Genomic DNA, 47,154 nt, shown 5'->3' with positions numbered 1-47,154 from the left:
CGGACATCCGTCGTAGCCATAATTTAACAAAAAAGCAGAGCTCTATTTAAGTCATCCACCTATGCCCATATAAATACAATAATTCAATATATAACAAGAAAGTTTCTTTTTAAAATGATGAGATTTTAAGAATGAGTGAGATATCAAGAGTAATTTATAATAAAGAGAGGAAGGGTTAACACCTTCTTTTTTTTATGCAATGAATTTTGACCGTTATGATACATTCAATGTTATAAGTCAACACGTTATAGTACATTAAAAATGAATTTTTCAAGGAATAGGCAATAGACTCAAAGTGAAAGTAACTCAAGTACCATTGTGTTACTTTCACTTTGGGACTTTTTTAATATTACAATTTAAAATAAAAATTACTTAATGTGCTTTTTATGTCACGAACTAGATGTTTTATGCTTTTGGGGTTACATTATAAACTTTAACGTAATATCATGTTAATTAAGGTAATGCAAAATATACCCCTTAGCGTTAACGTGGTAAATTTACACTTGGCGTTCACTATCCCAGAATGTAATAAATCACTTATGAGAGGAGCTTGTTAATATTTATCTTATTCACACTACTCAGATCCGTAATTAAAAACAAAATAGTTATTATAATATTTTATAGAAAAGAGGAATTATAATGAATATCAAAAATAAAAAATCATTAAAAAAAATATCAACATTATTAATATTTACTTTAGTTTTATTAAACATGCCATTTAAAGCATTCGCTATGGGTACTACTAGTTTAAATAATCAAAAAAAAATACTTATATCGCAAACAGATAATAATACCGACACAACAATTAAAAAACCTATTGTAACACAAAATTTAGCAGGTGTTGAGTTGTTAACACCTATATTTTTTGTTCCTGGTATAGGAGAAGTTGCGATGGCAACTGCAGGTGTTTTTATTGTAGGTGGAGTAACTATTGCTGCTGGCTCATGGATATATAATACAATAACTAATTATCTTAACAAACCAATATCAATGGCCTCTATGAATAAAACCGCGGTGGATAAATTAGGCATAAATGCCCAAAATCATATCATGTCAAAAGGAGGAAAAGATCCAGGTAAACATAATTGGAATAAAATGACTAAAGCTCTTTTTATTTAATTTATAATAATGCTAAACAAATAATGTTAAAGTGTAACATAAATATAAAGGAGGCAATATTCTTGAATAATACTGACTGTAGCGAAATTGATGGTTATGAAAAGGCAGATAAATTTGTTGAAGCTAAAAATAGTCTTATGAAGAAATGGTATGAAAATCCTTATGATTTAAAAATTTTAATAAGAGCTAGTTTTATAAACTGGTATCTTCTTGTTGAATGGGAAAGAACTAAACATCTTAATATTGATTGTGATGAACTTGCAGATAGAATCAACGAAATTTATGACTTTGGAATTAAAAATTTCAGTGAAAATGAAGAATTTCTATTGGCATTTGGATATATGATATCTGTTTCTCCAGAAAATTTTGCTTCTTGCGATTACACGAGTTCATACAACAATGGAATGCTAATGTTAAAAAAAGCATTTAAAATAAATCCTAACAATGATCTTATTAAATTAATTTATACTAGGTCAATAAATAAAGAAATTTTAACTAAACCTATGTGTGAAAACATTGTAAAGTATATTGATGAAAAATTTGTTGTAGACTCCGTTATCTCAGACTATGTAAAATCTGTAATACTACAGATAGAATAAATTTTAAATCATTCCATATAATAAGTTTGCAACAACAAATGCGGTGAAATTTTATTATTTAATCTGTCTACCTTATGGGGAGCATATCAGTATTGTGTTACATTCGGAATATTAATAATCTAAATAAAGTACCCCCATATCATTAATATAGGGGTTACTTGTTATGACATATAAGGAGAATATGAACTCTGATGTACTTATTTTATATATCTATATACTCATTCTGATTGTTCCAAGCTTCATTTTGTTTTTATTAACAATATAAAAAAGTAATATAATACTAAATTTGTTTGTGATTTTATAAAAATGCATCCGTTTATAACACAAAATGTACCTTTCATGTATTGTGCATGGTTTAACGTTAAAAACCTAGTACAATGTAAATTGTAAGATTCTTATAATAAGTGATCGCTTATTGAAATACAAGAAATAATAATATTATAAACAAGGGGAGTGGATTATTAATATGCATAAGAATATAATTGCATTATGTTTAGTTTGTAGCGTCGTATTGGGGAGTGGTACTACCACTTTTGCAAGTACCAATACTAATTCTACATTAGATAATAATACTTCGATTACTACTGGAACTAAAGCGGTAACAACTGAATTTACAAAAGATGACCTTGCAAAGATACAAGGATGTATATCAAGACAATCTGATGGAACATTAAAACTTGATATGAACGCTGCACTAAAATTAGGTTATAAATCATCTGATTTAACTCAATTAGAAACATATTTTTCATTTTTAAATAAAAATATTTTATCTGGGGAATTAAAAACAGATAAAAATCTTAATATTACTAATACGAAAAGTGTACAAGCAAATGGTATACAAGCTATGGCAGCAAGTGATGGAGCTGATTACTCACAAGTATATTGGTGGGGTCTTGAAAGATTTGCCAATAATCAGAATTCAAAAGACTTAGCAAATAAATTTACTAGTTATTCTTGGGGGTCGGCTGGAATTGACGGTGCTTCTAAATTTCTTATTAATGTATTTAAGGTAAGCTCAAAATTCCTTGCGCCAGTTGGTGTTGCAGTGGCTGCTATAGGCGTTCCTTATTTTGGTTACATGGGTCACCGTATAAGCACGATGTATAAAGGCCATGGTGTTGTGGTAGATTTAACTTGGGTTGGTGTATTTTCGGTAAAAACACAATGGTAAATCATTTAAATATTTAAGAGCATTATAAATTTGATTTGTTTTTTTGAAAGTAGAATGGCAATTTAAGACCACTTACCATTTTTAACATGAATGACTAGTGTGGTAGAGAATGTCAATAAAAATGATATTTGCTACACTGTTTAACAAACAGTGTACCATGAATTTAAAATACATAATGTATTTGCATACGTTCCCACTTGACACTAATGATTTGGGTATTTATGAGAGTACATGTATTAGTTGAAGTTATAACACTTTGTTTATGCTACAATGATAAGAGAATAAGGTTGTGTTTTTTGATAAAGGAGAATGTTTATGAATTTAAATAATGAAAACTCTTTGTTTTATAAAATTTCAAAGGTAATATTTTCAGGAGCACTAATTATATTGGTATGTATTCATATATTTAATTACTACAATGGTCAGGAAGATAAATTTCTATTTTCATTAATGTTGGTGTGTGCTGGTATCTACACCTTACTTAATAGTTTATTACAACTTAAATGCAAACAAAATATACTTGGTTTTGTATTATTTTTGTTATGTGGAGTTTTTAGTATAATATTAGGGGTTTCTTTCATGTGTAAATAATTATTTTTTTAATTTTAGCATTTGTTTATTGATTTGATTTTATCCATAAAAAGTAATAGATGATTAAAACTGTATTGTATGCTTGAATTTTTTAAAATAGCTAATAGCCTCAAATCTGAAAGTAACTCAATTACTATTGTGTTACTTTCACAATATCAATATACACTTAATCAAGTAACCCCATATCTATGATATGGGGTTACTTGTGTCGATTGTAAAGCAAGTTTAGTATAATATCATATTCTTAGTAATTACCGTTTATCTATATTAGAATTATTTATTTATTTATAACAATCTTCATATTGTCTTTTAAGTTAGTTTTATCAACTTCCATTAACATAACCCATTTCCATGTACCATTGAATCCACCTACACCATGTACTTGTGTAACTGATGGTTTGTTTAAGTTTACTGTTAAAGTATTATTGCTCACATTTATACTTTTAACACTATAAGTATTTACCGAGGAAGTTGGAGAAGGTATTTGTACGTATAAAACTGCCTTTTCTTTATCTGGTGATTTCATAGGAATTTTTTTTGGAGTAAAATGTTCATCCTCAAACTTCTGAAATTCCTCATTACTAAGCATGAGAACTGTATCCTGATGAATAGTTTTAACAAATCTTTCATCATTTTCACTAAAACCGATTACCTGAGAATAGAATCCTTTAAATCAAACATCTTTACTCGCTGAACATCCAATCAAAAACTGAGACATAATAACAACAGTACAAATTAATATTAACCATCTTTTCATATCAATTCCCCTACTAATTTCACGTTAGTGTAAAATTTTTTATGTATAATAAAATACATCTCATTATACCATAATTACCATAAATTAATTATATTTACAATTTTCTTTAAATGAGCAGTAGCAACAAAGTGAAAGTAACTCAATTGGTATTGAGTTACTTTCACTTTTGAGCTATTTGTTATTATTTAACTACCGTTTATGTTAATACTATATTGTATTTTAACTAAAATATTTATAGAAAATTTATATGTTGTTTAAGCATAACAATTTTAGGCAAAGTGTTATACTACCATTTAATTTATAGGTATTATGGTATAGTTAGGTTAAATTTACAATTAGTTATTAGGTGAGGGGGGATTCTAATGGATAAATCTGCATTGGTAGCTATCATTCTTGTAGCAGTAATAGCAGCATGGACAGTGGGCAAGACTTGGGGTAATAAAAGAAAATAAGTAAATTTTTCAATTACATAAGTTTTATATTTAATAAATTTAGTAAGTATTTATCTTGAATTACGAAACATATTCAAGATAAATAAGACAGTATAATGAACCAAAAGGAAAAAGCCGCCTTTACTACAGAGGACGTTGACCTTTGTTAAAAATGTTTTTTGTATTATGATAGATATTTATTTAGAATGTACGCCTTAAAACTAAAGTATATTTACAATACTTTTGGGGTCTTATTTTTAAAATTAAACATGTAGTGAAAATTAATGCTGAAAATAAATATTTTATTTATGGAAGACAAATTAATTTTCAAATAAAGCGAGGGGTGCTAAATGTATTTACAGACAATAGTAATAATAATTTCGATAGCAAAAATATTGGAAGGTATAAATTTAATAAGTAACACAAGTAAAACATTAGTTGAATTTTCAATAAAAACGACACTTAATAATGAAAACATAAGAGAAGCCTTATCTAGAAATTTTTCTAGAACAACTAAATTACTTGGAATAACTAATATAATTCTTGCAATAATTGCTGCAATACTTGTAATTAATGCTAATGGAATTGCACAAGGTAATAGCACTATAATAATATTATTGTGCCTATTAGGAGTAGTTGCAGCAATACGATTCATAGTTATTACTATATCAAAACATATAAAAGAATAAAATATCAATATGCCTTTCCTTTTCATGGGATTTAATCTAATTATGTTACTAAAGTTATGAAAGGACTTGAAAATATGGTAAATTAAGAATGGTTATAGAAAATATACTTTAGTATTAAAAGTAGTTAGGTGGAAAAAATGATAAAAATATTTTTAAAATTAGCCGTTCAATTATGGATTTTAATATGTATTTATATGACTATGTTTACTCCAATTATTACAAACTAATATTTACAAGGGGGCTAAATCAATGAAAATCTTAAAAAATATTATCAAAGAATGTTTATTACCAATACTTGTAGCAATAATTTTGGCGATGTTAATAAAAGAATTTCTATTTTTCCAAGTTAAAGTTCCATCGGGATCAATGTATCCCACAATAAAGGTAGGAGATAGAATTCTTGTTACAAAGGTTTATAATAAAAAGAATTTAAAAACTGGAGATATAATAGTTTTTAAATCTGATGAACTAAAAGAGGTAATGATAAAGAGACTAATAGGACTTCCGGGGGACGAAGTTGTTGTAAAAGATAAAGGGCGTGTATTTATAAATGGAAGTGAAATCGCTCAACCGTATGTAGTAAATAAGGAAGATTTAGATATAAAATTCAAAGTTCCAGAGAATAAATATTTGTTTTTAGGTGATAATAGGGCCAGTTCATTGGATGCTAGGAAATGGGAAAATCCATATATAGATGGTAAGGACATAAAAGGGAAAGCGCAGTTTATTACATATCCATTTAAGAGATTTGGGAAATTTGTAATAGGCAGTGATGCTATTAATCATTAGAACTGCTGCAATATTTTTGTTATAGCATACTATTAGAAACTTTTCAGTTCACAACAATAGCTCCTTTAGAATAAGATAATTTAATAATTCAGTTTTATTATATAGGAGACAAGCTGTGGGAAAAAACATATTTTCCTGACAGGGGCATATCGTGCAAGAGTTCGTACGTTAAATATAGATGTGATATATATTAAGAACTTTCTCCGGAAATGATTCAAAACAAGAAGTGCAAAAACATTTAAATCACATTTAGTAATTCTTCTTTTGACAATATAAAATTCTCGTGAGCCTGACTGGAGGGAAGGCTAGCGAACCGGCGTAAGCCGAATGTGAGTGATAGATAAATTTATATTGGAAAAAGATTAGAATTATTTAATGGAATTTCACGTTTTAAGCTCTTATTTGGAGCAATGCAGGAGAAAGTTCTTACGGATGCGCTTTTATTTTTTATTAGATTCTAAAAATGCTACCGCGATCAACGAGTTTGCCATTTCTTAAAAACACAGGTTCTACCTTATGCTTATTTAAAAAAGCCAATACTTCTTTTCCATACAAATAATGATCTAGGTGACCATAAAAAGCTAAAACGTTCTCTTCAATAAGACCTGTTGCGCCGCCGATAAAACCGTAATTAAGCCCTGGAAGAAGAATATCGCCAGGAGGAATTAATAATACATCTATTTTTTCAAGACTTAGAGCTTTAGCAATAGTTATATCACTAGTTATTATTGCATGATCATTTACAATGCAAGTTGAACATTTTGTATAACCCTGTTTCACATTTATTAACTTTTTATCTTTTGCGATCAATAAAAGATTTTCATCAGTAAAATTAATGTAGTGAACAAAAAGATTGCGTATGCTTAATGAATTTAGACATATATTATAAGGGTATTTCATTTCTAAAGATGATTTTGATTTATAAACTTTATAATTTTGTAAAACTAAACTTTTTATAAAGTCACTATTCATATCTTTATGCACCACAATATTATTATCGAAAATGTGTAAAAGCATATCAGGATGACCACATACGGCATCATATAAAAGATTACTTGGAGGGCAAATAAAAAGGTTATACCCTTTAGAAATCAAATATTTTTTTTCATCTTTATGAATTCTAAAATCTACAATAACGTTTTTCATTTTGATCTCCTATTTAATATATATTTTCTTATATTTATTTTATAACACAAAGTTATTAGCAATTGCAATATGTCGATAATTGTTTAATTTATTTTGCATATACATTAATATTACACACATACTACCATAATAAGAAGGGAGTGTGCGAAATGCTTTTATTAACTGTTGTATATAATAGGAGTATGGAATACATTATTGATGAGATAAATGAGATAAAAAAATATTTTGAATATAAAAAAACAATCTTAGGTGTATCTGAAAGCATAGTGGGAGACATGCACTTTATTAAGTTCTTTTGCAGAGATGACAATATAAGTGAGAACAGTATCAAAACATTTAATTTGAATATTGCAAATATGTTATATAAAATAGTAACAATCGAGTTTTGTAAAAAAGGAATAAATGATTTTTTGACTGAAACATATTTCTTTCTTCAATATGATGAAATAAAACAAGTTAAACCTAGGATACAAAAAGCATTACTAAACGAGGGGCAAATATCTGGTCCCAATATGGTATATTGTATAAATAGAAAAAACACTATAATTGATAAAATAACTAAATGCATAGAAGAAAATAATGAAATCAATATAAGTGGTTTTTTGACATTCAGGGCAAAAGAGCTAAATGAGGACCTAGAGAGTATAGTTGATAAAGTTGTAGAAGAGTATATGGTGGAAAAAGAATATAATGAGTTTATAAAACTTCTTAAATACTTTGTTGATATTCAGGAGAGTAAGGTAGAGGAGGTCAATATTCTAATTGAAAAAGATGGGAATTACTATTTAAGAGATGAAGAAGGTAATAATTTAGTAGAAAGTATGATGGTTGAGTTGCCGGATGTTAAATTTGATTCAATAGAAAACCAAGAAGAACTTATAATTAGCACCATGATATCTAGTGCTCCTAAAAAAGTGATTATACACTGTGTCCAGCATTGTAAAAATAAAGAGTTAATTGAAACGATAAGTAAGGTTTTTACAGACAAAGTTCAGTATTGTGATGCATGCAGCGAATGCCGGAAGATAAAAAATGGAGTGTTAGTATGATGTAATTATAAGAGGATAAGAATTTATAAGTTAAATCATCTCCTGTGGAGCTGAAATATTAACAACTTTGGAAGCAGACTTAGACTGCCACCAAAGCAATTTTACTAGGTTAGACAACTACCACTTATAGAAGGTGACAGACTTGAAGCTTCCAAAATGTTGTTAAATAAATAGACATTAATAAAAAAAATAATTGACAAGTAAAGAATAATATAATATAATATAAATTGTTGTGAACGAAACATAAATAAATATTTTGAAATAATATTTTATATAATAGAATTATATTTAACAAGAAGAAACAGCCGTTTCTCACCTTACAGCACAGCTAGTTAGGTTAATTAGTAATTTAAATTGTTACTATTAAGGACGGCATTTATGCCGTCCTTTTTATTATTGAATAATATAAAAAATTTAAGCAAGTACACCTAGGAGGTGAAAATTATTAGTAAAAACAAAAATTTTATAATGAATGAAGAAATAAGAGATAAAGAAATAAGAGTTATTGGAGCTGATGGTTCAGCACTTGGCATTTTAGACACCAAAGATGCCATAAAGCTTGCAGATGAGAGTGATTTAGATTTAGTTATGATGTCACCAACTGCAAAACCACCAGTATGTAGAATAATGGATATTGGTAAGTTTGAATACGAAAAACAAAAGAAAGAAAAAGAAGCTAAAAAGAAACAAAAGGTTGTAACTCTTAAAGAAATACGATTGAGTGCAACAATACAAGACCATGATATTTCTATTAAGGCTAGCAATGCTAAAAAGTTCTTATTAGAAGAAGACAAAGTAAAGATAACTGTAAGATTTAGAGGAAGAGAAATTGAAAATTCAAAAGTGGGACATAAGATATTAAGATCTTTTGTAGAAAAAATCGGTGATGTTTATATTGTTGAAAAACCAGCGAGACAAGAGGGAAGAAATATGATAATGATTTTAGCTCCCAAAAAAGCATAACCGAGAGGAGGAATTTTACATGCCTAAAATGAAAACACATAGAGGCGCAGCAAAAAGATTTAAGAAGACAGGTTCAGGAAAACTAAAAAGAGCAAAGGCTTTCACAAGCCATATACTAACAAAAAAGAGCCCTAAAAGAAAAAGAAATCTTAGAAAAACAGCATATTGTTCAACAACTCAAATAAAAAACATGAAGAAATTGTTACCATACTTATAATTGAATGGTGATTAGGAGGTATATTAAATGGCAAGAATTAAACGAGCAGTTAACTCTCGTAAAAACCATAAGAAAGTATTAAAACTTGCAAAAGGCTACTACGGTGGAAGAAGTAAGTTATTTAAAACAGCTAATGAAGCAGTAATGAGAGGTTTAAGAAACGGGTATATAGGTAGAAAGAGAAAGAAAAGAGATTTTAGAACACTTTGGATAGCTAGAATCAATGCTGCTACAAGACTTAGTGATCTTTCATATTCAAGATTTATGAATGGCATGAAGCTTGCAGGCATAGATATTAACAGAAAGATGCTTTCTGAAATTGCTATAAATGATCCAAAAGCTTTTGCTGAATTAGTAGAAGTTGCAAAAAAACAATTAAAAGCTTAAAATAATTTATCTGAAAATGTAGCCTTATGGCTGCATTTTTTATTATATTTTGAAAAAAATATGTTAAGTGATATAATTAGTGAAATGTTATAATAGAAAATACTTTTATAGAAGATACTATTGTAAAAGATGTTGTTTTAAAAGATATTATCAAAAGATAATAAAAAGTGTAGAGGTGAATAATTTGGAATTAGATTTAAAAAAACTAAAAAATAAAAAAAAATATACTCCAGTTCAGGTACTTGCATTAGGTTTTGCTTTAGTAATACTTGCAGGTGCAATACTACTCAGTTTACCTATATCGTCTCAAAGTGGTAGAATTACACCATTTATAGATTGCATATTCACCTCTACATCTGCTGTGTGTGTCACGGGTCTTGTAACACTAGATACGGGAACGTATTGGACTTATTTTGGAAAAACTGTAATAATGCTCTTAATAGAAACAGGTGGACTTGGATTTATGTCTGTTGCAACTTTAATTTTTTTCTTTTTTGGAAGAAGGATTACATTAAAGGAAAGACTAGTAATGCAAGAAGCTATGAATGTAAACTCATTGCAAGGGTTAGTAAAAATGATCAAATATGTATTAATATTTACATTCTCTGTTGAAGGAGTAGGAGCAGTTTTATTTGCAACACAGTTTATTCCTCAATTTGGAATTGCCAAAGGAATTTATTATAGTGTATTTCATGCAGTTTCTGCTTTTTGTAATGCTGGATTTGATTTGATGGGAAATTTTAAAAGTGTTACTGCATATGCCAATAATTCTGTAGTAATTCTTACAATTTCAGCACTAATTGCAATAGGAGGATTAGGATTTTATGTTTGGGTGGAAATTTATAATTCCAAGGGAACTAAAAGATTATCACTCCATTCTAGAGTAGTTATCTATTCGACAATAGTATTAATTGTGGGTGGGGCAATTCTTATGTTCATTTTTGAAATGAATAATCCTGGCACTATGAAAGGTATGTCTGTGAAGGGTAAAATTTTATCTTCGATATTTGCATCAGTATCACCTAGAACAGCTGGGTTTAATTCTATTCCATTAGACAAAATGACTAGTGCAGGAAATTTGCTTACGATAATTCTAATGTTTATTGGCGGGTCTCCTGGTTCAACGGCTGGAGGAATAAAAACTACTACTGCAATTATTCTTTTTATGACTGTAGTGTCTGTAGTTCGTGGTCGTGAAGATACTGAAATATTTAAAAAAAGAATAAATAAAGAAGTTGTTTACAAATCCTTAGTAATAACTGTTCTTGGACTAGGCATTGTTATAGTAGTTACAATGCTATTATCAATTGTGGAGCCACCCAATATTCCTTTTGAATATTTTTTATATGAGGCGACTTCAGCATTTGCTACAGTTGGTTTAACACTTGGATTAACTACAAAACTAACAATAGTTGGAAAGATAATAATATCACTTACTATGTATGCTGGAAGAGTAGGACCGCTTACTATAATACTGGCATTAGCTAAAAGAAAAAGTTGTAAATCTGGAACTATAAAATATCCGGAAGATAAAATTTTAATTGGATAGGGGTGGAAGTAATGCATAAAAAACAGTTTGTTGTTATAGGACTTGGAAGATTTGGAACATCAGTTGCTGAAACGTTATATGCTTTGGGAAATGATGTTTTAGCGGTTGATTATGATGAGGAAGTAGTTCAAAATATTTCAGATTCGGTTACTCATTCAGTTCAAGTTGATGCAAATGATGAAAATAGTTTGAGAGCTCTTGGCATTCGTAATTTTGATTGTGCAGTTATAGGTATAGGTGATAATATTCAATCTAGTATTTTGGCAACAGTATTAGTTAAGGAATTGGGAGTAAAATATGTAATTACAAAAGCGACAAATGCATTACATGCTAAAGTATTATATAAAATAGGTGCAGACAGAGTTGTTTTTCCAGAAAGAGATATGGGTGAACGTGTCGCTCATAATTTAGTTTCGTCCAACATATTAGATTATATAGAATTATCTCCTGATTATAGTATAGCTGAAGTTGTTAGTCCGGTAGAATGGAATGGGAAGACACTTAGAGAATTAAACATAAGAGCTAAATATGGAATAAGTGTAATGGCTATAAAAAGAAACAATGACATTGATATTTCTCCATCAGCTGATAATATTATTGAACCGGGTGATATTATTGTTGCGATAGGTAGCATTCAAGAGTTAAATACGTTAGAAAATTTAGTTAAATAAGGGGTACTTCGTTTGGAATATATTCAGAGTAAGGATAATTTATTGATTAAAGATATTAAAAAATTAAAGGAAAAAAGATATAGAGTAAGTAGCAACATGTTTTTAGTTGAAGGTTTTAGATTTGTAGAAGAAGCTTTGGACTCAGGGTTTGAAGTGGTTCATATATTTATAAGTTCTAGAGGAGAAGCTAAATTTGAAAACTCTAGCATGAAAAATAAGCTACAGGTAAATACTAAAGTTTATGGTGTCAGTGATAGTTTGTTTAAAAATATATGTGATACAGATAATCCTCAAGGTATTATTGCAGCAGTTAGAAATAAACCTGTAGAAATCAAATATGATAATGGATTTTATATGTTAGCAGATAGGATTCAAGATCCGGGTAATATGGGAACTATAATTAGAACAGCTCATGCAGCAGGGGCCCTGGGAGTTATACTTACAAAGGGAACTGTAGATATTTATAATGAGAAAACGTTAAGAGCAACAATGGGTTCCATTTTTAAAATACCTATTATTTATGATAATGATTTATCACTCGTTAAAAAACTTAAAAGAAGCGAATTTAAATTAGTAACTAGTTCCCTGGATACTGATAAAAATTTTTATGATGTAGACCTAAAAGAAAAGATAATTATAGCAGTTGGAAATGAAGGTAATGGAATTAGCGATGAAGTTTATGAAATATGTGATGTGAAAATTAAGATTCCTATGCCTGGTGGTGCAGAGTCACTTAATGCTGCAGTAGCGGCATCAATTATGATGTATGAGGTTGTAAGACAAAAAAATATTATATAGATTACAATTCATAGTTGAAATTTCATGCAGTTATGGTTATAATGTTTTGTATACTTTCATAAATTAATCAATAATAATAAACTGTGATAGAGACAGTAAATATAAAAATAATTAAAGGGATAAGAAGCCTTAGATTGAGAGCTTCTAAATAAATTTTTATATTGAAGTTCACTCTGGAGTTCTAACAGTGAAATAAAGTAACTGCTAGCGGGTAGAACCGATAAATTTATCTAAGAGGACTATTTATTAGTCAATTAGGGTGGTAACGCGGATATTCCGTCCCTTTATTGGGGATGGTTTTTTTTGTTTTATAAAAAATATAAAATACATATATTACATAAATATGAAGGGAGTTTTCATTATGAAAGAAAAGTTAAAAATGATAAAAGCTGCAGTTTTAGAAGAATTAAAAGGAGCAGATATTAAAACGGAATTAGAAAATGTTAGAGTTAAGTATTTAGGGAAAAAAGGTGAACTTACGCAAATATTAAGGGGTATGGGTCAGCTGTCTAATGAGGAAAGACCAGTCATTGGAAAACTTGCAAATCAAGTACGCGAGGACATTGAAACACTTATAACAAAAGCATCAGATAAGCTAAAAAGAAACGAGAATGAATTAAAGCTAAAGAGTGAAGTTATAGATATATCTATGCCAGGGAAAAAACAAACAATAGGTAAAAGACATCCACTTGAGTTAACTCTTGAAAAAATTAATGATATATTTCTATCTATGGGATTTGTAATAGAAGAGGGACCTGAGGTAGAAACAGATTATTATAATTTTGAGGCATTAAATATACCTAAAAACCATCCTGCAAGAGGAGAACAAGATACTTTTTACATAAATGATAGTGTGGTCTTAAGAACTCAAACATCACCAGTACAAATAAGAACTATGGAACTGCAGAAGCCACCTATAAAAATGATTTCACCAGGTAAAGTTTATAGGTCAGATGCAGCAGATGCTACTCATTCACCAATTTTTTACCAAATCGAAGGATTAGTAGTAGATAAGGGAATTACATTTGCTGATTTAAAGGGAACGCTTGAATTATTTACACAAAAGATGTTTGGAGATAAGATGAAAACAAAGTTTAGACCACATCACTTTCCATTTACAGAGCCTTCAGCTGAGATGGATGCTACTTGTTTTGTGTGCAAGGGTAAAGGATGCAAGGTTTGTAGTGGCAGCGGTTGGATAGAGCTTTTAGGTTGCGGAATGGTTCATCCAGATGTTTTAAGAAATTGTGGAATTGACCCAGAAGTCTATAGCGGGTTTGCTTTCGGATTTGGCCTTGATAGAATTACAATGCTTAACTACGGAATAGATGATATTCGCGCACTATATGAAAGTGATATGAAGTTTCTAAAACAATTCTAAATAAATAATTCTAAAATATAAATTGATAATTATTTAGTACGCATATAGATGCAAGAGGCAAAATGATTAATACTTGTTTTGTACTAACACAGATGCTAGGAGGATATATTATGAAAGTTCCAGTTAAATGGCTTAAAGATTACGTCGACATAAATATTTCACCACAGGAACTCGGTGACAAATTAACTTTGTCTGGTTCAAAAGTTGAAGAAGTTATTATATCAGGTGCTGAAATTCAAAATGTTGTTACAGGAAAAATAATAGAAATTGTGAGGCATCCAGATGCTGATAAATTAGTTGTGTGTCAGGTTGATATAGGACTTAGCGCACCAACACAAATTGTTACAGCAGCTACTAATATGAAAGAAAATGATATAGTACCAGTGGCACTTCATCAATCAACGCTACATGGAGGACTTAAAATAAAGAAAGGCAAACTTCGTGGTATATTATCCAACGGTATGTTCTGCTCTGAGGAAGAACTGGGAATAGCTGTGGATGAACCAGTTGAGGGGCTAATGATACTAGCAAAGGACACACCACTTGGTAAAGATATAAAAGAAGTATTAAATCTTCAAAGCGTCCTAATAGATTTTGAGATAACTTCTAATAGAGCAGATTGTCTTAGTATTTTAGGGATAGCTAGAGAGACGGCTGCAACTTTAGGCACAGAATATAGAAAACCAGCTCTTGACTACAAAGCAACTGCCGAGGAGAATGTAGAGGGTATCTACAAGGTAGATATTAAGGATGAACTATGCAAAAGGTACATGTTAAAAGGTATAAATAATGTAAAAATTGAGCCATCACCACAGTGGATGCAAGAAAGACTTATAGAGGCTGAAATTAGACCTATTAATAATATAGTAGATATTACAAATTTTGTTATGGTTGAGCTTGGTCAGCCGATGCATGCATTTGATGCTAGGCAAATTACTACGAATAACATAGTTATTGAAAGAGCTAAAGAGGGAGAAAAATTTACTACACTAGATGAAGTAGAAAGAGATTTAGACGATAGTATATTAAGTATAAAAGATGGAGATAGAACTATAGGACTTGCTGGTATAATGGGAGGTCTTAATTCGGAAATTAAAGAAGACACCACAAGTGTAATATTTGAGGGTGCAAACTTTGATGGGGTTAATATAAGACTTGCATCTAAAAAATTATCTTTAAGAACTGATGCATCTTCAAAGTTTGAAAAAGATTTGGATCCTAATATGGCTGAAATGGCAATTAATAGAGCTTGTCATTTAGTAGAGGAATTAGGTGCAGGTGAAATAATGCAGGGATGCGTAGATGTATATCCCAAAATAGTTAAATCTCATACTTTAGAAGTAGATATAAATTGGATTAACACTTTCCTCGGAACAAATATATCTAAGTATGATATGAAATCATATCTAGATAGATTAGAACTTACTACTGAAATAATAGGTAATTTTTTAATTATACAGTCGCCAACACATAGGTCTGATATTAACATCAGAGAAGACATTGCAGAAGAAATAGCTAGGATGTATGGTTACGATAATATACCATCTACTTTGCCTAATTGTGAAACTTCAAGAAGTGGGAAGAGCGAAAAGCAAAAGTTAGAAGATAGAGTAGTTCTTTCTTTAACTGCAAGTTCACTTAATCAATCAATAAGTTATTCTTTCGTAAGTCCTAAAATATTTAATAAACTTTTAGCTCCAGTCGATAGTGAATTAAGAAAGGCAGTTACTATAAAAAATCCACTAGGTGAAGATTATAGTATAATGAGAACTACAACTATAGCATCTATGATGGATTGCTTATCAAGAAATTATTCAAGAAATAATGAAGAAGTAAGATTATTTGAAATAGGTAAGGTTTATATACCCAGCGACGATTTAGAAAAGCTTCCTGAGGAAAGAAACATATTAACGATAGGGATGTATGGAAATGTTGATTATTTGGATTTGAAAGGTAACGTTGAAAATGTATTGGATAATTTAGGAATAAAAAATGCAGCGTTTAAAAGAGAAAGTGAAAATCCAACTTATCACCCAGGAAAAACATCAAATTTATATGTGAAGAGAGAATTTGTAGGCGTAGTTGGAGAAATTCATCCCAGTGTTTCAGAGAACTATGATGTGTTACCAAGATGTTACATCGCAGAATTAAACTTGGATATATTATACAAACATACAGATTTAAACAATAAGTATAAATCACTTCCAAAATTTCCAGCTGTTACAAGAGATATTGCTCTTTTAGTTGACGATGAAGTTTTAGTTCAAGATATTGAGGATGTAATTGTAAAGCAAGGTGGCAATATTTTAGAAAGTGTTAAATTATTTGATGTATATAAAGGTAAGCAAATAGCAGATGGTAAGAAAAGTATAGCCTATGCTATAGTTTACAGAAGGCCAGATAAGACATTAACTGATGATGAAGTAAACAAAGTACATGAGAAAATACTAAGATCTTTAGAAAATAAAGTCGGTGCAGAGCTTAGATAATAGTAACAAATTAGAACTCCCTTAAAGTAAGGGAGTTCTAATTATGTAATGTATTTTTCTGATTAAGCATACCAAGTTATTAATTGTTTGATTTGTATAAATTATATGATTAATTTCAAGAAATTGGTTTTATTAAAAGTTATATTGTGTTACAATAAGATTAACTAATCTGTCTAAGAGGGTGTTTTAGATGAACGTTGTAACAATAAAAATAAATGGCATTGAATATAATTTAAAAGGTGACGAAAGAGAAGAATATTTGCATATGGTAGCTAGTTATTGTGACAAAAAAATAAAGAATATAATGGATAATAATGAGAAACTTAGTACATCTTCTGCGGCAATTTTAACAGCTTTAAATTTAGGTGATGATATGTTTAAAAGTAAATTACTTTGCAAAGAACTTTCAGCTAAAGGTGAAGCATTAAATAAGCATGATGAGGAATTGACAGGTCAGTTAGAAGATTTAAAAAAACAGTTAAGCCATATGGAAGATTATAATCAAGAGTTGCTTAATAAATGTAAAAATATAGAGAAAACGGAATATGTAAAAACCTTAGAGCAGGAAAATATAGATATGCAACAGCAATTGGAAGTTATGAAAGAGACTAATAAAACTTCTAGTGAAGAAAACAAAGATATTAAAACAGAAAATAAAGCAATGAAATTTAAGCTTCAATCTTATAAGTATAAAATAATTGATTCTCAAAACAAGATGATAGAATATCAGATTAGTTTGGCAAAACAAAAGAAAATAAACAATCCTCTTTTAACTACACGTAAAAAATAAATTTTATTTAAGATTATGTTTAATGTGTCGCCGAAAGGCGATTTTTTTATTGATAAAGGAATTAAAATACATAAATAATATATATCTTTGGATAGAGGGATACTTTTTTAAAAAATTTCCACTATACCTTAGCTATTTATTTGGTTATAATTAAAGCATGGTGTTATGCCATGAAAAGGATGGTACATATATGAATTTGTTAACAATAGAAGAAGTGAGTAAAAGTTATAGTGAGAGAATACTCATCGATAAAGTGTCGCTAGGTATAAGTGATGGAGATAAAATTGGTTTAATAGGTGTTAATGGTACTGGAAAATCAACTTTTTTAAAAATAATAGCTGGTTTTGAAGTTCCTGACGAGGGTAGAATTATAAAGGGGAACAAAGTAAACATAGAGTACTTATCTCAAAATCCTGAGTTTGACTCAGAAGCTACAGTACTTGAGCAGATATTTAAGAGTGATACTGACGTTATGAAAGTTATAAGAGAATATGAGGTTGTTTTAGAGAAATTACAAGAAAATCCAGAAAGTGAATCTACTTTAAATGCCTTAATGAGGCTAAATGATAAAATGGATGCATGTAATGGGTGGCAAGTACAAGATGATGCTAAAATCATATTAACAAAGCTTGGAATAACTGATTTTAAGCAGCGTATAGGTGAACTTTCAGGTGGACAAAGAAAGCGAGTGGCACTATGTAGTGCACTAATTACTCCATCAGATCTTTTAATATTGGATGAGCCTACAAACCATATGGACAATAAAATAATTGATTGGTTAGAGAAGTTTTTAAACAAAAGAAAAGGCGCTCTACTTATGATTACCCATGATAGATATTTTTTAGATAGAATAACAAATAAAATTATTGAACTGGACAAGGGTAATTTATATAGTTACGATGGTAATTATTCTGTATATTTGGAAAAGAAAGTTGAGAGAATGGCTTTAGTAGATACACTAGAAAGAAAAAGAGAGAGCTTATTTAAAAAGGAACTAGCGTGGATAAGACGTGGAGCAAAAGCTAGAAGCACAAAGCAGAAGGCTAGAATTGATCGTTTTGATGAACTTAAGGCTGGAAAAGTAGATACTTCAAGTGATAACTTAGAATTATCCTCGGCATCTACAAGACTTGGTAAAAAGATCTTGAATGTAGAACATATATATAAAGCATTTGATGATAAAAAATTAATTGAAGATTTTAGTCATACATTTACAAGACGTGATAAAGTAGGTATTATAGGTCCTAATGGAATGGGAAAATCGACTCTAATGAATATCTTAAGCGGAGTATTAAAGCAAGATGCAGGAGAAATTGAATGGGGCGAAACAGTGAAAATTGGCTTTTTTCATCAAGAAAATGGTGAGATGAATGAAAATCTTCGTGCAATTGAATACATAAGAGAGGGTGCAGAATATATATCCACAGGTAGTGGAGAAAAGATTACAGCATCACAAATGCTTGAAAGATTTTTATTTGATAAAAATACGAAACATTCTTTTATCTCTAGTTTATCTGGTGGAGAAAAACGAAGATTGTATTTATTAAGAATACTTATGGAAGCTCCAAATGTATTATTTTTAGACGAGCCAACTAATGACTTTGATATTCAGACACTAGCGGTACTCGAAGATTATTTAGATGGATTTAATGGTGTTGTTATAACTGTATCACATGATAGATACTTTTTAGATAGGGTATCTGACAAAATATTCAGTTTTGAGGGCAATGGAAAAATAGTACAATTTGTTGGAAATTATACCGATTATCAAGAATACATAGAAAAAAATCCACAAGTAATTGAAGATAATAATGAAGTCAATAAAGAAGAAAAAAAAGAGCTTGATAATAAAGAAGTTGCAATGGATGAGGCGCAAGACATTAAAAGTGATAAAGTTTTGAAGTTCACATTTAAGGAAAAAAAAGAATTTGATGAAATAGATGGTGCAATCGAGCAGAAGGAAAAAGAACTTGTAGATGTTAATAAAAAAATTAATGATGGTAGTAGTGACTTTGAATATTTAGAGAAACTAGTCCAGCTACAAAAAACTATTAAAGTAGAGACTGAATATTTAATGAAGCGTTGGACATATTTAAATGAGTTAGTAGAAAAAATAGAAGCACAGAAAAACAGTTAAAATAATAAAGAAGGTATAACCTGTGGATAAAAGTAGAGATATAAAAATATCTGTGCGTAACTCAGTAGAGTTTGTACTAAGAGCTGGAGATTTGGATATGAGGTTTATGGGAAGTAGCAGGGCTGTAGAGGGTACAAAAGCACATCAAAAGATTCAAAATGAAAATAGTGAAAAGTATTCTATCTTGCTTAACGAAGAGTATTTATCGGAGGTAAGTTTAAAACATACAACAATACACAATGATATTACTATTGTAATTGATGGACGAGCCGATGGTATTTTAATAAAAGATGGAAAAGTCACCATAGATGAAATTAAAACAGTTACTAAGGATATAGAATTTATAAAAGAAGACTATAATAGCCTTCATTGGGCTCAAGCTAAGTGTTATGCATATATATATGGCGTTCAAAATAATCTTACACTCATTAATGTTCAATTAACTTATTATGAAATAAAAAGTGAAAAAATTAAGCGATTTATTAAAGCTTTTTCAATTAATAAACTCAAAGAATTTTTTGATGAAATTATTTCTAGCTATTTTGTATGGGCAAATATCACAAGTGAATGGAATAAGAAGCGGGACACGACTATAAGAGATTTAAAGTTTCCTTTTGATAGTTATAGGGAGGGACAAAGAGAACTTGCAGTTTCTGTATACAAAACAATAGTAGAAGGCAAAAAAATGTTCGTGCAAGCTCCAACTGGAATAGGAAAAACGATATCTACGTTATTTCCTAGCGTTAAGGCCGTGGGAGAAGGGCATACTTCAAAGATTTTTTATTTAACAGCCAAAACTATAACGGGGCAAGTTGCAGAGGATGCATTTGATAAAATGAAAGAGCAAGGCCTTGAGTTTAAGACCATTACAATAACTGCAAAGGATAAAATATGTTTTAGTAAGGGCAGTGCATGCAATCCAGAACAATGTTTATTTGCAAAAGGACATTTTGACAGGGTAAATGAGGCTATTTTTGATATACTGAAAAATGAAAATACATTTAGTAGAGAGATAATTGAGATGTATTCGAAGAAACATAAAGTATGTCCTTTTGAATTTTCATTAGATTTAACATTATGGGCTGATTGTGTTATATGCGATTATAATTATGTATTTGACCCTAGGGTCTACTTAAAAAGATTCTTTACTGATAACAATGGGGATTATACTATATTGGTTGATGAAGCTCATAACCTAGTAGACAGGGCAAGAGAAATGTTTTCATCTAAAATCCATAAAAAATTACTTTTACAATTAAAAAAAGATATAAAAGGCAAAAATAATCAAATGTATAAAATTCTAAGTAAGTTAAATTCTTTTATGTTAAACATGAAAAAAATGACGAATGAAGATGGGTACTATAAACAAGATGCAGAACCTGTAGATGTATATAATCTTCTTACAAGACTTACTAAAATATTAGAAGTGTGGCTCACTAAAAATGAAAAATCTGAAATATATGATAACTTTTTAGAGCTATATTTTACTTCACTCAGTTTTATAAGAATAGCTGAATTATACGACGATAAATATATAACCTACGTGGAAAGTGTAGAGGATGATGTAGTATTAAAAATATTTTGCCTAGATCCATCTAAGCTTTTAAGAGAATCATCTAAAAGGGGACGATCTGTGATATATTTCTCTGCAACATTACTGCCTCTATCATATTTTAAAGAAATTTTAGGTGGGCAAAGTAAGGATTATAATTTAACGCTAAATTCCCCATTTGATAGAAATAAACTTAAAGTTATGATAACTAAGGATATTTCTACTAAATATAATAGAAGAGAAAATAGTTACCCTAAAATAGTAGAATATATATATTCTGTTATAAGCGCCAAGAAGGGAAATTATATGGTATTTTTTCCTTCATATAAATATATGGAGGTCGTGTTTAATAGCTTCTCAAAGATATACCCAAGTGTGAAAGTTAGTCTTCAAGTTAATGCTATGACTGAAGATGCTAGGGAAGCATTCCTTAAGAAGTTTAATAGCGGTGGTAAAGATAATATCCTAGGGTTTGGAGTTTTAGGGGGTATATTCTCAGAGGGAATTGATTTGAAAGGTGATGCCTTGATTGGTGTTATAGTTATTGGGGTGGGACATCCTATGATTTGTTTTGAACGGGAAATTATTAAAGAATACTTTAATAATAAAAGCAATTGTGGTTATGAATACTCCTATATGTACCCAGGTATGAATAAAGTATTACAAGCAGCAGGAAGGGTAATCAGAACAGAAGAGGATAGAGGAATTGTACTTTTAATAGATGATAGATTTCTTTCGCAAAGGTATAGAAGACTATTTCCAAAAGAATGGAATAATTATCAAATAATGAACAACAATATTAATGCACATGAAGAAATTTATGACTTTTGGAAATGATATATTTAAAAGTAAAAAAACTTGAGCAAATGCTCAAGTTTTTTTATATTTAAAGTTTGTTTATATATCGGGGGGGATAAAGAAAGGAAACCTAATTTACTTATAACAGCTACAAATACATCTACATAAAATATTTACATCCATGAATACGATAATAGTTTACTAATGGGACATAAATAGTTTCCTTTTATTATGGGGGTACTTAAACTTAAAATTTATTTCGAAATAAGACTTATCTTTTGTGTGTGTATATAAATAATATGTTTCGACTTATTTCTTAGTTTAAGAATATCATGGATTACACAAATAGTCAATAGAATTATTAAAAGTTTAATTTAAACTAAATTAAAACCAAAAACAATAAAATCATTCGACAAAATAGAAGAAACATCGAATCAAGATAGGAGTATTAAATTGAGAAAAATAATTAATTGTCATCAAGTATCTTTTACAGAAAATTAATAATGATTAAAGCTTTATAGTGATAAACTGTATAAGAGTGATAATTTGGAATTGTAATCTATTTGAGAGTATAACAAGGAGGAATAGTATAAATGTTTGTTAAATCTTCTAAAGAACTTTATGGTTGGGATAGATTTTCAAAAGTAACCTCATTGGTAGGAATATTTTTGCTTGCAACTAGGTATTCATGGATTTTAGGTATAGCACTTATTGTCTATTCAATTTGGAGAAGTAGGTCAACTAACATGTGTGCAAGAAATAATGAAAAATTTATTTATGAAAATATAGAAAGAAATTTTCATTATAGTATTAAAAATTTTAGACAAAGTTTTAAACAAAATATAAAGAATTTTAAGTGTATATTTAAAAAATATAAACCTTTAGAGCAATTTAAAGAAAAAAGAAATTATATGGTAACTTATTGTCCCAAATGTAGACAGAAATTAAGAGTTCCAAGAAGAAAAGGTAAAATTATTGTAACTTGCTCAAATTGTAATAGCGAATTTAGGTTAAGAACATAAAAAAGATATCCTTAGAAGGATATCTTTTTTATGTTGCTGTTTAGGCTTGTATACATAATTTATTTAGAAAAAATATTTTAAATTATTTGCCTGAACCTAATTCAGCAAGACAATCTTTACAAATATTTTTGCCTTTGTAGTTTACAACGTCTCTTGCATTTTGACAGAAAATACAAGCTGGTTCATATTTTTTAAGAATGATTTGATCACCATCTACATAGATTTCTAAAGCGTCCTTGATATCTATATCTAAAGTTCTTCTTAATTCTATAGGAATAACAATTCTTCCAAGTTCATCCACTTTTCTTACAATACCTGTTGATTTCATATAATTTCCTCCTCGAACATCTTTCGACTTATTTATAATTAAATTGTAGCAAATAATACATAAAACGTCAATAGGTTTATGAAAGTATTTAAAAAAAAAAATAAAAATTAGCAATCATTTACGTATTATGCAAAAAAAATATAATGCTATGTCATTTTAAACATTATTATACTATCTTATACAACATACAAAATACTTTAATTATTACAATATTCATAATAGTTTGCAATTAATGGAAGGGCTTTTACATAAAAAAGACTACCCCAAAATGATTTTTAATCACTTTGAGATAGCCGTTTTAAAAATAATTATCTAAATTGTAACTATCTAAAATTAGTAAATTGTAATGCAATATCAAAATCCTTTGATTTTATAAGAGCCATTACTTCCTGTAGAGTGTCAAGATCTTTACTGCTAACTCTTAGCTGGTTATCCATAATTTGTGCCTGAACTTTAAGTTTACTAGCTTTAATTTCAGCAATTATCTTTTTAGCTTTTTCTGTTGAAATACCTTTTATAATTTTAGCAGTTTGTCTTGCTGAACCTAATGTTGCTTCTTCTTTTTTATCAAGGTCTAATGCTTTTCCAGATATACCTCTTTTAATTAATTTACTTACGAGAACTTCTACAACTGATTTTAATTTAAAATCATCATCAGATACAATTTTAATATCCTCTTTTACTAGTTTTATTTCAGTAATAGTATTTTTAAAATCATACCTTTGTTTTATTTCTTTTAATGCTTGATTTATCGCATTATCCACTTCTTGCATATCTACATCAGATACTACGTCAAACGAATGTGCAGTTGCCATAATTTAAAAACCTCCTCTAATTTTATATAACTTAAATAGAATCTCTTAATTAATAGTAGATTAATACTTTGTAAATGTCCAGTAGTTAATGAGTAAATATTAAATTTTTAATATTACTTCTATGTAGTTAAGGTATATACAAAATCAACGATATACTTAATAGATACGAAATACTACTTTATATAGCATTTTGTATTAATCGTGTACTATATAAATAATGTTTTTATAATATTTATGAGGAGAAAATTAATGGAAATAAATACAGTAAATATAGTAAAAAAGTTGACTAAATTAAATAATACGCAAGATGATATAGAATTCAAACAAATAGTTCCTTATATTAATCAACATTTCATCTTTAATACTTTAAATAGTATATTAGCGCTTTGCAGGCAAAATTCTGAGGAAGCTAGGAAGGTTGTTATAGAACTTAGTAATTATTTAAGGTTTAATTTTAATGTAACGGATAAAAATATACTTTTACATGAAGAAGTAGAATACATAAAATCATATTTATATATTCAAAAGGTTAGATTTGGGGATAGATTGAATATTGAGTATCAAATAGAAGAAGACATAAATTTTTTAATACCTAAAAACTCATTATATAATTTAATAGATAACTCAATTAAACATGGAATTTTAAAAAAAACACATGGTGGTACTATAAGTTTTATAATTACGAGAGAAATTAAAGAAATAGTAATAAAAATCAAGGACGATGGTGTTGGAATGGATCAATGTCAAATAAAAAAAATATTAAATGGTGAGAATTATGGATCAACTTCAAATTTAAATTCTGAATATAAAGATTTATATAATGCCAAGTTGGAAGTTATCAGTACAATGATAATTGGAACATATATAACGTTATATATACCTATAGAATACATAGAATTTGTTTAATGTATTATTACGAGTATGGTGAAATTTTAATATGGGTGGGGGATTATATGTTAAGAGCAGTTTTAGTAGATGATGAACAATTATCTTTAGACGAATTAAGTTTTATTCTAAGTAAAGGGAGCAAAACGGAAATTATAGGTAAGTTTTTAAGCCCCTTAACAGCTTTAGAATTTATAAAGAAATCTAAACCAGAAATTGTTTTTTTAGATATAGAAATGCCAGAAATTGATGGTATTACTTTGGCTAAGGAGATATATAAGTTGGACTTTTCAGTAAGTATTGTATTTGCAACAGTATTTGATAAATATGCTATAAAAGCTTTTGAAATTAATGCTATTGATTATATTTTGAAACCATTCTCAGAGAAAAGGCTAGCGCTTACAATGGATAAGCTAGAGGAAAAACATAATTATAGTAAAAATATACTTTTAGAACAAAGAGCGCTTTTAGAAAAAATATCAAATGTAAGTATGGTAAAGTTGCCACTTTGGAAGGATGATTGTATTTTCCTTGTACATCCACAAGACATATTATATTGCACAGTGCTTAATAAAGAAGTGTTTGTTTTTACTAGAAAAGCCACATATACAACGCATTATACGTTAAATCAATTAGGAAATAAGTTGATTAATCAAAACTTTTTTAGAAGCCATAAAAGTTATTTAGTAAATTTAGATAGTATTTATAAAATTATACCATGGTTTAATAGTACCTTTGTGCTTCAAATAGAAGATTGGAAAGAGGAAGTCCCTGTAAGTAGACACTACGTTAAAGAGTTTAGAAAGATACTTAATATGTGATTTTAATGTCCTTTAAAAAGTAATTATAGGCAGACAGTTATTTCTATTTAATAGTTACAATTATTATTGTTATTGATGATAAGAAATGAGAGGTATAAATGAAGAAAATATTAATAGTAGATGATGAAGTCAATAATAGATTATTACTAGAGGAAATACTTGAAGATTTTAAAGAGAAAGGTGTAGAAATACTTCTAGCGCAAGATGGAAAGCAAGCTTTGGATATAATTAAAAGTGAGAGACCAAGTTTGGTATTTTTAGATATTATGATGCCTACAATAAATGGATATGAGGTATGCAACACGGTGAAAAAAGAATTAAAGCTGCAAGGTGTATACATAGTACTACTAACCGCTAAAGGGCGAGAGGATGATAAAAATATAGGAAGTAAGGTATTGTGCGATAAATACATCACTAAGCCTTTTTACTTTAATGAAGTTTTAACTATAGCTGAAAATGTATTGGGGTTAAAAATTTAAATTTTATAGATTTACTCTTATATTTTTAAAATAAAAGAGTAAGTCTATTTTTGCATTTATATATAGGACAAATTCAAAGTTCATCATCAGATAGATACAAAGTTCTTAAAATAATGTTATACTGTTATAAGCGATTATTACGTAAGAGAGGAAGAAATATATGTTGCATGAAGCACTAGAAAAATTAAAAAAGTATTATGGATATGATAATTTTAGAAAAGGACAAGAAGATGTAATAGATAGTATATTAAGTGGGAAAGATACCTTTGCTGTAATGCCTACAGGAGCAGGAAAGTCGGTGTGTTATCAAATACCAGCTTTAATGCTAGAAGGGGTAACACTTGTTATATCACCACTTATATCACTTATGAAGGATCAAGTTGATACCTTAAATAGTATAGGTATAGCTGCAACATATATAAATAGCTCATTAAGTACTAATGAAGTTAATGAAAGAATTGATAAGGTATCTAGGGGTGAGTTTAAGCTCCTTTATGTTGCACCAGAAAGATTAGAGTCAGACTTTTTCTGCAATATGTTAAATAGATTAAAAATATCACTTTTAGCAGTGGATGAGGCTCATTGTGTATCACAATGGGGACATGATTTTAGACCTAGTTATGCTGCAATTTCTAGCTTGATTGATAAATTATCTGATAGACCAATTATAGCAGCATTTACGGCCACTGCAACTCAAGATGTAAGAATAGATGTTATAAAGCTATTAAAATTAAGAGAGCCGGATGTTTATGTAACTGGTTTTAATAGGGAGAATTTAAGCTTTACTGTTATCCGTGGTGAAAACAAAAGAGATTTTGTTTTAAGTTATATTCAAGATAACAAAGATAAAGTGGGGATCATTTACACAGCCACAAGGAAGGAAACAAATAATCTGTATGAACTTTTACATAAAAAAGGATATAGTGTAGGTAGATATCACGCTGGCCTTAACGACGACGAGCGAAAGCAAAATCAGGAAAAATTTTTGTATGATGATATCAACATAATTATAGCTACTAATGCTTTTGGTATGGGAATAGATAAATCAAACGTTAGATATGTAATCCATTATAATTTAACAAAAAGCATGGAGGCGTATTACCAAGAAGCTGGACGTGGAGGTAGAGATGGTGAGCCGAGTGAATGTATATTGTTATTTTCTGCGGCGGATGTGCTACTTCAAAAGTTTTTTATAGAGCAAAGTACAGTATCACCTCAAAGAAAGGTAAATGAATATAAAAAACTTCAAGCTATGGTGGATTATTCACATACGACAAGGTGTTTACGAAAGTTTATTTTAGAGTATTTTGGAGAAGAAAATGTTCAAGAAAAGTGTGACAATTGTAGTACTTGTAATGATGATAGTGAACTTGTAGATATAACTATTGAGGCACAAAAGATATTTTCGTGCATCCTTCGTATGAAGGAGAGGTATGGTACATCATTAATTGCAGATGTTTTGCGTGGGTCTAAAAATAAAAAGGTCTTGGAACTTGGATTTGATAAATTATCTACCTATGGGATAATAAAGCAATATACAGTTAAAGAGATAAGAGACCTTATAAATGTGCTTACAGCAGAAGAATATTTATCTCTTGCAGATGGGCAGTTCCCAGTAGTTCATTTAAAAGAGAAAGCAGTACTCGTACTTAAAAATAAAGAAAAAGTATATCAAAAAATCGAGAAAAAGAAAGCTAAGCTTGTTCGAGATACTGGGTTATTTGAAATATTGCGTACTTTGCGTAAGGAAATTTCTGAGCGTGAAAAAGTTCCACCATATATTGTATTTGCAGATAGTGCATTAAGAGAAATGAGTGAATATTTCCCAGTAAATGAAAAAGAAATGCTAAACATCAAAGGCGTGGGGGAATCTAAGCTTAATAAGTATGGAGAGGAATTTATTCAGGTTATTAAAACATATATGCAGGAGAACAATATAGAACTTAAGGAAGAAATACTATATAATGAAGAGGATAGCGGTAAAACGGAATGTGGGGTAGAGCGAGATCCTAAAAATGAAGATAAGGTACCTAGTTATATTATTACTTATAATATGTATAAGGATGGCAAAAGTATCGAGGAAATAATCAGTGAGAGAAAACTTAAAAGCCTTACAGTACAGGAACATATATTTAAATGTGTTTCCGAGGGGCTTGAGGTTAATTTAGATGATTTTATTCCCCCAAATCAGGAAGCACTTATTCTTGAGGTTATAGAAAAAATTGGAGCTTCAAAGCTTAGACCTATTAAAGAAGAATTACCAGAAGAAATAGATTATTTAGCTATAAAAGCAACAATATTTAAATACGCTAACAATAAGATTTCTTAGAAAAAAGGAGAAAATATGGAAAAAACATTTAATGAACTAGGATTAGAACAAAATCTTATAGAAGGTCTTATTAAACAAGGCATTGAAAGTCCTACAGAAATTCAAGTAAAGGCTATACCAATGGGACTTGCAGGCGAGGACATCATAGGAGAGTCAGAAACAGGAACAGGTAAAACTTTAGCTTATTTATTACCTATATTTCAAAAGATAGATGTAACATCAAAGGATATTCAAGCAATTATACTTGCACCTACTCATGAGCTTGCAATGCAAATATATAAGCAGGTGGAATTGTTATCAGTTAATTCCAATAGTTTAGTTAGATCAACTAGTATAATAGGTAATGTTAATATTAAAAGGCAACTCGAGTCCCTTAAGCAAAAACCTCATATACTAGTAGGTTCTGCTGGAAGAATTTTAGAGCTTATAACAATGAAGAAATTAAAATCACACTTCGTCAAAACTATAGTAATAGATGAAGGCGACAGAATGATTGATGAGAATAACATAGATGGAGTAAAAGCTATAATAAAAACTACACTTCGAGATAGACAGATTATGTTGTTTTCAGCTACGATTTCACTTAAAGTAGTCGAAATTGCTAAAACTCTAATGAAGAACCCTGAGGTTATTAAAGTAGGAGATAAAAGTGTTGTAAACCCAAATATAGAGCATATATATTTTCTAGTGGAAAGAAGAGATAAAATTGAGATTCTTAGGAAACTTATAAGCTCTACTAAACCTTCTAAGGCAATAATATTTATAAACAAAAGTGATGAAGTAGAAATTACAACTTCGAAACTTAGGTATCATAATCTAAAAGTAGAAGGAATTCACGGATCATCTGAAAAAGAAAATAGAAAGAAAGCACTTGAGGATTTCAATGAAGGTAAAATCCAATTATTGGTTGCCTCTGATTTAGCAGCTAGAGGCCTTGATATAGTAGGAGTATCCCATATATTTAATCTTGATATACCAGAAAACTCGAAAGACTATTTGCACAGAGTAGGTAGAACAGGAAGAATGGGAGAGTCTGGCCTAGCAGTATCAATAGCTGTAGAAAGAGAACTTGATTTTATTAAAAACTTTGAAAAAGATTTTAATATAGAAATAACCCAAAAGGAAATTCATAGAGGTGAGATTACTGAACCCCAAATTATAGCTAAAGATAGGTTCGCAGGCCACAATACCAAACCTGATGATAAATCGTCAAATTATAATAAAAAATAGAAAACCTATAAAGAGAAGGAATAAATTGCAATAGCCTAGTTTCCTTGCATGTGTTATAATAGCCTAGTAGTTTCGGCTATAATGAAAGTAAAATTTTTTGTGGAAAGACTACATATTCTATGTGTAGATTTTCAGTTAATATGGAGGTATATATAAATATATGATTAGTACAAATAATATAAGTTTAAGATATGGTGCACGTAAATTATTTGATAATGTTAATATAAAGTTTAATCCTGGTAATTGTTATGGATTAATTGGCGCTAATGGTTCTGGTAAATCAACATTTCTTAAAATATTATCAGGCGAGATTGAAGCAAATACAGGTGAAGTTTTTATAACACCAGGAGAAAGACTTGCATTTTTAAAACAAGATCATTTTGAATTTGATGAAAATGAAGTTCTTAACACAGTAATGATGGGTCATGTAAGACTGTTTGAAATAATGAAAGAGAAAGATGAATTATATGCTAAATCAGATTTTACAGATGAAGACGGAATTAGAGCTTCAGTACTAGAAGGTGAATTTGCAGAACTTAATGGATGGGAAGCAGAATCAGAAGCTTCAACACTACTCATGGGACTTGGAATAAACGAAGACCTTCAAAATAAAAAAATGAAAGAACTAACAGGATCAGAAAAAGTTAAGGTGCTTCTTGCACAAACTTTATTCGGAAAACCTGATATTTTATTATTAGATGAGCCTACAAATAACTTGGATATAAAATCTAAAAATTGGCTTGAAAGTTTCTTGCTAAATTTTGAGAGTACTGTCATAGTTGTTTCCCATGATAGACATTTTTTAAATAAAATATGTACTCATGTTGCAGATATAGATTTTAGCAAAATTCAATTATTTGTTGGAAATTATGATTTTTGGTACGAATCTAGTCAATTGGCTCTTCAAATGGCTAAAGATCAAAATAAGAAAAAAGAAGAAAAAATTGCAGAACTTCAAAACTTTATTGCAAGATTTAGTTCTAATGCGTCTAAAGCAAAACAAGCTACTTCTCGTAAAAAGCAATTAGACAAATTGACTTTAGATGATATAAAACCATCTTCTCGTAAATATCCGTTTGTTGGATTTAAACCAGAAAGAGAAGCAGGAAATGATTTATTAACAGTTGAGAACTTAAGTAAAACTGTGGATGGAGAAGTTCTTCTTGATAATGTATCTTTTATAGTTAGCAAGGGAGATAAGATCGCATTTACAGGAGCTGATGAAATAGCTAAAACTACATTATTTAAGATATTAATGGGAGAGATGGAGCCAGATAGTGGTGAAATTAAATGGGGAATTACTACAACTCAAGCTTATTTACCAAAAGATAACACAGAATATTTTAATGGAGTAGATTGTAGCTTAGTTGATTGGCTTCGTCAGTATTCTGAGGATAAGGCTGAAAGCTTTATTAGAGGTTTTCTAGGTAGAATGCTTTTCTCAGGAGAAGAAGCTCTTAAAAAAGCTAGTGTATTGTCTGGTGGAGAAAAGGTTAGATGTATGTTATCTAAAATGATGCTTAGCAATGCTAATGTGTTAATTCTTGATGAGCCTACTAACCATTTAGACTTAGAGTCTATAACTGCTTTAAACAATGGATTAACTAGCTATACGGGAACAATGCTACTAACATCTCATGACTCACAGCTAATTGCAACAGTTGCAAATAGGATAATAGAAATTACTCCTAAGGGATTAATGGATAAAATAATGACTTATGATGAATTCGTAGAAAATGATGAAATTCAAAAAGAATTAGAACTTATGTATAAATAAAAAAGAGGCACCTCTAATAGAATTCTATTAGAGATGCCTTTTAAACTAACTAAAACAATCCGCCAAAGCCGCCACATCCGCGACCACCACGTCCACCGATACCACCACAACCTAATAGTAAAAGAAGTATCAAAATTCCACTTCCACCGCCGCAATTACCTATGCCGCCAGTTCCGCATCCATTTCCACAACTATTCCCACAATTATTTCCACAATTATTTCCACAGGTGCAAACAGGCTTACAGCAACTAACAGGTCTACAGCAACAATTATTATTATGTCTATGACTCATATAAATAACCTCCTTATTTGGTAAGTAAAAGTTTATTAAAGTAAATTAATTAGTTACTTTAACAAAAAACTATACACTTTTACTTAAGTATTGGAGTGGGCTTTGCATATACATGACATATAGAATATGGGCTTCTTTTAAAAGTATTAAATTAATTAAGTTGTAGCTGTACTATAATATATTCAACATTTTATCAAGTGTGAATGTAAAACTTAAGTGGATCAAATATAAAAAAGAGAAAATGTAATGGATTACCTCGATTTATATAATAATATTCTCCTAAAAAAAGGGTTTTGGGTAAAAACATCGAATATAGATAAGTAGCATATAAAATTTTTTATAAACGGGGGTAAATAATATGGAAAAAGATAATACTTTAGATTCTGCTAAAGAAGCTATTGGTGAGGAAACAGAAGAGGCAATAACAATAGTGTCTGATGCTACAAAAGAAAATGTTGAAAAGACTATTAATGTTGTGAAAGATATTGCAAAAAATGTTAAATCAAAAGCAACTAAGGCAACTACTGCGGTAAAAAAGACAGTAGCTAAAAGAACAATAGCTAAGAAAATTGATGTTGGTTTCTATGTTCAATATCAGGGGAAAGAGGTATCAAAACGAACAATACTAGAAGAAGTATATGTAGAATGGACAAAATCTCATAAGATTACAGAACTCAAAACTTTAGATGTATATATAAAGGTTGAAGAAGAGATAGCCTATTGTTTGGTAAATGATGAAATTAAAATAGATATTAAACTATCTTAACAAAAGTTATCTAAAAATAGAAAAGGCTGAGTTGGGCCTTTTTTTATTTAGTGAAAATCTTAGAACTTATATTACCATGAGCAAATGGTAGTTATCTTTATTTGAAAATATGAAAAATCATGTACATTATTTAAATTTTATGATAGATTGAAAGTATTATATCACAATATATTAGGAGGGATTTTAATGATAAAGGAAAGACTTGATAAAGTTTTAAAAATTATGGCAAAAGAAAAAACACCTCAAATGATAGTTTCTGATCCTGCGGCTATATTCTATCTTACAGGAAAATGGATTTTATCTGGAGAGAGAATGCTTGTACTATATATTAATTTAGATGGACATAACAAATTGTTTATTAATGAGTTATTTCCTATAAGTGAAGATTTAGGGGTAGAAAAAATATGGTTTAATGACACTCAGAGTCCAGTAGAAATTGTTGCGAAAAATATTGATAAAGATGTGCCAATGGGTATAGATAAAAATTGGCCAGCTCATTTCTTAATAAAATTAATGAAGCTCAAAGGGGGTAGTACATTTGTTAATGGATCTGAGATTTTAGATAGGGTGAGAATGTGTAAGGATGAGAAAGAGAAGGATTTAATGAGAATAGCATCAAAGCTAAATGATGATGCTGTTGATCAAATGATAAAACTTATTCCTAAGAAATATTCTGAAAAGAAAATGGGAAAGTTACTTTCAGATATATGGGATGATATGGGAAGCGAGGGACATTCATTTGATCCAATTATAGGTTACGGTGCTAATGCTGCTGACCCTCATCATGAAATGGATGAATCAACAGTTAAAGCAGGTGACAGTATAGTTATTGATATCGGATGCAAAAAAGATTCATATTGCTCAGATATGACTAGGACTGTTTTTTATAAAACTGTATCAGACCACAGTAGAGAAGTTTACAACATTGTTAAGGAAGCAAATAAAAGAGGAATTGATAAAGTTAAAGCGGGAGTTAGATTTTGTGATATCGATGCTGCAGCTAGAGACTATATTACAGAAAAAGGTTATGGGAAGTATTTCACTCATAGGTTAGGACACTCAATAGGAATAGAAGTACATGACTTTGGAGATGTTTCAGCTGCTAATACTGATAAAGTTCAGGTAGGACAAATTTTCTCTATTGAACCAGGTATTTACCTTCCAGGTGACGTTGGGGTTCGTATTGAAGATTTAGTAATAGTTACAAAAGATGGTTGTGAGGTATTAAACCATTATACAAAAGACTTAATTATTGTAGAATAGGGCAAATCATCTCCGTCGGAGCTGAAATATTAACGACTTCAGAAGGAGATTTATACTACTACTGAAGTTTTCTATTTGTTGGAGTATGTAACTTCCACTTATAGAAGTGGAAGACTTTCCTTCTGAAATGTCGTTAAATCATATTTATAATTTTTTATTGGAGGAGCAAGTATGTTAAATATAGGTTGTCATTTGTCGGTATCTAAAGGTTATAAGGCTATGGGGGAAGATGCTCTTAGCATAGGAGCAAATACATTCCAGTTTTTTACTAGAAATCCTCGCGGTAGTAAAGCGAAAGAGATTGACCCAAGCGATGTAGCGGAGCTTCTCGAAATACTAAAAGAAAACAAATTTGCTACAATTCTAGCACATGCTCCATATACATTAAATGCTTGCTCTGCTGATGCGAAAACAAGAGATTTTGCAAATATGATTATGGAAGATGATTTGAAAAGAATGGAATTTTTCCCAAATAGTTTTTATAATTTCCATCCAGGAAGTCATGTAAAACAAGGGACGCAGATTGGAATAGAATATATTATAAATATGCTTAATTCTATACTAAAGCCAGAACAAACAACTACTGTACTTCTCGAAACAATGGCTGGTAAAGGAACAGAAATAGGTAGGACTTTTGAGGAATTAAAACAAATACTAGATGGAGTTACATTAGACAGCAAAATGGGAGTATGTCTTGATACTTGCCACGTATATGATGCTGGTTATGACATCGTTAATAATTTAGATGGGGTCATAAATGAGTTTGATAGGATTATAGGTCTTGATAAGTTATATGCAATTCATTTAAATGATAGTAAAAACCCATTTGAAAGTCATAAAGATCGTCATGAGACAATTGGGGAAGGATCTATTGGAATAGATGCGATTACTAGAATTATTAATCATCCAAAGTTACGTCATTTACCATTTTATCTAGAAACACCTAATGAATTAGAAGGTCATGCAGAAGAAATTAAGAAGTTAAGAGGGGCTTACATAGACGACTAATGCCTAAAACTTTTAAATAATAAAATACACTTATTTACTTAAGCAAAAGATTAAGTAAATAAGTGTATTTTTTATAGGTATACTTTAAGCTTATCCCAAATCTCTGAGAAGTTTTCAAATTCTATAAAATCTTTATTTTCTTCTTTTAAAAGATTTACTAATTTTCCTTTAGCAAAAACAGCATCAGAAATTAATGCAGGTTTAAGATCGGGGGTACTATCACCGGCATAAAATATCTTTTTATAATTAGCTTTTAATTTTTCAACAACAATTAACTTGTCTATGCCATTTTGATCTGAATAATATTCATCATTTTCATCTAAGTCAAAATGAATACCATTATCTTTAAAAATACTTTTATTAGAATATACATCTACTCCGTCTATATGGTTTTGCTCGAGGACTTTATCTATATAATAGTTTGAGCCTGCACTGATAATAATAAAGTCTCCACCAGCTGCTTTAACCTTATCTATGAAATCAATAGATGTGGGGTCAAAGGAAATATTTAAGATATCTTCGAGTAATTCAGATTCGCTTCTATGTACATTATTAAAAACATAGTTTAGATATTCTCTATTTTTCATTTCTCCATTTTTCCAAGATTTATATATCGGCATAAGTTCTTCTTTATAATATAGATCAGACAATATTTTATAAAAATCTTTTTTAGTAAGGGTTCCATCAAAATCGGATATAAATGCAAAATCTTTCATTATATTAATCTCCTTGTAAGCTTATTTTAGCTTTAGTTTGCTAAGTTCTAATAATAGTATAACAAAAAAACAAGGATATGTAATGTTTTATGATTATCATATATGATGTTATATAAGTTTAGTTAATGTAGAATTATTAAAATATGCATTTTATAAATAGATATATCAAATAGACAGGCAAAAGAGAAATTTCTTGCCTGTCTATTTTTCTATTTAATGCATTAAATTAATATCAAAACCAAATAATAAACATCATACCAAGGAAAGCAGTCAATAATAGAGGTACAACTATGAGACAAGTGTATAGTTTGTCCTAATGAGCATAAATAGATGCAAGAACATTTTAAGGGGACTTTATCAAAGCTTTAGTAAAAGCCTAATAGGGATTATAATTTCTTTATGCGATTGAGGTAAATAGCAAAAATTAAAAGATTTTGTTTTATTAAGGGGAGGATTTTATATGGTTGGGTTAATAATAATTATAATATTACTGTTTATTTATTTATTTTATGCTCTTTTAAATCCAGAAAAATTTTGACAACTTTTTAGAAGGAAAGTCTCCCATTTATATAAGTGGGAGTTATATACCCTAATGAATAGAGAGCTTCAGTGGGGGGATAACAATTGAGAATTGTTATCTACTCCTGAGAACTACAAGGGGGTAAATCTCCTTCTAAAGTCGTCAATGCAGCTTCTTCGAAGCTGTTGCAGCGACCTAGGAGATGATTTAACAATGTTTCACAAGGAGGTTTATTAAATGGATGTTATACAAATTATTATACCGTTAATTATTTTCGTTTTTATTATTATTCCTTTAGGAAGACATGTTTATAATGTTCTAAGTGGGGAAAAAAGCTTTGTTGATCCATTACTTAACAGAGTTGATAATTTTATTTTTAAGGTGACAGGAATAAAACATGATGAAATGACATGGAAAGAATATGTGCTAGCAATAATAGTATCAAATGCAATAATGTGTTTAGCAGCATTTATTATTTTAAGATTGCAAAATATACATATATTTAATCCTAATAATATAGTAGCAATGAAGCCAGATTTAGCATTTAATACAGCTATAAGTTTTATAACAAATACTAATCTACAAGGGTATGCTGGAGAGTCAGGAGTATCTTACTTAAGCCAGATGGTAGTAATGACATTCTTAATGTTTACATCGGCAGCTACAGGTCTTGCCGCTGCAGGTGCTTTTATGAGAGGAATTATTGGCAGAAAAAAGACATTCGGAAATTTCTTCGTAGATATGACGCGTTTGATTACAAGAATTTTACTTCCGTTATCAATATTTGTTACTGTGATTTTAGTGTCCCAAGGAGTACCTCAAACGCTTGCTCCAAATAAAACTATTACAACAATAGAAAGTAAATATCAAGATATTGCAATGGGACCAGTTGCATCTTTTGAATCAATAAAACACATAGGCACAAATGGTGGAGGTTTTTTTAATGCAAACTCTGCACATCCTTTTGAAAATCCAACGACATTTTCAAATTTAGTTGAATTACTTTCAATGATGGCATTACCTGGAGCATTAGTTATTGCTTTTGGATTAATGCTTAAGAATAAGAAACAAGGCTTAATGATTTTTATAACAATGGCAGTTTTATTTGTAATAATGATTCCGGTTATATACATGGCAGAAAAAGCTGGAAACCCAAACTTAGCACACGTTGGATTAAGTCAAGTTATGGGTAATATGGAGGGTAAAGAAGTTAGGTTTGGTATAGCGGCATCTGCACTATTTACTACTGTTACAACTGCATTTACTACTGGAACTGTAAATACCATGCATGATTCGCTAATGCCACTAGGAGGACTTGTACCATTATGGAATATGATGCTTAATGTAGTCTTTGGAGGTAAAGGTGTAGGGTTTATGAATATGATGATGTATGCAATAATCACAGTATTCCTTGCAGGGTTAATGGTTGGACGGACACCTGAATTTTTAGGTAAGAAAATAGAAGGTAAAGAGATTAAATTGATTGCATTTGCAATCCTAGTACATCCATTCATAATATTATTTCCATCAGCTATTTCACTCTCAACCAAAATGGGACTTAGTTCAATAACAAATCCCGGTTTTCATGGACTTACTGAAACAATTTATCAATTTACATCCTCGGCAGCTAATAATGGATCTGCTTTTGCTGGATTTAATGGTAATACATTGTTTGCTAATAGTGCAACGGGGATTGTAATGCTCCTTGGAAGATATTTATCAATAATATTATTATTAGCTGTTGCGGGGTCTTTGGTTTCTAAACATGCAGTACCGGAAACCATGGCTACGTTTAGAACTGATAATAGTACTTTTGTAGTGATTTTAATTAGTGTTGTAATAATAATAGGTGCTTTGACATTCTTGCCAGCACTTACGCTTGGACCTATAGCAGAACAGTTAATGCTGGGTCATTAGAAAGGGGTATGGATATAATATGAGTAAGAAAAAAATTATAACTGGGGATATACTTAAAGATGCTATTAAAGGAGCTTTTATAAAATTAAACCCTAAATACATGATGAAAAATCCTGTTATGTTTGTAGTTGAAGTTGGTTTTGTAATAACTTTGTTTTTAACTTTTTTCCCATATGTATTTGGTGATAAAGGTCAAAATATTAGAGTTTACAATGGACTTGTATCCTTTATATTACTTATTACAGTTTTGTTTGCAAATTTTGCTGAAGCAGTGGCTGAAGGAAGAGGAAAAGCTCAAGCCGAAAGTTTAAAAAAATCTAGAACGGATGCAATGGCAAAATTACTAGATTCAAAAGGGGATTTTAAATTAATAAGTGCCGCTAAGCTCAAAAAGGGAGATATGGTTCTTGTTGAGACTGGTGATTTTATTCCTAATGATGGGGAGGTAATTGAAGGGCTTGCCTCCGTTGATGAATCTGCAATTACTGGAGAATCGGCTCCTGTACTTAAGGAGTCAGGTGGTGATTTCGGCTCTGTAACAGGAGGAACAAAGGTTGTCAGTGACTGGCTTAAAGTTGAAATAACAGTAACTCCTGGAGAGTCATTTTTAGATAAGATGATAAAGCTTGTTGAAGGTGCTTCAAGGAAAAAGACACCAAATGAAATTGCTTTAAGTACGCTACTTGTAGCTTTAACCCTAATATTTTTAATTGTTATAGTAACGTTATATCCTATGGCTAACTACTCTAAAGTAACGCTACAAGTATCCACACTTATAGCACTACTTGTTTGTCTTATTCCTACAACTATCGGAGGGCTTCTCTCAGCAATTGGAATTGCAGGACTGGATAGAGTAACAAGATTTAATGTAATTGCAATGTCCGGTAAAGCTGTCGAGGCTTGTGGTGATGTAGATACAATGATTCTTGATAAAACGGGAACAATAACTTATGGTAACAGACTTGCAGCTGAATTTATACCTGTGGGAAGACATACTTTAGAGGATCTTATGTTACAAGCTTTGATTTCGTCTATAAAAGATACAACTCCAGAAGGCAAGTCAGTAATTGAACTTGCAAAGAAACAAGGAGTATCTATTAATGAAGGTGATTATAGTGAGGCTGAGTTTGTAGAGTTTACAGCACAGACAAGAATGAGTGGTATGAACCTATCAAATGGAGTTAAGATTAGAAAAGGTGCATCGGATTCTATAATTAAATATGTGGAGAAAATTAATGGAAAAGCTCCTTCGAATTTAGAGGCTGCGGTAATAAGAGTCGCTGGTGCTGGTGGTACACCACTTACTGTTTGCGTAGGAAATGAAATATATGGTGTCATTTACCTAAAAGATACTGTAAAACCCGGTCTTACAGCAAGGTTTGCAAGACTTCGCGAAATGGGTATTAAAACTATTATGTGTACTGGAGATAATCCTCTTACTGCAGCAACAATAGCCAGGGAGGCTGGCGTAGATGACTTTGTAGCAGAATGTAAGCCAGAAGATAAAATTGCTGTAATTAAAAAAGAACAGAATTTAGGTAAGCTTGTTGCTATGACCGGGGACGGAACAAACGATGCCCCAGCACTCGCTATGGCAGATGTAGGAATAGCAATGAATAGTGGAACTACAGCAGCTAAAGAAGCTGCAAATATGGTAGATCTTGATTCAGATCCTACAAAAATATTAGAGGTTGTAGAAATTGGTAAACAACTGCTTATAACTAGAGGTGCATTAACAACTTTTAGTATAGCGAATGACGTAGCGAAATACTTTGCAATTATTCCTGCTATGTTTGCAGCTGATATACCAAGAATGAATGTACTTAATGTTATGAGGTTATCAACACCAAACAGCGCTATACTCTCTGCATTAATATTTAATGCTATAATAATTCCAGCTTTAATTCCTATCGCAATGAAAGGTGTTAAATATACACCAATGAAGTCAGAAGCCCTGCTTCGTCGAAATCTTTTGATTTATGGATTAGGTGGACTTGTTGCTCCATTTGTAGGAATTAAAATATTAGATTTATTGGTTACACCATTGCTTAGAATTTTAAACCTAGGTTAATCCTGGGTTTTATATGAGGAGAGATAGAAATGAAAGATATATTAAGAAAATCAGTATTATTAAGTGTGGTACTTTTTGTTCTATGTGGTCTAATATATCCTCTAGCTATGACTGGAATAAGTCAAGTGTTATTTAATAAAAAGGCTAATGGAAGTATGGTTAGATTTAATGGAAAAGAGGTGGGTTCGGGACTTATAGGGCAAAGTTTTACTGATAAAAGATTTTTTCGCGGAAGAGTTTCAAGTTCTAATTATAATACCTACACAAAAGCAGATATAAAACCTGATGGTAAAGGTAAAGTTACCTATACAGGGGTAACTTCTGGGTCTGCAAATCTCGGCCCATCAAATCCTGCATTAATGGCTAGAGTAAAAAAAGATATGGATGATTTTTTGAAAAATCATCCTGGTTTGAAAGCAGGAGATGTACCTACTGATTTACTAACAAGTTCTGCTTCAGGACTTGATCCTAACATTAGCCCAGAATCGGCTAAAATACAGATATCAGCTATTTCAAAGGCAACTAATATTAGCTCAACTGATCTAAATAATATTATAACAAAAAACACAGAAGGAAAAACATTAGGTATTTTTGGAGAACCAAGAGTAAATGTATTAGAAACTAATTTAGAGATAGCAAATATATTAAAAAACAAAGGTGAACTATAATAAAATAATTTTTTATTATACAATATAAAAGATGGTATTAATTTAATATAAATAAGAAGCCAGACTGAAGAACAGGGCAGTCTGGCTTTAGCTACTATAATTGTTTTAGTTCAAACTTAAATTTATTTAAATTACGAAATTAATGAGGTAGGTGAATATTATGAATAAGGTTTTGGTGGTAGATGATACAAAAAATATAAGAATGTTATTAACTACTTGTCTTGAATTAAAGGGTTATAAGGTGCTTACTGCTGAAGATGGTAAATCAGCTATAGATAAAGTTCGGAAAGAAAAAGAAAATATAGATATAATTTTTTTAGATATAAGAATGCCAGAAATGAGTGGAACAGAGGTATTAAAAACAATTAGAGAGATTGGGGTTACATGCCCTGTTATTATTATGACTGCCTATGCCACGGTAAAAAACGCGATTGATTGTACTAAACTTGGTGCTGTAGCTTATCTTCAAAAGCCATTTTCACCAGATAGAGTTGGTGCTGTTTTAGATGAGATACTTAATTCTAAAGAGATATTTGATGAAAAATTAAAACATTTAGATGAAGAGAGTATTTTAATTCTAAAGTCAAAAGAATTACTTGCAAAGGATAATTTTGAAGAAGCTCATAATATTTTAAAAAAAGCATTAGCAATAAACCCTTATAATAAAGAAATTTATCATTTAATAAGCGAAATAAATAAGAATATAAATAAACTTGATAAAGCAAAATTGTTTAATGATATTTATGAATTATTTAATGAGGCACATATTTAGCGAGGAAATGTTTATAATTAACTATATTAATGATTCTATTAAATCATCTCCTGTGGAGCTGAAAATTAACAACTTTGGAAGCAGATTTAGACTACCACCAAAGCAATTTTACTGGGCTAGACAACTGCCACTTATAGAAGATGGCAGACTTGAAGCTTCCAAAATGTTGTTAAAATTGAAAATATATTTAGGATGTGATAGTAATATGGAAGATTACGAAAAAGGAGCAAAGGGGAAATTAAAAATATATATTGGAGCTGCTCCAGGTGTAGGCAAAAGCTATCAAATGTTACATGATGCCAGCGATATGGAAAAAGGTAACATAGATATTGTTATTGGACTTATAGAAACATATGGAAGAAAAGGAACAGAAGAGCAGATGGGTAGCTTGGAAATTATTCCATTAAAAGAAATAGATTATAAAGGACTTAAATTAAAAGAACTTGATCTAGAGGGAGTTATAGCACGGAAACCAGAATTTGTTGTAATAGATGAATTAGCACACACTAATATTCCTACTTCTAAAAATAAGAAACGTTTTGAAGATGTTTTAGAAATATTAGATAACGGTATAAATGTAATGACAGCAGTTAATATTCAGCATTTAGAAAGTTTAAATGATCACGTTAATAGGATGACTGGAATTAAGGTTAAAGAAACCATACCAGATAAAATTATTGAGAGTGCTGATGAAATTGAAGTTATAGATATAACGCCTGACTCGCTTCGCGAGAGAATAAATTCTGGAAAAGTTTATTCAAAAGATAAAATTGATGATGCTCTGCATCATTTTTTTAGAATAGGTAATTTAAATGCATTAAGAGAGCTTACTTTAAGAGAAGTTGCAAATGAAGTTGATGAAAAACTTGTAGTATATAAGAATAAAAAGAGGGTAGAAGGATTAATTGGAGCACAGGAGAAGATTTTAGTTTGTGTTAATCTTAATTTTAATGCAGAATATTTAATTAGGCGGGGTTTTAGAATGGCAAAGAGGCTAAAGGCAGAATTTTATGTGCTAACTGTAAGTAAATCTTATAACCATGGAAAGGAGGACTCAAAGAAACTAGACGAATTGAAAAAATTATGTGAAAAGCTTGGTGTAAAACTTAAGGTGGAAAAATCTAAACATCGTGAAAGGCCTATTATTGAGTTCGCTACGGATAATAATATAACTCAGATAATAATAGGTCCATCTGCTAGAACTAGATTTCATGAAATTTTAAGAGGCTCTATTGTTAGAACGATAATGAGGGATACCAAATATATTGATGTGCTCGTGGTTGCAGATCCCGTTCACTAAAATACATTTAAAAGGTATGTTGAATTTAAGGTGGTGGTTTCTATTAAAACATTAAAAGGAAAAATAGTAACTATTAATGTGTTCTTAGTTTTAGTTATAGTAATGATTGGATTTATCTCAAGCTTTAATGTATATAAATTAGGTGGACAGATAGATGGTTTAATGACAAATAATTATAAAAGTATTAATGTTTCAACTAAAATGACCGAGGTTATAGATATTGAAGATAAAGCAATATTACAATATATATCATTTGAAAATAAAAATTCGCTAGATGTTATTTATAATAGTAATGAAAAGTTTCACGAATGGCTCAACATAGAAAAAAATAACATTACTGAAATTGGTGAGAAAAATATTACTAATAAAATAAGCGATGACTATTTTTTGTTTTATAAGTCTTTTACAAACCTTCAAGATTATAAAAAAACTCACACGAATATTGAAAATATAGAGTTTTATAATTTACGAGTTTCAACACTGGCAAGTAAAGTTAAAGATGATTTAATGGCTTTAACTACTATGAATGAAAAAGCTATGTTTAAGGGAAGAGATAATACTAAAAGTAATTCATTAAGTGTTTTGTACTTTATACTAGCTATTTCATTTATAGCTGCAATTAGTGGTTTAATAATATCGTTAATATATACTAATAAATTTCTTAATCCTATAAATTTATTAATGGAAACTATAAAATCTGTTAAAGAAGGGCAAATTAATAAGCAAGCACCTATAATAAATTCAGATGAAATTGGTATGCTAGCAAAGGAATTTAATAATATGACAAGTAGGCTTTATGAATTTGAGCAAAGCACAACTGGAAAGTTGATTTTAGAAAGAAATAAATCTATTGCAATTGTAAAAAGTATAACAGACCCATTAATAGTTCTGGATGCTAGCTATAAAGTTCAGCTATTAAATAATTCTGGTGAAAATATTTTTGGCGTATTAGAACAAAATATAATCAATAGTAATTATTTAGAGACTATTAGAAATATGGAATTATATGATTATATTTTTTGTGTTGTAGATAATAAAGTTACCGATACTGAAAAGATAATAAGTTTTCACCTAAATGATAGAACTTATTTTTTCAATGTTTTAGTAACGATAGTTAATGATAAAGATGATAAAATTAATGCTATAGTGGTGCTTTTAAAAAATATAACCGAATACAAGGAATTAGAAAAAGTACGTACAGATTTTATAGCAACGATTTCTCATGAATTTAAAACCCCACTTACCTCTATTATGATGGGCGTAGGATTATTACTTGAAAAAAATATAGGGGTTATAAATGAAAAACAAGAAGAGCTTTTAGATGCTATAAAAGAAGAGACGGAAAAGCTTACGGATTTAGTGAGTAATTTACTAAAACTTTCTAAAATACAATCAAACCAAGCAGTATATGATATAAGACCATATTCTATAACTAAGATTGCACTTGATTGTGTTAAAAATTATGAAATGCAAGCAAAAAACAAAGGAATCATTTTAGATAATAGCATAAAAGAAGAATTACCGAATGTTGTTGTTGATAAAGAGAAAATAATTTGGGTGCTTAATAATCTAGTATCTAATGCATTAAAATACACGAATGCAGGTGGGAAGATAATAATAGGCGCTATAATAAATGGAGATAAAATGAAGGTTTTCGTTAAGGATAACGGCAAGGGAATTCCTAGAGAATACCATGAGAGAATATTTGAAAAGTTTGTTAAAATAAGTGCATACGATACAGAATTTTTAAGCTCAGGTATAGGGCTATCCATAGCAAAAGGAATTGTGGAGGCACATGGTGGAATAATTTATTGCGAAAGTGAAGTTAATAAAGGAAGTAATTTTACATTTACACTGCCTTTGGAAAAATGAAATAAATAAATATAGAAAAAATTAAAAAATAATGGGGGCAGTTTAATTGGGACAAAGAATATCCACCTTAAAAGGTGGATATTCTTTTGCTTAAAAATAAAATATTTAGGTTTTAAGGTTGTCTTTAGTATAAAAAACAAAACATAGGGACATAATTTTAATGCAATTACTCTGAAGGGAGTGATAACCGTATGGTGTTTAATAAAGTAGAAATTAGCGGGGTGAATACAGCAAAATTACCAGTATTAAAAGAAAAAGAAATGAAAGAGCTATTATATAGAATACAAAATGGTGAATACCAGTGTAGAGAAAAATTTATTCAAGGTAATTTAAAATTGGTGTTAAGCGTTATAAAACGGTTTAATAATAGAGGGGAAAACGTAGATGATTTATTTCAGGTAGGTTGTATAGGGCTCATGAAGTCTATTGATAATTTTAATCTAGCTCTAAATGTTAGGTTTTCAACATATGCAGTTCCTATGATTATTGGAGAAATAAGAAGGTATTTAAGAGATAATAACTCAATAAGAGTTAGTAGGTCACTTAGGGATATTGCGTACAGAGCTCTGCAAGTTAGAGAAAGATTGGTAAATGAAAGTAACAAGGAACCTACCATAGAACAAATAGCAAAAGAGTTAGAACTACCTCGCGAGGATGTAGTATTTGCTTTAGATGCGCTGCAAGAACCTATATCGTTGTTTCAACCGATTTATCACGATGGTGGAGATGAAATTTATGTAATGGACCAAATCAAAGACGCTAAAAACTTAGATGATAGTTGGATCGAAAACTTATCTATTAAAGAGGGTATGGCAAAACTAAAAGAAAGAGAAAAGTTAATTCTAAATTTAAGGTTCTTTGATGGAAAAACTCAAATGGAGGTAGCTGATGAAATAGGAATATCTCAAGCACAGGTATCACGAGTTGAAAAAAATGCATTAAAGCATATGAGAAAATATGTATAAGAGTCCCGATTGGGGCTCTTTTTTTAGTTGATGTCGATGTGTTTTAGAAATTTACATTTTAAAATTTAAATATTTAAAACATGAAAACAAATAATTAATCATATTATATCTATAAGCTCTAGTAGGAGGAACATCTGTGTTTTTCATAAATTGTTTATTAGATATGATTGGAAATGTTACATTTTTAACAGCTTATATAACTGGTACTAATTCATTTCCTCAACCACTAAGCGAGGAAGAGGAAAAATATTATTTAACAAAGTTCGCTGAGGGTGATTTATTAGCTAAAGCTACATTAGTTGAACGAAACTTGAGATTAGTTGCACATATAGTAAAAAAATATTCCTACCCGGGAAAGGATGTAGATGATCTCATATCAATTGGAACTGTGGGACTTATTAAGGCCATAGATTCATTTGATATGAATAAGGGAATAAGGCTGGCAACTTATGCTGCAAGGTGCATAGAAAACGAAATACTTATGTTAATTCGGAGTAATAAGAAAATAAAAGGGGAAGTGTATCTGCAAGATCCTATTGGTACGGATAAAGAGGGAAAAGAGGTGTCCCTTATGGATGTATTACGTAGTGAGGAAGATTCTGTTATCGATATAGTAGAAAACAAAATACAAATTAAAAGGCTTTATAGTAAGATAAACCTAGTTTTGAAGGATAGAGAAAAAGTAATAATTCAAATGCGGTATGGATTACTTGATGGCAAGCCTCGAACTCAAAGAGAAATAGCAATAATACTTGGGATCTCTAGGTCATATATTTCTAGAATTGAAAAGAGAGTACTTAAGAAGCTGAATAAAGAATTAGGCAGTAATAACAATTTAATAGAATAATATGCTGGTAAAAATAATTTCTTAAATAAATGGGGGTAGTAATATAATATTACTACCCCTAATTTATCTTTATTTGCAAAAGAAGACTCCGCTCTCTATAGACGGAGATGAATTCCGCTTTTAAATTATTTTTAAATAACTTAATATTATAGGATCTATTATGGCATAATATTTAGTAGAGATTATAAAAAAAAGGTGGTGAATATTTTGAGAATAGAAACTAATTCTTCTACAAGAATATATAAAGATAAGCTTAGCTTTGAAAATCTAAGCAACCTATCAAATATACTGTATATTGGTAATGAATCTAAAATTAAAGCTTATTCAATTCTTGTTTACAATCATGAGAAAGATCTTTCCCAGAGTATTCATTTAACTATTAAAAATATGTTTAATCTTAATACTTATTATACAAACT

The 47,154-nt window shown here is 29.9% G+C and carries 44 protein-coding genes and 2 other annotated features; of the genes, 38 read left to right on the top strand and 6 right to left on the bottom strand.

Annotation, left to right across the window (positions count from 1 at the left end):
• The first annotated feature begins 639 nt into the window (after positions 1–639).
• The 4 genes from KPL37_RS12285 (at position 640) to KPL37_RS12270 (ending at position 3,480) form a co-directional block, all read left to right on the top strand.
• A complete protein-coding gene (locus KPL37_RS12285) occupies positions 640–1,119 on the top strand; it encodes a hypothetical protein (protein ID WP_216149768.1) in 480 nt (159 codons plus the stop codon).
• A 62-nt stretch (positions 1,120–1,181) separates the two neighbouring features.
• On the top strand, positions 1,182–1,718 hold the full coding sequence (locus KPL37_RS12280) for a hypothetical protein (RefSeq protein WP_216149766.1): 537 nt from the start codon (positions 1,182–1,184) through the stop codon (positions 1,716–1,718).
• A 466-nt stretch (positions 1,719–2,184) separates the two neighbouring features.
• Positions 2,185–2,889 (top strand): hypothetical protein, encoded by a 705-nt coding sequence (locus KPL37_RS12275; protein ID WP_216149765.1) that lies wholly within the window; start codon positions 2,185–2,187, stop codon positions 2,887–2,889.
• A gap of 315 nt (positions 2,890–3,204) precedes the next feature.
• Positions 3,205–3,480 carry a hypothetical protein gene (locus tag KPL37_RS12270; RefSeq protein WP_216149763.1) on the top strand — a complete coding sequence of 92 codons (276 nt, stop codon included), beginning with the start codon at positions 3,205–3,207 and terminating at the stop codon, positions 3,478–3,480.
• A gap of 277 nt (positions 3,481–3,757) precedes the next feature.
• Here the strand turns inward: KPL37_RS12270 and KPL37_RS12265 are convergent, their stop codons facing one another.
• Positions 3,758–4,069 (bottom strand): hypothetical protein, encoded by a 312-nt coding sequence (locus tag KPL37_RS12265; RefSeq protein ID WP_246578258.1) that lies wholly within the window; start codon positions 4,067–4,069, stop codon positions 3,758–3,760.
• A gap of 949 nt (positions 4,070–5,018) precedes the next feature.
• On the opposite strand from KPL37_RS12265, the gene KPL37_RS12260 reads away from it, so the two are divergent.
• Positions 5,019–5,357, top strand: coding sequence for a hypothetical protein (locus KPL37_RS12260; protein WP_216149761.1), 339 nt, complete (start codon positions 5,019–5,021; stop codon positions 5,355–5,357).
• A gap of 249 nt (positions 5,358–5,606) precedes the next feature.
• Complete coding sequence (lepB, locus tag KPL37_RS12255) at positions 5,607–6,146, top strand: signal peptidase I (protein ID WP_216149759.1); 540 nt, start codon at positions 5,607–5,609, stop codon at positions 6,144–6,146.
• Positions 6,147–6,596: 450 nt separating this feature from the next.
• On the opposite strand, the gene KPL37_RS12250 is transcribed toward lepB, so the two are convergent.
• On the bottom strand, positions 6,597–7,292 hold the full coding sequence (locus KPL37_RS12250; RefSeq protein ID WP_216149757.1) for a DUF6873 family GME fold protein: 696 nt from the start codon (positions 7,290–7,292) through the stop codon (positions 6,597–6,599).
• Positions 7,293–7,441: 149 nt separating this feature from the next.
• Between KPL37_RS12250 and ytxC the strand changes: the two genes are divergently transcribed.
• The 13 genes from ytxC (at position 7,442) to KPL37_RS12185 (ending at position 23,095) form a co-directional block, all read left to right on the top strand.
• Complete coding sequence (ytxC, locus tag KPL37_RS12245) at positions 7,442–8,341, top strand: putative sporulation protein YtxC (RefSeq protein WP_216149755.1); 900 nt, start codon at positions 7,442–7,444, stop codon at positions 8,339–8,341.
• Between the two features lie 287 nt (positions 8,342–8,628).
• Positions 8,629–8,740 (top strand) — a sequence feature (ribosomal protein L20 leader region).
• A gap of 36 nt (positions 8,741–8,776) precedes the next feature.
• The gene (gene infC / locus KPL37_RS12240) at positions 8,777–9,304 is read left to right on the top strand and encodes a translation initiation factor IF-3 (RefSeq protein ID WP_216149753.1); all 528 of its coding nucleotides are present in this window, start codon (positions 8,777–8,779) and stop codon (positions 9,302–9,304) included.
• 19 nt (positions 9,305–9,323) lie between these two features.
• Positions 9,324–9,521, top strand: coding sequence for a 50S ribosomal protein L35 (rpmI, locus tag KPL37_RS12235; RefSeq protein WP_216149751.1), 198 nt, complete (start codon positions 9,324–9,326; stop codon positions 9,519–9,521).
• A 27-nt stretch (positions 9,522–9,548) separates the two neighbouring features.
• Positions 9,549–9,908, top strand: a complete 360-nt coding sequence (gene rplT, locus KPL37_RS12230; protein WP_216149749.1) for a 50S ribosomal protein L20 — start codon at positions 9,549–9,551, stop codon at positions 9,906–9,908.
• Positions 9,909–10,092: 184 nt separating this feature from the next.
• Positions 10,093–11,457, top strand: a complete 1,365-nt coding sequence (locus tag KPL37_RS12225) for a TrkH family potassium uptake protein (protein ID WP_216149748.1) — start codon at positions 10,093–10,095, stop codon at positions 11,455–11,457.
• A gap of 11 nt (positions 11,458–11,468) precedes the next feature.
• Positions 11,469–12,128, top strand: a complete 660-nt coding sequence (locus tag KPL37_RS12220; protein WP_216149746.1) for a potassium channel family protein — start codon at positions 11,469–11,471, stop codon at positions 12,126–12,128.
• A 12-nt stretch (positions 12,129–12,140) separates the two neighbouring features.
• Positions 12,141–12,926 (top strand): TrmH family RNA methyltransferase, encoded by a 786-nt coding sequence (locus KPL37_RS12215; protein ID WP_216149744.1) that lies wholly within the window; start codon positions 12,141–12,143, stop codon positions 12,924–12,926.
• Positions 12,927–13,000: 74 nt separating this feature from the next.
• Positions 13,001–13,213, top strand: a binding site (T-box leader).
• A 74-nt stretch (positions 13,214–13,287) separates the two neighbouring features.
• Positions 13,288–14,307, top strand: a complete 1,020-nt coding sequence (gene pheS, locus KPL37_RS12210) for a phenylalanine--tRNA ligase subunit alpha (RefSeq protein WP_216149742.1) — start codon at positions 13,288–13,290, stop codon at positions 14,305–14,307.
• 110 nt (positions 14,308–14,417) lie between these two features.
• Positions 14,418–16,796 carry a phenylalanine--tRNA ligase subunit beta gene (gene pheT / locus KPL37_RS12205; RefSeq protein WP_216149739.1) on the top strand — a complete coding sequence of 793 codons (2,379 nt, stop codon included), beginning with the start codon at positions 14,418–14,420 and terminating at the stop codon, positions 16,794–16,796.
• A gap of 190 nt (positions 16,797–16,986) precedes the next feature.
• Positions 16,987–17,586, top strand: a complete 600-nt coding sequence (locus tag KPL37_RS12200) for a cell division protein ZapA (protein ID WP_216149737.1) — start codon at positions 16,987–16,989, stop codon at positions 17,584–17,586.
• A gap of 190 nt (positions 17,587–17,776) precedes the next feature.
• Positions 17,777–19,723, top strand: coding sequence for an ABC-F family ATP-binding cassette domain-containing protein (locus KPL37_RS12195; RefSeq protein ID WP_216149736.1), 1,947 nt, complete (start codon positions 17,777–17,779; stop codon positions 19,721–19,723).
• Positions 19,724–19,745: 22 nt separating this feature from the next.
• Positions 19,746–22,112, top strand: coding sequence for an ATP-dependent DNA helicase (locus KPL37_RS12190; protein WP_343216262.1), 2,367 nt, complete (start codon positions 19,746–19,748; stop codon positions 22,110–22,112).
• 554 nt (positions 22,113–22,666) lie between these two features.
• Positions 22,667–23,095 (top strand): hypothetical protein, encoded by a 429-nt coding sequence (locus KPL37_RS12185; RefSeq protein ID WP_216149734.1) that lies wholly within the window; start codon positions 22,667–22,669, stop codon positions 23,093–23,095.
• Between the two features lie 82 nt (positions 23,096–23,177).
• On the opposite strand, the gene KPL37_RS12180 is transcribed toward KPL37_RS12185, so the two are convergent.
• A complete protein-coding gene (locus tag KPL37_RS12180) occupies positions 23,178–23,423 on the bottom strand; it encodes an AbrB/MazE/SpoVT family DNA-binding domain-containing protein (protein WP_071614011.1) in 246 nt (81 codons plus the stop codon).
• 323 nt (positions 23,424–23,746) lie between these two features.
• Positions 23,747–24,238 (bottom strand): YajQ family cyclic di-GMP-binding protein, encoded by a 492-nt coding sequence (locus KPL37_RS12175; RefSeq protein WP_216149732.1) that lies wholly within the window; start codon positions 24,236–24,238, stop codon positions 23,747–23,749.
• 249 nt (positions 24,239–24,487) lie between these two features.
• Here KPL37_RS12175 and KPL37_RS12170 point away from each other — a divergent pair, with 249 nt between their 5' ends.
• From KPL37_RS12170 to KPL37_RS12145, 6 genes are all read left to right on the top strand, one after another.
• Positions 24,488–25,144: a sensor histidine kinase gene (locus KPL37_RS12170; protein ID WP_216149730.1), complete on the top strand. Its 657-nt coding sequence runs from the start codon at positions 24,488–24,490 to the stop codon at positions 25,142–25,144.
• A 47-nt stretch (positions 25,145–25,191) separates the two neighbouring features.
• Positions 25,192–25,944, top strand: a complete 753-nt coding sequence (locus KPL37_RS12165; protein ID WP_216149728.1) for a LytR/AlgR family response regulator transcription factor — start codon at positions 25,192–25,194, stop codon at positions 25,942–25,944.
• A 98-nt stretch (positions 25,945–26,042) separates the two neighbouring features.
• Positions 26,043–26,423 (top strand): response regulator, encoded by a 381-nt coding sequence (locus KPL37_RS12160; RefSeq protein ID WP_216149726.1) that lies wholly within the window; start codon positions 26,043–26,045, stop codon positions 26,421–26,423.
• A 160-nt stretch (positions 26,424–26,583) separates the two neighbouring features.
• The gene (gene recQ, locus KPL37_RS12155) at positions 26,584–28,752 is read left to right on the top strand and encodes a DNA helicase RecQ (protein WP_216149724.1); all 2,169 of its coding nucleotides are present in this window, start codon (positions 26,584–26,586) and stop codon (positions 28,750–28,752) included.
• 15 nt (positions 28,753–28,767) lie between these two features.
• Positions 28,768–29,982 (top strand): DEAD/DEAH box helicase, encoded by a 1,215-nt coding sequence (locus KPL37_RS12150; RefSeq protein ID WP_216149722.1) that lies wholly within the window; start codon positions 28,768–28,770, stop codon positions 29,980–29,982.
• A gap of 160 nt (positions 29,983–30,142) precedes the next feature.
• A complete protein-coding gene (locus KPL37_RS12145; protein WP_216149720.1) occupies positions 30,143–31,759 on the top strand; it encodes an ABC-F family ATP-binding cassette domain-containing protein in 1,617 nt (538 codons plus the stop codon).
• Between the two features lie 49 nt (positions 31,760–31,808).
• Here the strand turns inward: KPL37_RS12145 and KPL37_RS12140 are convergent, their stop codons facing one another.
• Entirely contained in the window at positions 31,809–32,051 is a 243-nt protein-coding gene (locus KPL37_RS12140; RefSeq protein WP_216149718.1) for a ground-like protein, read from the bottom strand.
• Positions 32,052–32,409: 358 nt separating this feature from the next.
• Here KPL37_RS12140 and KPL37_RS12135 point away from each other — a divergent pair, with 358 nt between their 5' ends.
• From KPL37_RS12135 to KPL37_RS12125, 3 genes are all read left to right on the top strand, one after another.
• A complete protein-coding gene (locus KPL37_RS12135) occupies positions 32,410–32,817 on the top strand; it encodes a DUF6465 family protein (protein ID WP_216149716.1) in 408 nt (135 codons plus the stop codon).
• Positions 32,818–33,003: 186 nt separating this feature from the next.
• Positions 33,004–34,080: a M24 family metallopeptidase gene (locus KPL37_RS12130; protein ID WP_216149714.1), complete on the top strand. Its 1,077-nt coding sequence runs from the start codon at positions 33,004–33,006 to the stop codon at positions 34,078–34,080.
• A 171-nt stretch (positions 34,081–34,251) separates the two neighbouring features.
• Entirely contained in the window at positions 34,252–35,088 is an 837-nt protein-coding gene (locus KPL37_RS12125; RefSeq protein WP_216149712.1) for a deoxyribonuclease IV, read from the top strand.
• Between the two features lie 71 nt (positions 35,089–35,159).
• Here the strand turns inward: KPL37_RS12125 and KPL37_RS12120 are convergent, their stop codons facing one another.
• The gene (locus tag KPL37_RS12120; RefSeq protein ID WP_216149710.1) at positions 35,160–35,804 is read right to left on the bottom strand and encodes an MtnX-like HAD-IB family phosphatase; all 645 of its coding nucleotides are present in this window, start codon (positions 35,802–35,804) and stop codon (positions 35,160–35,162) included.
• 460 nt (positions 35,805–36,264) lie between these two features.
• On the opposite strand from KPL37_RS12120, the gene kdpF reads away from it, so the two are divergent.
• The 10 genes from kdpF to KPL37_RS12070 all read left to right on the top strand — a co-directional run.
• The gene (gene kdpF, locus KPL37_RS20385; RefSeq protein WP_216149772.1) at positions 36,265–36,342 is read left to right on the top strand and encodes a K(+)-transporting ATPase subunit F; all 78 of its coding nucleotides are present in this window, start codon (positions 36,265–36,267) and stop codon (positions 36,340–36,342) included.
• Positions 36,343–36,561: 219 nt separating this feature from the next.
• Positions 36,562–38,241: a potassium-transporting ATPase subunit KdpA gene (gene kdpA / locus KPL37_RS12110; RefSeq protein ID WP_216149708.1), complete on the top strand. Its 1,680-nt coding sequence runs from the start codon at positions 36,562–36,564 to the stop codon at positions 38,239–38,241.
• A gap of 19 nt (positions 38,242–38,260) precedes the next feature.
• Positions 38,261–40,312 carry a potassium-transporting ATPase subunit KdpB gene (kdpB, locus tag KPL37_RS12105; protein WP_216149706.1) on the top strand — a complete coding sequence of 684 codons (2,052 nt, stop codon included), beginning with the start codon at positions 38,261–38,263 and terminating at the stop codon, positions 40,310–40,312.
• 29 nt (positions 40,313–40,341) lie between these two features.
• The gene (locus KPL37_RS12100) at positions 40,342–40,980 is read left to right on the top strand and encodes a K(+)-transporting ATPase subunit C (protein WP_216149704.1); all 639 of its coding nucleotides are present in this window, start codon (positions 40,342–40,344) and stop codon (positions 40,978–40,980) included.
• 160 nt (positions 40,981–41,140) lie between these two features.
• The gene (locus tag KPL37_RS12095; protein WP_216149702.1) at positions 41,141–41,752 is read left to right on the top strand and encodes a response regulator; all 612 of its coding nucleotides are present in this window, start codon (positions 41,141–41,143) and stop codon (positions 41,750–41,752) included.
• A complete protein-coding gene (locus tag KPL37_RS12090; RefSeq protein WP_281418679.1) occupies positions 41,724–43,052 on the top strand; it encodes a universal stress protein in 1,329 nt (442 codons plus the stop codon). The genes KPL37_RS12095 and KPL37_RS12090 overlap by 29 nt, the downstream gene beginning before the upstream one ends.
• A gap of 30 nt (positions 43,053–43,082) precedes the next feature.
• Positions 43,083–44,924 (top strand): HAMP domain-containing sensor histidine kinase, encoded by a 1,842-nt coding sequence (locus KPL37_RS19790; protein ID WP_216149700.1) that lies wholly within the window; start codon positions 43,083–43,085, stop codon positions 44,922–44,924.
• Between the two features lie 191 nt (positions 44,925–45,115).
• Positions 45,116–45,889, top strand: coding sequence for an RNA polymerase sporulation sigma factor SigG (gene sigG / locus KPL37_RS12080; RefSeq protein WP_216149698.1), 774 nt, complete (start codon positions 45,116–45,118; stop codon positions 45,887–45,889).
• 136 nt (positions 45,890–46,025) lie between these two features.
• The gene (gene sigK / locus KPL37_RS12075; RefSeq protein ID WP_216149696.1) at positions 46,026–46,736 is read left to right on the top strand and encodes an RNA polymerase sporulation sigma factor SigK; all 711 of its coding nucleotides are present in this window, start codon (positions 46,026–46,028) and stop codon (positions 46,734–46,736) included.
• Positions 46,737–46,943: 207 nt separating this feature from the next.
• On the top strand, positions 46,944–47,154 hold a 211-nt coding region (locus KPL37_RS12070; RefSeq protein WP_216149694.1), incomplete at its 3' end, for a hypothetical protein.

Origin of the sequence: Clostridium frigoris (assembly GCF_018861865.1) — a bacterium.
GTDB classification, from domain to species: Bacteria; Bacillota; Clostridia; order Clostridiales; family Clostridiaceae; genus Clostridium_AD; species Clostridium_AD frigoris.
Note: the sequence above shows the minus strand (reverse complement) of the source record. Positions and strands in the feature narration are given on the sequence as shown.

What these genes read in the sequence shown, in the direction of transcription:
- KPL37_RS12265 (WP_246578258.1), bottom strand. Translation starts at nt 4,069, where the DNA reads ATGCTTAGTAATGAGGAATTTCAGAAGTTTGAGGATGAACATTTTACT.
- KPL37_RS12180 (WP_071614011.1), bottom strand. Translation starts at nt 23,423, where the DNA reads ATGAAATCAACAGGTATTGTAAGAAAAGTGGATGAACTTGGAAGAATT.
- ytxC (WP_216149755.1), top strand. Translation starts at nt 7,442, where the DNA reads ATGCTTTTATTAACTGTTGTATATAATAGGAGTATGGAATACATTATT.
- KPL37_RS12195 (WP_216149736.1), top strand. Translation starts at nt 17,777, where the DNA reads ATGAATTTGTTAACAATAGAAGAAGTGAGTAAAAGTTATAGTGAGAGA.
- rpmI (WP_216149751.1), top strand. Translation starts at nt 9,324, where the DNA reads ATGCCTAAAATGAAAACACATAGAGGCGCAGCAAAAAGATTTAAGAAG.
- KPL37_RS12275 (WP_216149765.1), top strand. Translation starts at nt 2,185, where the DNA reads ATGCATAAGAATATAATTGCATTATGTTTAGTTTGTAGCGTCGTATTG.
- KPL37_RS12145 (WP_216149720.1), top strand. Translation starts at nt 30,143, where the DNA reads ATGATTAGTACAAATAATATAAGTTTAAGATATGGTGCACGTAAATTA.
- KPL37_RS12250 (WP_216149757.1), bottom strand. Translation starts at nt 7,292, where the DNA reads ATGAAAAACGTTATTGTAGATTTTAGAATTCATAAAGATGAAAAAAAA.
- rplT (WP_216149749.1), top strand. Translation starts at nt 9,549, where the DNA reads ATGGCAAGAATTAAACGAGCAGTTAACTCTCGTAAAAACCATAAGAAA.
- KPL37_RS12170 (WP_216149730.1), top strand. Translation starts at nt 24,488, where the DNA reads ATGGAAATAAATACAGTAAATATAGTAAAAAAGTTGACTAAATTAAAT.
- KPL37_RS12285 (WP_216149768.1), top strand. Translation starts at nt 640, where the DNA reads ATGAATATCAAAAATAAAAAATCATTAAAAAAAATATCAACATTATTA.
- KPL37_RS12130 (WP_216149714.1), top strand. Translation starts at nt 33,004, where the DNA reads ATGATAAAGGAAAGACTTGATAAAGTTTTAAAAATTATGGCAAAAGAA.
- KPL37_RS12270 (WP_216149763.1), top strand. Translation starts at nt 3,205, where the DNA reads ATGAATTTAAATAATGAAAACTCTTTGTTTTATAAAATTTCAAAGGTA.
- KPL37_RS12140 (WP_216149718.1), bottom strand. Translation starts at nt 32,051, where the DNA reads ATGAGTCATAGACATAATAATAATTGTTGCTGTAGACCTGTTAGTTGC.
- KPL37_RS12100 (WP_216149704.1), top strand. Translation starts at nt 40,342, where the DNA reads ATGAAAGATATATTAAGAAAATCAGTATTATTAAGTGTGGTACTTTTT.
- KPL37_RS12150 (WP_216149722.1), top strand. Translation starts at nt 28,768, where the DNA reads ATGGAAAAAACATTTAATGAACTAGGATTAGAACAAAATCTTATAGAA.
- KPL37_RS12185 (WP_216149734.1), top strand. Translation starts at nt 22,667, where the DNA reads ATGTTTGTTAAATCTTCTAAAGAACTTTATGGTTGGGATAGATTTTCA.
- sigG (WP_216149698.1), top strand. Translation starts at nt 45,116, where the DNA reads ATGGTGTTTAATAAAGTAGAAATTAGCGGGGTGAATACAGCAAAATTA.
- lepB (WP_216149759.1), top strand. Translation starts at nt 5,607, where the DNA reads ATGAAAATCTTAAAAAATATTATCAAAGAATGTTTATTACCAATACTT.
- KPL37_RS12160 (WP_216149726.1), top strand. Translation starts at nt 26,043, where the DNA reads ATGAAGAAAATATTAATAGTAGATGATGAAGTCAATAATAGATTATTA.
- KPL37_RS12220 (WP_216149746.1), top strand. Translation starts at nt 11,469, where the DNA reads ATGCATAAAAAACAGTTTGTTGTTATAGGACTTGGAAGATTTGGAACA.
- kdpB (WP_216149706.1), top strand. Translation starts at nt 38,261, where the DNA reads ATGAGTAAGAAAAAAATTATAACTGGGGATATACTTAAAGATGCTATT.
- KPL37_RS12135 (WP_216149716.1), top strand. Translation starts at nt 32,410, where the DNA reads ATGGAAAAAGATAATACTTTAGATTCTGCTAAAGAAGCTATTGGTGAG.
- recQ (WP_216149724.1), top strand. Translation starts at nt 26,584, where the DNA reads ATGTTGCATGAAGCACTAGAAAAATTAAAAAAGTATTATGGATATGAT.
- kdpA (WP_216149708.1), top strand. Translation starts at nt 36,562, where the DNA reads ATGGATGTTATACAAATTATTATACCGTTAATTATTTTCGTTTTTATT.
- KPL37_RS12260 (WP_216149761.1), top strand. Translation starts at nt 5,019, where the DNA reads ATGTATTTACAGACAATAGTAATAATAATTTCGATAGCAAAAATATTG.
- KPL37_RS12090 (WP_281418679.1), top strand. Translation starts at nt 41,724, where the DNA reads ATGAATTATTTAATGAGGCACATATTTAGCGAGGAAATGTTTATAATT.
- KPL37_RS12120 (WP_216149710.1), bottom strand. Translation starts at nt 35,804, where the DNA reads ATGAAAGATTTTGCATTTATATCCGATTTTGATGGAACCCTTACTAAA.
- pheS (WP_216149742.1), top strand. Translation starts at nt 13,288, where the DNA reads ATGAAAGAAAAGTTAAAAATGATAAAAGCTGCAGTTTTAGAAGAATTA.
- KPL37_RS12095 (WP_216149702.1), top strand. Translation starts at nt 41,141, where the DNA reads ATGAATAAGGTTTTGGTGGTAGATGATACAAAAAATATAAGAATGTTA.
- KPL37_RS12175 (WP_216149732.1), bottom strand. Translation starts at nt 24,238, where the DNA reads ATGGCAACTGCACATTCGTTTGACGTAGTATCTGATGTAGATATGCAA.
- KPL37_RS12165 (WP_216149728.1), top strand. Translation starts at nt 25,192, where the DNA reads ATGTTAAGAGCAGTTTTAGTAGATGATGAACAATTATCTTTAGACGAA.
- pheT (WP_216149739.1), top strand. Translation starts at nt 14,418, where the DNA reads ATGAAAGTTCCAGTTAAATGGCTTAAAGATTACGTCGACATAAATATT.
- KPL37_RS12200 (WP_216149737.1), top strand. Translation starts at nt 16,987, where the DNA reads ATGAACGTTGTAACAATAAAAATAAATGGCATTGAATATAATTTAAAA.
- kdpF (WP_216149772.1), top strand. Translation starts at nt 36,265, where the DNA reads ATGGTTGGGTTAATAATAATTATAATATTACTGTTTATTTATTTATTT.
- KPL37_RS12125 (WP_216149712.1), top strand. Translation starts at nt 34,252, where the DNA reads ATGTTAAATATAGGTTGTCATTTGTCGGTATCTAAAGGTTATAAGGCT.